The organism is Pseudomonas sp. TWR3-1-1, from assembly GCF_049896545.1.
Taxonomy (GTDB): Bacteria; Pseudomonadota; Gammaproteobacteria; order Pseudomonadales; family Pseudomonadaceae; genus Aquipseudomonas; species Aquipseudomonas weihenstephanensis.
The window spans coordinates 172,098-229,768 of the sequence record NZ_JAFCUO010000007.1; the positions used below are offsets into that span (position 1 = coordinate 172,098).

The 57,671-nt window shown below is 59.4% G+C and carries 46 protein-coding genes, 2 pseudogenes and 1 riboswitch (2 of these 49 cut by a window edge); of the genes and pseudogenes, 17 read left to right on the plus strand and 31 right to left on the minus strand.

All coding sequences use genetic code 11. The features are described from left to right. The 4 genes from ACP7A4_RS16450 to ACP7A4_RS16465 all read left to right on the plus strand — a co-directional run. Positions 1-1,413, plus strand: partial view of a secretin and TonB N-terminal domain-containing protein gene (locus tag ACP7A4_RS16450; RefSeq protein WP_426247795.1) — the 3' portion only. The gene continues 1,329 nt to the left of window position 1, outside the view; 1,413 of the gene's 2,742 nt are visible here — the last part of the coding sequence; its start codon lies beyond the left edge, outside the window; the stop codon is at positions 1,411-1,413. Next, positions 1,410-2,519 (plus strand): cytochrome-c peroxidase, encoded by a 1,110-nt coding sequence (locus ACP7A4_RS16455; RefSeq protein ID WP_256209920.1) that lies wholly within the window; start codon positions 1,410-1,412, stop codon positions 2,517-2,519. Before ACP7A4_RS16450 ends, ACP7A4_RS16455 begins: the two co-directional genes overlap by 4 nt. 121 nt (positions 2,520-2,640) lie before the next feature. After that, positions 2,641-3,666: an iron ABC transporter substrate-binding protein gene (locus tag ACP7A4_RS16460; RefSeq protein ID WP_203303045.1), complete on the plus strand. Its 1,026-nt coding sequence runs from the start codon at positions 2,641-2,643 to the stop codon at positions 3,664-3,666. Next, positions 3,666-5,219, plus strand: a complete 1,554-nt coding sequence (locus ACP7A4_RS16465; protein ID WP_048364437.1) for an ABC transporter permease — start codon at positions 3,666-3,668, stop codon at positions 5,217-5,219. The genes ACP7A4_RS16460 and ACP7A4_RS16465 overlap by 1 nt, the downstream gene beginning before the upstream one ends. 60 nt (positions 5,220-5,279) lie before the next feature. Here the strand turns inward: ACP7A4_RS16465 and ACP7A4_RS16470 are convergent. The 13 genes and pseudogenes from ACP7A4_RS16470 to ACP7A4_RS16530 all read right to left on the minus strand — a co-directional run. Beyond that, a pseudogene (locus ACP7A4_RS16470) lies at positions 5,280-5,774 on the minus strand (methyl-accepting chemotaxis protein); the annotation flags it as partial. Positions 5,775-6,185: 411 nt separating this feature from the next. Further along, positions 6,186-7,214, minus strand: a pseudogene (locus ACP7A4_RS16475) (methyl-accepting chemotaxis protein); the annotation flags it as partial. Between the two features lie 139 nt (positions 7,215-7,353). Further along, positions 7,354-8,643 (minus strand): adenylosuccinate synthase, encoded by a 1,290-nt coding sequence (locus ACP7A4_RS16480; protein ID WP_048364439.1) that lies wholly within the window; start codon positions 8,641-8,643, stop codon positions 7,354-7,356. Between the two features lie 54 nt (positions 8,644-8,697). Next, positions 8,698-9,885, minus strand: a complete 1,188-nt coding sequence (locus ACP7A4_RS16485) for an ATP phosphoribosyltransferase regulatory subunit (protein ID WP_059763494.1) — start codon at positions 9,883-9,885, stop codon at positions 8,698-8,700. A gap of 323 nt (positions 9,886-10,208) precedes the next feature. Beyond that, entirely contained in the window at positions 10,209-11,081 is an 873-nt protein-coding gene (gene hflC, locus ACP7A4_RS16490) for a protease modulator HflC (protein ID WP_048364441.1), read from the minus strand. Further along, positions 11,081-12,262, minus strand: a complete 1,182-nt coding sequence (gene hflK, locus ACP7A4_RS16495; RefSeq protein WP_059763500.1) for an FtsH protease activity modulator HflK — start codon at positions 12,260-12,262, stop codon at positions 11,081-11,083. Before hflK ends, hflC begins: the two co-directional genes overlap by 1 nt. A gap of 96 nt (positions 12,263-12,358) precedes the next feature. Next, positions 12,359-13,660: a ribosome rescue GTPase HflX gene (gene hflX / locus ACP7A4_RS16500; RefSeq protein WP_048400500.1), complete on the minus strand. Its 1,302-nt coding sequence runs from the start codon at positions 13,658-13,660 to the stop codon at positions 12,359-12,361. Positions 13,661-13,672: 12 nt separating this feature from the next. Continuing rightward, on the minus strand, positions 13,673-13,933 hold the full coding sequence (gene hfq / locus ACP7A4_RS16505; RefSeq protein WP_047273123.1) for an RNA chaperone Hfq: 261 nt from the start codon (positions 13,931-13,933) through the stop codon (positions 13,673-13,675). A 90-nt stretch (positions 13,934-14,023) separates the two neighbouring features. Beyond that, positions 14,024-15,004, minus strand: a complete 981-nt coding sequence (gene miaA / locus ACP7A4_RS16510) for a tRNA (adenosine(37)-N6)-dimethylallyltransferase MiaA (protein WP_048364444.1) — start codon at positions 15,002-15,004, stop codon at positions 14,024-14,026. Continuing rightward, positions 15,004-16,917: a DNA mismatch repair endonuclease MutL gene (gene mutL, locus ACP7A4_RS16515; protein WP_426247796.1), complete on the minus strand. Its 1,914-nt coding sequence runs from the start codon at positions 16,915-16,917 to the stop codon at positions 15,004-15,006. The genes miaA and mutL overlap by 1 nt, the downstream gene beginning before the upstream one ends. Continuing rightward, complete coding sequence (locus ACP7A4_RS16520) at positions 16,914-18,338, minus strand: N-acetylmuramoyl-L-alanine amidase (RefSeq protein WP_426247829.1); 1,425 nt, start codon at positions 18,336-18,338, stop codon at positions 16,914-16,916. Before ACP7A4_RS16520 ends, mutL begins: the two co-directional genes overlap by 4 nt. A gap of 2 nt (positions 18,339-18,340) precedes the next feature. Next, positions 18,341-18,811, minus strand: a complete 471-nt coding sequence (gene tsaE / locus ACP7A4_RS16525) for a tRNA (adenosine(37)-N6)-threonylcarbamoyltransferase complex ATPase subunit type 1 TsaE (RefSeq protein WP_203303046.1) — start codon at positions 18,809-18,811, stop codon at positions 18,341-18,343. Further along, positions 18,799-19,659, minus strand: a complete 861-nt coding sequence (locus tag ACP7A4_RS16530; protein ID WP_203303047.1) for an NAD(P)H-hydrate dehydratase — start codon at positions 19,657-19,659, stop codon at positions 18,799-18,801. The genes tsaE and ACP7A4_RS16530 overlap by 13 nt, the downstream gene beginning before the upstream one ends. A gap of 62 nt (positions 19,660-19,721) precedes the next feature. On the opposite strand from ACP7A4_RS16530, the gene queG reads away from it, so the two are divergent. Beyond that, positions 19,722-20,789: a tRNA epoxyqueuosine(34) reductase QueG gene (gene queG / locus ACP7A4_RS16535; RefSeq protein ID WP_059763510.1), complete on the plus strand. Its 1,068-nt coding sequence runs from the start codon at positions 19,722-19,724 to the stop codon at positions 20,787-20,789. 36 nt (positions 20,790-20,825) lie between these two features. Here the strand turns inward: queG and ACP7A4_RS16540 are convergent, their stop codons facing one another. Both ACP7A4_RS16540 and orn read right to left on the minus strand, forming a co-directional pair. Continuing rightward, positions 20,826-21,437: a trimeric intracellular cation channel family protein gene (locus tag ACP7A4_RS16540; RefSeq protein WP_059763512.1), complete on the minus strand. Its 612-nt coding sequence runs from the start codon at positions 21,435-21,437 to the stop codon at positions 20,826-20,828. A 236-nt stretch (positions 21,438-21,673) separates the two neighbouring features. After that, positions 21,674-22,216: an oligoribonuclease gene (gene orn / locus ACP7A4_RS16545; RefSeq protein ID WP_048400508.1), complete on the minus strand. Its 543-nt coding sequence runs from the start codon at positions 22,214-22,216 to the stop codon at positions 21,674-21,676. A gap of 106 nt (positions 22,217-22,322) precedes the next feature. Between orn and rsgA the strand changes: the two genes are divergently transcribed. Continuing rightward, positions 22,323-23,354: a small ribosomal subunit biogenesis GTPase RsgA gene (rsgA, locus tag ACP7A4_RS16550; RefSeq protein WP_048400510.1), complete on the plus strand. Its 1,032-nt coding sequence runs from the start codon at positions 22,323-22,325 to the stop codon at positions 23,352-23,354. 57 nt (positions 23,355-23,411) lie between these two features. Here rsgA and motB read toward each other — a convergent pair whose 3' ends face one another. Beyond that, positions 23,412-24,404, minus strand: coding sequence for a flagellar motor protein MotB (gene motB / locus ACP7A4_RS16555; protein ID WP_059763514.1), 993 nt, complete (start codon positions 24,402-24,404; stop codon positions 23,412-23,414). A gap of 3 nt (positions 24,405-24,407) precedes the next feature. Continuing rightward, entirely contained in the window at positions 24,408-25,259 is an 852-nt protein-coding gene (gene motA / locus ACP7A4_RS16560) for a flagellar motor stator protein MotA (protein WP_048364453.1), read from the minus strand. 165 nt (positions 25,260-25,424) lie between these two features. On the opposite strand from motA, the gene ACP7A4_RS16565 reads away from it, so the two are divergent. Genes ACP7A4_RS16565 through asd form a run of 3 tightly spaced genes read left to right on the plus strand, consistent with a single transcriptional unit; the run spans position 25,425 to position 28,695 of the window. After that, complete coding sequence (locus ACP7A4_RS16565) at positions 25,425-26,963, plus strand: HDOD domain-containing protein (protein ID WP_203303048.1); 1,539 nt, start codon at positions 25,425-25,427, stop codon at positions 26,961-26,963. A gap of 43 nt (positions 26,964-27,006) precedes the next feature. Continuing rightward, positions 27,007-27,834: a rhodanese-like domain-containing protein gene (locus ACP7A4_RS16570; protein ID WP_426247797.1), complete on the plus strand. Its 828-nt coding sequence runs from the start codon at positions 27,007-27,009 to the stop codon at positions 27,832-27,834. A 9-nt stretch (positions 27,835-27,843) separates the two neighbouring features. Further along, positions 27,844-28,695: an archaetidylserine decarboxylase gene (gene asd / locus ACP7A4_RS16575; RefSeq protein ID WP_203303050.1), complete on the plus strand. Its 852-nt coding sequence runs from the start codon at positions 27,844-27,846 to the stop codon at positions 28,693-28,695. Positions 28,696-28,796: 101 nt separating this feature from the next. Here asd and serB read toward each other — a convergent pair whose 3' ends face one another. Further along, on the minus strand, positions 28,797-30,011 hold the full coding sequence (gene serB, locus ACP7A4_RS16580) for a phosphoserine phosphatase SerB (protein ID WP_048364456.1): 1,215 nt from the start codon (positions 30,009-30,011) through the stop codon (positions 28,797-28,799). A 132-nt stretch (positions 30,012-30,143) separates the two neighbouring features. On the opposite strand from serB, the gene ACP7A4_RS16585 reads away from it, so the two are divergent. Next, complete coding sequence (locus tag ACP7A4_RS16585) at positions 30,144-31,676, plus strand: AhpA/YtjB family protein (RefSeq protein ID WP_059763524.1); 1,533 nt, start codon at positions 30,144-30,146, stop codon at positions 31,674-31,676. Positions 31,677-31,769: 93 nt separating this feature from the next. Here ACP7A4_RS16585 and ACP7A4_RS16590 read toward each other — a convergent pair whose 3' ends face one another. The 9 genes from ACP7A4_RS16590 to ACP7A4_RS16630 form a co-directional block, all read right to left on the minus strand. Next, entirely contained in the window at positions 31,770-32,477 is a 708-nt protein-coding gene (locus ACP7A4_RS16590; RefSeq protein WP_426247798.1) for a PqiC family protein, read from the minus strand. Between the two features lie 176 nt (positions 32,478-32,653). Then, positions 32,654-34,918: a DNA topoisomerase IV subunit A gene (gene parC, locus ACP7A4_RS16595; protein ID WP_426247799.1), complete on the minus strand. Its 2,265-nt coding sequence runs from the start codon at positions 34,916-34,918 to the stop codon at positions 32,654-32,656. Between the two features lie 11 nt (positions 34,919-34,929). Continuing rightward, positions 34,930-35,451: a retropepsin-like aspartic protease family protein gene (locus tag ACP7A4_RS16600; protein ID WP_426247800.1), complete on the minus strand. Its 522-nt coding sequence runs from the start codon at positions 35,449-35,451 to the stop codon at positions 34,930-34,932. Then, the gene (locus ACP7A4_RS16605; RefSeq protein ID WP_426247801.1) at positions 35,448-36,428 is read right to left on the minus strand and encodes an esterase-like activity of phytase family protein; all 981 of its coding nucleotides are present in this window, start codon (positions 36,426-36,428) and stop codon (positions 35,448-35,450) included. The genes ACP7A4_RS16600 and ACP7A4_RS16605 overlap by 4 nt, the downstream gene beginning before the upstream one ends. Further along, positions 36,428-38,332, minus strand: coding sequence for a DNA topoisomerase IV subunit B (gene parE / locus ACP7A4_RS16610; protein ID WP_426247802.1), 1,905 nt, complete (start codon positions 38,330-38,332; stop codon positions 36,428-36,430). Before parE ends, ACP7A4_RS16605 begins: the two co-directional genes overlap by 1 nt. A gap of 52 nt (positions 38,333-38,384) precedes the next feature. Next, on the minus strand, positions 38,385-38,993 hold the full coding sequence (locus ACP7A4_RS16615; RefSeq protein ID WP_059763532.1) for a YqiA/YcfP family alpha/beta fold hydrolase: 609 nt from the start codon (positions 38,991-38,993) through the stop codon (positions 38,385-38,387). Positions 38,994-39,104: 111 nt separating this feature from the next. Continuing rightward, positions 39,105-39,920: a 3',5'-cyclic-AMP phosphodiesterase gene (cpdA, locus tag ACP7A4_RS16620; protein WP_426247803.1), complete on the minus strand. Its 816-nt coding sequence runs from the start codon at positions 39,918-39,920 to the stop codon at positions 39,105-39,107. A gap of 118 nt (positions 39,921-40,038) precedes the next feature. Further along, entirely contained in the window at positions 40,039-40,491 is a 453-nt protein-coding gene (locus tag ACP7A4_RS16625; RefSeq protein ID WP_048364465.1) for a DUF1249 domain-containing protein, read from the minus strand. Next, on the minus strand, positions 40,482-41,105 hold the full coding sequence (locus ACP7A4_RS16630; protein WP_426247804.1) for an NUDIX domain-containing protein: 624 nt from the start codon (positions 41,103-41,105) through the stop codon (positions 40,482-40,484). Before ACP7A4_RS16630 ends, ACP7A4_RS16625 begins: the two co-directional genes overlap by 10 nt. Positions 41,106-41,327: 222 nt before the next feature. Here ACP7A4_RS16630 and ACP7A4_RS16635 point away from each other — a divergent pair, with 222 nt between their 5' ends. Next, positions 41,328-42,077 (plus strand): RsiV family protein, encoded by a 750-nt coding sequence (locus ACP7A4_RS16635; RefSeq protein WP_426247805.1) that lies wholly within the window; start codon positions 41,328-41,330, stop codon positions 42,075-42,077. 48 nt (positions 42,078-42,125) lie between these two features. Here ACP7A4_RS16635 and cytX read toward each other — a convergent pair whose 3' ends face one another. Together cytX and thiC are read right to left on the minus strand one after the other, a co-directional pair. Next, positions 42,126-43,388 (minus strand): putative hydroxymethylpyrimidine transporter CytX, encoded by a 1,263-nt coding sequence (gene cytX, locus ACP7A4_RS16640; RefSeq protein WP_426247806.1) that lies wholly within the window; start codon positions 43,386-43,388, stop codon positions 42,126-42,128. A gap of 104 nt (positions 43,389-43,492) precedes the next feature. Continuing rightward, a complete protein-coding gene (gene thiC, locus ACP7A4_RS16645) occupies positions 43,493-45,382 on the minus strand; it encodes a phosphomethylpyrimidine synthase ThiC (protein WP_426247807.1) in 1,890 nt (629 codons plus the stop codon). A 154-nt stretch (positions 45,383-45,536) separates the two neighbouring features. Further along, a riboswitch (TPP riboswitch) is annotated at positions 45,537-45,642 on the minus strand. Positions 45,643-45,815: 173 nt separating this feature from the next. Here thiC and ACP7A4_RS16650 point away from each other — a divergent pair. Both ACP7A4_RS16650 and ACP7A4_RS16655 read left to right on the plus strand, forming a co-directional pair. After that, on the plus strand, positions 45,816-47,252 hold the full coding sequence (locus ACP7A4_RS16650; protein WP_059763545.1) for a TolC family outer membrane protein: 1,437 nt from the start codon (positions 45,816-45,818) through the stop codon (positions 47,250-47,252). 167 nt (positions 47,253-47,419) lie between these two features. Further along, positions 47,420-52,111: a dermonecrotic toxin domain-containing protein gene (locus ACP7A4_RS16655; RefSeq protein WP_426247808.1), complete on the plus strand. Its 4,692-nt coding sequence runs from the start codon at positions 47,420-47,422 to the stop codon at positions 52,109-52,111. Positions 52,112-52,187: 76 nt separating this feature from the next. On the opposite strand, the gene waaA is transcribed toward ACP7A4_RS16655, so the two are convergent. Beyond that, the gene (gene waaA / locus ACP7A4_RS16660; RefSeq protein WP_426247809.1) at positions 52,188-53,462 is read right to left on the minus strand and encodes a lipid IV(A) 3-deoxy-D-manno-octulosonic acid transferase; all 1,275 of its coding nucleotides are present in this window, start codon (positions 53,460-53,462) and stop codon (positions 52,188-52,190) included. Between the two features lie 147 nt (positions 53,463-53,609). Here waaA and ACP7A4_RS16665 point away from each other — a divergent pair, with 147 nt between their 5' ends. The 4 genes from ACP7A4_RS16665 to ACP7A4_RS16680 all read left to right on the plus strand — a co-directional run bounded on the left by ACP7A4_RS16665 (position 53,610) and on the right by ACP7A4_RS16680 (position 57,069). Then, positions 53,610-53,942: a DMT family transporter gene (locus ACP7A4_RS16665; protein WP_048364471.1), complete on the plus strand. Its 333-nt coding sequence runs from the start codon at positions 53,610-53,612 to the stop codon at positions 53,940-53,942. 135 nt (positions 53,943-54,077) lie between these two features. Next, positions 54,078-55,256: an NAD(P)/FAD-dependent oxidoreductase gene (locus tag ACP7A4_RS16670; RefSeq protein WP_203303060.1), complete on the plus strand. Its 1,179-nt coding sequence runs from the start codon at positions 54,078-54,080 to the stop codon at positions 55,254-55,256. Further along, complete coding sequence (locus ACP7A4_RS16675; protein WP_048364473.1) at positions 55,253-56,065, plus strand: aldo/keto reductase; 813 nt, start codon at positions 55,253-55,255, stop codon at positions 56,063-56,065. The genes ACP7A4_RS16670 and ACP7A4_RS16675 overlap by 4 nt, the downstream gene beginning before the upstream one ends. A gap of 41 nt (positions 56,066-56,106) precedes the next feature. Then, the gene (locus ACP7A4_RS16680; RefSeq protein ID WP_059763556.1) at positions 56,107-57,069 is read left to right on the plus strand and encodes a hypothetical protein; all 963 of its coding nucleotides are present in this window, start codon (positions 56,107-56,109) and stop codon (positions 57,067-57,069) included. Positions 57,070-57,105: 36 nt separating this feature from the next. Here ACP7A4_RS16680 and hldE read toward each other — a convergent pair whose 3' ends face one another. After that, positions 57,106-57,671, minus strand: partial view of a bifunctional D-glycero-beta-D-manno-heptose-7-phosphate kinase/D-glycero-beta-D-manno-heptose 1-phosphate adenylyltransferase HldE gene (gene hldE, locus ACP7A4_RS16685; RefSeq protein WP_059763558.1) — the final stretch only. The gene runs 856 nt beyond the window's last position; 566 of the gene's 1,422 nt are visible here — the last part of the coding sequence; its start codon lies beyond the right edge, outside the window — the gene reads right to left on this strand; it ends in the stop codon at positions 57,106-57,108.

The window sequence follows — 57,671 nt, forward strand, 5'->3', positions numbered from 1 at the left end:
TCCAAGAACTGGAGCAATCTGGCGATGGCCACCGAAGGCGGTTTCGGCGATATCGAAGAGGCGCAGAAAACCCTGGCCTACAAACTGAAAGCCGACTGGAACACCGTCAACTGGCTGGGCGTCGATCACGCCGTGCAAACCGGACTTGAGCTGGCGCAGAACGCCGTGATGTACGAACGCGACTCGCCCTACACCAGCTATTCAGTGGCCAAGGCCACCGCCTGCCCACCCAACGACTCTCTGTGTTCGATGGGCCAGACCACCAATGGCTGGGGCGGACAATACGCCAACAAAAAAACCGTGACTCAGGGTAAAACGTCCTTCGATACACGCTCTTGGGCGCTCTACCTTCAAGACGAAATGCGCTACAAGCGCCTGACCGTACGTCCCGGCCTGCGTCTGGACGGCGATGACTACATGAACCAAGTCACCCTCGCGCCGCGATTCGCCATCGAGCTGGATGTATTCGGTAATGGCCAGACCCGCCTCACCGGTGGCGCCAACCGTTATTACGGACGCAACCTGTACGCCTACAAATTGCGCGACGGCGTGGCCGCCATGAACACCGAATACACCCGCCCCAACCCGTCCGCCGAGTGGGAAATGAGCAAACGCGTACCCAACGACAGCCAGTTCAATCAGTTGAAAGTACCCTATGACGACGAACTCACCTTGGGCTTGAGCCATGTGCAATGGGACACCGAGTTTGCCGTCAAGTACGTCAACCGCAAGGGCCGCGAACAGGTGAGCCGTGCCTGGGGTTCACAAATTGGCGCACCCACGGACGACCCCACCACCCTGGCCGCCAATTACTACACCTATTACAACGGCGGCAAAAGTGAAGCCGATATTTACACCCTGACCATCACCCCGCTGCACCCCTTTGTACTGGGCAGCACCCGCACCAGCGGGCAGTTCGCCATGGACTGGAGCAAGGTGCAAAACACAGGGCTGTCCAACTACAGCGCCAACATTGGCGCCACGTATGTCGACGACCCGACGATTCAATACGACGGCAAGTTCATGAAGTATTCCGACATGCCCGCGAGTAATTACAACCGCCCCTGGACGGCACGCCTGACCACCGTCACCGAAGTCGAACCCCTGCACCTGACCTGGAGCAACTTCCTGCGTTACCGCGACGGCTACCGGCGCATCGCAGCCACCGGCAAAACCACTGAATTCCAGGGCGCTGCCGTGCGCGTGTGGGAAGAAACGCCGTTTTCCGGCGCCCTGACCTGGGACACCCGCCTCGCCTGGGCGATGCCCACAGCCAAGGATCAGACGGTGTTCGTCAACCTCGATGTCACCAACCTGCTGGACAAGCAAATCGTCAGCACCACCGACACCACGGGCCTGACCACCTTTGAAGTGGGTCGCCAGTTCATGGTCGAAGTGGGGTACACATTTTGAAGCGCATTATCCTGCTCAGCGTGTTCGGCCTCGGATTGGTCGCGCCAGCCTGCAACGTGAACGCCGCCCCCTGCGACACAACGTCTGCCGACTACACACACTGCATCGCCAACCTGTATCGCCAGCCGGTTGCCCAGTGGCCCGCACCTACCGTGGACGCCGATGTGAAATGGCAAGAGATGGCCGCCCTCCCCGCCCATGCGCCTGCACCGCCCGACAACCCGTTCACTGACGCCAAGGCCGAACTCGGCAAAAAACTGTTCAACGACCCCAAACTCTCGCGTTCCGGCCAGATTGCCTGCGCCTCCTGCCATGAAGCCGACATGGCGTTTGCAGATGGGCGACGCGTTTCATTTGGCCACGACCGCCAAAGCGGTCGACGCAACGCCCCAAGCCTGGTGATGAGCGGCTACAGTCAGACCCTGTTCTGGGACGGACGGGGCGCCGGCCTGGAACAACAGGCCATGCACCCCATCATCGACCCAGTAGAAATGGCCTTCGATATCCCGCAATTGCTGCAACGGCTCAATTCAGACGCAGCCTACAGCGCGCAGTTTGCCCAAGTGTTTGGCCCCGGCCCGATTACTCAGCAAAACACCGCAAAAGCCTTGGCCACCTTTCAGCGCACGCTGGTGACCGCCACGCGCAACACCGGGTTCGAGCAACTGCTGCGCGGGCGCCCGCAGCGTATGAACGACGAGCAGTTGTACGGCCTGCACCTGTTTCGCACCAAGGCCCGCTGCATGAACTGCCACTTCGGGCCGGCGTTGAGCGACGAGCAATTTCACAACGTTGGCCTGAGTTATTACGGACGCAAATACGAGGACCTCGGGCGTTACGAAGTGACCGGTAAGCCCGCAGACGTCGGGGCTTTTCGCACGCCGTCGTTGCGTCTGGTCAGCAAAACCGCGCCGTGGATGCACAACGGCCTGTTTGTGAACATGCAAGGCACGCTGGCGTTCTACAACATGGGCATGCCGCGCCCGCGCCCCACCGCACAACAGGTAAACGATCCGCTGTTCCCGAGCACCAGTGAACGCCTGAAAGCACTGAACATGGACAAGGATGAACTGCGGGCCTTGCGCAGTTTTCTGGACACACTTTGAAGGAGGCGGCATCACAGTTGGTCGCGTTTGCGCAATTGGACGCTGGGTCAAGCGCACTTGAGAAACGATATCGTTTATTATTGTTACAAGTTTTGTAGTACCCAAGCGAGGAACCCAGCGAATGATGCTCCGAAATACCCAGCTTGCGACATTCCTACTGCGCGGCCTGTCCATCGCCGCTCTTGGTCTGACACTGACCGCACCTACCGCCTACGCCGCAGATAAAGTTTCCCTGACGCTGTACAACGGCCAGCACAAGGAAGTCGGCGACAACCTCGCCGCAGCCTTCGAAGCCAAGACCGGCATTCACGTCAATGTGCGCAAAGGCAGCAGCAACCAATTGGCCAGCCAGATCATGGAAGAAGGTGATCGCTCGCCCGCCGACGTGTTCTACGCCGAAGAATCCCCGCCATTGAACAACCTGGGTGAACAGGGTTTTCTGGCCAAGGCCGATGACGCCACGCTACAAGCCCTGCCCAAAGAGTACGTAGCGACCAATGGCACGTGGATTGGCGTCACTGCGCGCACCCGCGTCGTGGCCTTCAACCCGAAAAAGATTGATGAAAAAGACCTGCCCAAATCGGTGATGGATTTCGCTGATCCTGAATGGCAAGGCAAAATCGGCTTCGTGCCCACCAGCGGCGCGTTCCAGGAACAAGCCGTGGCCATCATCAAACTGCACGGCCGTGAAGCCGCTGAAGAATGGCTGACTGGCCTGCGGGCATTCGGCAAAACCTACACCAACAACATGGTTGCGCTCAAAGCCGTGGAAAACGGCGAAGTAGCGGCGGTACTGGTCAACAACTACTACTGGTTCGCTTTGCAGCGCGAGAAAGGCCAACTGGATTCCAAGCTGCATTACTTCACCGATGGCGATGCGGGCGGCTTGATCACCGTGTCCAGCGCCGGCGTGCTCAAGGCCAGCAAACACCCTAAAGAAGCCCAGCAGCTGCTGGCGTACATGGCCAGCGAAGAAGGTCAGCGCGTGATCACCAACACCACGGCTGAATACCCGATGCGCAAAGGCATGGTCTCGGAGCGCGGCCTCAAGCCGTTCGAGGAGCTGCAACCACCGAAAGTGACACCGGCTGACTTGGGCAATGCCGAAGAAGCGCTGGACCTCGAACGCGACGTTGGCCTGCTCTGATGCTGTCGGTCGCCCAACCTGCCCGCTTCACCCTCAAACGCAAACGGCCTTCGATCTGGCTGCTGCTGCCCGTCCTGTTGCTGGTGGGTTTAAGCCTGTTGCCGTTGCTGTATGTCGGCACCAAAGCGTGGCAGGCCGGGTGGGCGCAAGCGGTGCACATGTTGTGGCGCCCTTATGTGTTCGACCTGATGCGCAACACCTTGCTACTGATGGTCGGTGTGACCGTGGTGTGCGCAGTGGTCGGCCTTTCGCTGGCCTGGTTGCTGGAACGCAGCAACCTGGCGGGACGACGCTTGTGGGGGGTGATTTTGTGCCTGCCTTTTGCAGTTCCGGCATTCGTCAGCAGCTTCACCTGGGTGTCGCTCAGTTCAAGTTTTGAAGGTCTGGGCGGCGCGATTCTGGTGATGAGCCTGTCCAAGTACCCGCTGATTTTCCTGCCGGTGGCGGCAACCTTGCGCAACCTCGACCCGGCGCTTGAAGAGTCGGCCCGCACCCTGGGCCAGAACCGCTGGGGGGTGTTTTTCAGAATCACCTTACCGCTGCTCTGGCCGTCGCTGCTGGCAGGTTCGCTGCTGATTGCCCTGCACATGCTGGTCGAGTTCGGCGCGCTGTCGATCATCGGCCTGCAAACCTTCACCACGGCTATTTATCAACAGTTTGAGCTGGAGTTCAGCAACGCCAATGCGGCCATGCTGTCCGCCGTTTTGCTGGTGATGTGTTTGACGCTGTTGTGGCTGGAACTCAAAGTGCGCGGCAAGGGCCGCCATGTGCGGATTGGCCAGGGTGCGGCGCGGCATGCCGGGCAGGTTAACCTGGGCACATTGGCACTGCTCGGCCAGTTGTATTGCCTGGCGCTGGCGATTGTGGGCAGCGGCATCCCGCTGGGGATGCTGGTGTACTGGCTGATCAAAGGCAGCTCTGCGGCGTTCCCCGTTGCACAAATCGGTGAAGCATTGCTCTCCTCGGTGTCGCTGGCGCTGGGGGGTGCTGCGTTGTGCCTGGTGCTGGCGGTGCCGGTCGGGTTGCTGGTGGTGCGTTACAAAGGCCAATTGGCGATCTGGGCCGAACGCTTGCCGTATCTGCTGCACGCTCTGCCGGGACTGGTGATTGCCCTTGCACTGGTGTATTTCGCGCTGCACTGGGTGCCTGCGCTGTATCAGACCTCGGCGCTGTTGCTGATCGCTTACGCCTTGCTATTTCTGCCGCTGGCGCAGGCACCGATCCGTACCGCACTGAACAAGGCCGCGCCACAGCTTGAAGAAGCTGCGCGTACGCTGGGCGCTTCTTCGTTCTCGGCGTTTTGCCGGGTGACGTTGCCCATCATCTTTCCGGCGTTGGGTGCGGCGTTTGCACTGGTGTTCCTTGATGCGATGAAGGAGCTGACCGCGACCCTGCTGCTCAGCCCGACCGGGCTTAATACGCTGGCGACACAAGTGTGGTCGCACACCTCGAACATCGAGTTTGCAGCGGCGGCGCCGTATGCGGCGCTGTTGATTCTAGTGTCGGGGTTGCCGGTGTATTTGCTGACTACGCGGATGTATTTGAGTCGATAAAACGCCCTTCACCCCGCCCCTCTCCCGCGCAGGAAAGGGGTGGAGTGAAGGCTTTTGGTTTCAGGCCCTGAATTGCCCCAGGCTCGCTTTAAGTTGCGCAGCCAATCCGTCCAGCACTTTGCCACTGGCCGTGGTTTCATTCACCGCCTGCGCAGCACGCTCAGCCTGTGCATGAATTATTTCTACACGCCCGCGCACCGCCTGCGCACCTTGCGCTTGATGCGCTGCGGCACGGGTCGCATCACCAATGGCCGCGTGTACTTTTTCCACGGACGACTGCACGCTTTTCTGCAGCTTCACGCTGCCACGCAACACGTCCAGCCCCTCCGTAGCTTGACGCCCCGCCAGGCCGATAGCCGTCACGGCCTCTTTCGCACCTTGCTGCAACGCCACAATGTGCGCCTGAATATCTCCAGTTGAGCTTTGGGTCTTACTCGCCAACGCCCGCACTTCATCAGCGACCACCGCAAAACCACGCCCGGTTTCCCCCGCTCGCGCCGCTTCAATCGCCGCGTTCAGCGCCAGCAGGTTGGTTTGCTCGGCAATGCCGTGAATCACGGTCAACACCACCTCGATCTGCTCACTTTGCTGGGCCAGGCGCTCAATCACTTTGGCGCCCGCCCCCACCTGCCCCGCCAGCGCCTCAATCAGCCCGCCCACTTGCGCGGAGGTGCGTGTGTTTTCATCCGTGGCCTGACGAATATCCAACACTTGTTTAAGCGCTGCCTGCATCGCCTGACTCTCAGACTGCGCCGCATCAGCCATCGTTGATAACGCCTCAAGGCTTTGCGCCACTTCATCACGCTGCAATTGTGCAGCGGCATCGGCCCCGGCATTGCGCAGGGTCATGGCACCAATCTCGACGCCGGTACGCTGCGCCACATCGCCCGCCTCACGCACGATGGGCTGCAACTTGTCGACGAAACGATTGACCGCTGCCGCCATGTCGCCAATCTCATCCTTGCTGTTGAGGCCCACACGCTTGGTCAAATCGCCCTCACCGGCCGCCAGATCGTTCAGCGCCGCGATCAACAGCAGCAATTTGTTGACCACACGCCGCCCCAGCACGACGGCCACCAACAGCAACACACCCAACCCCACAATCGCCAACCCCAGCCCCATACGCCAGCGCAACGTGTCCGCGGCGTCGCGCACGGTGGCAGCGGTATTGGCCTGCATCTGCGCTGCCGCGGTTTGCGCCGAGGCCAAGCGGGTACGTAACGCGCCCGCGCTGTCACTGGCCGCGCCTTGCAGGCTTTCATCGACCAATTGCTCACTGCTGACAATCAGCTGCGAAAAACGATGATCAAGCGCTACCAGGTCTTGCTCAATCGAGGCAGTGGAGACGCCCATCAGCACCTTGCCAATCTCCACGCCATTGGGGCTGATAGGGGCTTCGAGGTAGTAGACGGCGGGGTCATGCCGCGCGGCATCCAGCACTTTGTCCAGCGCGCGGTCGCCTTTGCCTTTTTCCAGCAGTGCTTTGTTGATGGGATTTTCGCGGTTCAGGTAGCGCGTCAGATGCTGACCCGTGGCGTCGTCGTACACCACAAACAGCACATTGGGATTGCGCTGAGCACGACGTGCGAATTCGGACAGCGTCGGCACATCGCTGTCCCACATAGCCCGAGGCGCCACTGCCGCCAGCAGTTGCGCCATATCGTTGGCCGAGTCCATCAGGCTCTTTTCCAGCGTCGCCCGAACCTGCGCTTGCTCATCTTTCAAGCGCGGGGACAAACCCGCCGTCAACCGTTGTCGGGTACTGGCAGAAAGTCCCTCCAGACTGCCTTTCACCTCGCGTGCGGCCTGTTCAAGTTCGGCGGAGAGTTTCTGGCTGTCGGTGCCCAGGCGCGCGTCCAAATCTGCTTCTAACGCGGTGACTGTGCTCCGAGTCAGTGCAACAGCGACCAGTACCTGCACCAAAAGAGCGATACCGAGGGTAACGAACACGGGTCGCAACAGACGGCTTTGTAACAGTGAAAGAATGGCTGACATGAAGAACCCCTCTACGGCGGTGCCATTACATTGATGGCACCCTTGATGGGTTCTCTACAGCAAGGGTCGTGCCGCACACCGGGGCGGGGCAAAAACAACAAAGGGCCCCGAAGGGCCCTTTGTTTTACAGCACGACGACTTAAGCGAACGGGTGACGCAGAACGATGGTTTCGTTGCGGTCCGGACCTGTCGAAATGATGTCGATCGGCGCGCCGATCAGTGCTTCTACGCGCTTGATGTAAGCACGCGCGTTTTCTGGCAGCTCTTCCAGGGTTTTGGCGCCCACGGTCGATTCAGTCCAGCCCGGCACTTCTTCATACACAGGCTGTAGGCCCACGTAGCTGTCAGCGTCGGTCGGTGCGATCTCGTTACCTTCTGCATCTTTGTAGCCAACGCAGATGTTGATGGTGTCCAGACCGTCGAGTACGTCCAGCTTGGTCAGGCAGATGCCCGAGATGCTGTTCACATCGATAGCGCGACGCAGGATAACGGCATCGAACCAGCCGCAACGACGTGCGCGGCCAGTAGTGGCGCCGAACTCGTGGCCTTGCTTGGCCAGGTGAGCGCCGACGTCGTCGAACAGCTCAGTCGGGAACGGACCCGAACCTACACGCGTGGTGTAAGCCTTGGTGATGCCCAGGATGTAGTCCAGGAACATCGGGCCAACACCTGAACCGGTCGCAACGCCACCCGCGGTGGTGTTGGAGCTGGTCACGTACGGGTAGGTGCCGTGGTCGATGTCGAGCAACGAGCCTTGAGCGCCTTCGAACATGATGTCTTTGCCAGCGCGACGCAGGTCGTGCAGCTCAGCGGTCACGTCCAGCATCAGCGGCTTGAGCAGCTCGGCGTACTCTTTGCACTCGGCCAGGGTCTTGTCGAAGTCGATGGCAGGCTCTTTGTAGTAACCGACCAGCATGAAGTTGTGGTAGTCCACCAATTCACGCAGTTTGGCTTCAAAGCGCGGCATGTTCAGCAGGTCGCCAACACGCAGGCCACGACGTGCAACCTTGTCTTCGTAAGCCGGGCCGATGCCGCGACCGGTCGTACCGATCTTCAGCTCGCCACGGGCTTTTTCACGGGCCTGGTCCAGCGCCACGTGGAACGACAGAATCAGCGGGCAAGACGGGCTGATACGCAGGCGCTCACGCACCGGTACGCCTTTCTCTTCCAGCTTGATGATTTCACGCAGCAGGGCATCGGGTGCAACCACGACGCCGTTGCCGATCAGGCATTGCACGCCTTCGCGCAACACGCCCGACGGAATCAGGTGCAATACGGTTTTTTCGCCGTCGATCACCAATGTGTGGCCAGCATTGTGGCCACCTTGGTAACGCACTACAGCGGCAGCATGTTCGGTCAGCAGATCAACGATCTTGCCTTTGCCCTCATCACCCCATTGGGTGCCCAGGACTACGACATTCTTACCCATAACACTTGTCCTCATTCGCGCAAACTTGGTGCCGGCTGTCGCCGGCAGGAAAACTCAAGAAGCCAGCGGCACTACTTGCCACAAGCCGTTCTGCTGAATCAATTGGCGGTCGCAGTCTGCCTCATGGGCGCCAGCCTGCTGTTGCCCAGGCAACGCCTGAACCACACGCTGACCTTCACTGCGAAGCTGGCAAACCTGCTGCCAGAGTGCCGCATCCGTGCTGTCAGGCATCCAGATACCGCCAGACGGCAACTCGACCTGCGCCCGCCCCAGGGTCACCAGGGTTTTCAAATCGGTCGAAAAGCCGGTTGCCGGCCGGGCACGCCCGAACACAGCACCAATGTCGTCATAACGACCGCCCTGAGCGATGGAATCCCCAACGCCCGGTACAAAAACCGCAAACACCACACCTGTGTGGTAGTGATACCCACGCAACTCACCCAGGTCAAAGTACAGCGGCAACTGCGGGAAACGCACAGACAACCGCTCGGCAATTGCCAACAAGTCGTCCAGAGCGGCCAACACAGGGGCCGGAGCCTTGGCCAGACGCTCACGCGCAGCAACCAGAACGTCGTGGCCGCCACACAAATCAACCAGTGCCTGCAGCATGCCAGCCAAATCAGCCGGCAAGCCTTGGGTCAAGGCCGTTACTTCGTCGATCGCTTTGCGTTGCAGAGCGTCGAACAATTGTTGTTCTACTTCAACCGACAGGTTGGCCGCACGGGCCAACCCACGATAAATACCGACATGCCCCAGGTCCATGTGGACATCCGGGACGTCAGCCAGTTGCAGCATGGCCAGCATCAGGCTGATGACTTCAACATCGCTGCTCGGGCTCGCATCGCCATACAACTCGGCGCCCAACTGGATCGGGCTGCGCGAGGAAGACAAACCGCGAGGCTGTGCATGCAGCACGCTACCGGCATAGCACAAGCGGCTTGGGCCGGCGCGTCGCAAGGTATGCGCATCGATGCGCGCCACTTGCGGCGTGATGTCTGCACGAAAACCCATCTGGCGACCCGTTTGCGGGTCAATCACCTTGAAGGTCCGCAGATCGAGATCCTGGCCAGCCCCGGTCAACAGGGATTCCAGGTATTCGATATGCGGGGTGACGACGAACTCATAGCCCCAGCTCTGGAACAGATCCAACACCTGACGGCGCGCCACTTCGATGCGAGCGGCTTCAGGTGGAAGTACTTCTTCGATGCCATCTGGCAAGAGCCAGCGGTCTACCGTTGCCATTACGCCATTCCCCTATGATCCGGGCGGCCAGCCAGCAGGCGAGCCTTGAGTAAAGCAGAACGTGGCTGCGTCTTGAACGCGCACAGCAAAAAAGCCCTAAACGAAAGGCTCACACAGCACATTCCTCGAAAAATCTGCCGACGCTGTACCAGCCGATCGGGCAATCAAACATGCAGACGCAAAAAAGCCGGGAATTTCCCGGCTGCCGCATCATACACACGTTTTCTAAAAGGATCACCCCGCCAGGCCATTTGCCCGCCCGGCGGAGTGAATACATGCATTTGATACGCACTGTGGGAGCGAGCTAGCTCGCACCTACAGGGTTATTGCGGCTTGGACTTTTCCAGGTAACGGAAGAAGTCACTGCTTGGGTCCAGCACCAGTACATCGCTCTTGTTCGCAAAGCTTTCGCGGTAAGCACGCAGGCTGCGATAGAACTTGTAGAACTCCTGGTCCTGGCCATAAGCCTTGGAGTAAATCGCGGCAGCTTGAGCGTCACCATCACCGCGTGCTTCTTCAGACTGACGATACGCCTCAGCCAGCAGAACACGACGTTGACGGTCGGCGTCAGCACGAATGCCTTCTGCCAGCTCGTTACCTTTGGCCCGGTGCTCGCGTGCTTCACGCTCACGCTCGGTGCTCATGCGTTCGAAAACGCTGCGGTTTACTTCTTTTGGCAAGTCGATGGCCTTGACGCGAACGTCGACCACTTCGATGCCCAGCTCTTTTTCAGCCATTTTGTTCAGCGACGCGGTGATGTCAGCCATCAACGCATCACGCTCACCCGACACCACTTCGTGCAGGGTGCGCTTACCGAACTGGTCGCGCAGGCCGGATTCCAGACGACGCGACAAACGCTCGTCAGCAATCTGCTTCATACCCGAGGTGGCGGTGTAGAAGCGCTCGGCATCTTTCACGCGCCACTTGGCGAAGGCATCAACCATCACAGCTTTCTTTTCCAGCGTCAGAAAACGCTGCGTCGGCGCATCCAGCGTCATCAGGCGGGCGTCAAACTTGCGCACCTGGTTAACGTAAGGAATTTTCACGTGCAGGCCCGGCTGGACATCCGCCTGAACCACACGGCCGAAACGCAACATGACTGCGCGTTCGGTTTGCGAAACGATGTAGAAGCTGTTCCAGGCAACCACTGCCACGACAACGCCGACAATAAGGGCGATCAGCGATTTATTGCTCATCAGCGGCTCTCCCTGGTACGCGGCTGTTGCGCCTGATCGGTGCTGACATGCGAAGCAGCATCGTTGTTGGTGCTCGCTGCGGCGGCCGAACCCGTTGCCGGGGTGCTGCCATTACGGCCTTCAATCATTTTGTCCAACGGCAGATAAAGCAGGTTGCTCTGGCCGTTTTTGTTACCGGTCACGAGTACCTTGCTGGTATTGCTGAAGACATCTTGCATGGTGTCCAGGTACAGACGATCACGCGTAACTTCGGGTGCTTTGCGGTACTCGGCAACCAGTTTGGTAAAGCGGTCAGCCTCACCCTTGGCACGCGAAACCACTTCATCACGGTAGCCGTTGGCATCTTCGATGATGCGCTGAGCCTGACCGCGCGCTTCCGGCACCACGCCATTGGCGTAGCTTTCTGCCTGGTTGCGGGCACGTTGCTCGTCTTCACGGGCGCGAATCACGTCGTCAAAGGCTTCCTGCACTTCACGCGGTGCAGCTGCGTTCTGTACGTTGACCTGCGTTACGGTGATACCGGTCTTGTAGGTATCGAGGAAGCGTTGCAGACGCTCCTTGATTTCTACAGCCATCTGCTCACGGCCTTCGGTCAGCACTTTGTCCATCGAGGTCGAACCCACGACGTGACGCAAGGCGCTGTCTGTAGCCTGTTGCAGACTGATTTCCGGTTGATCAACGTTGAGCACGAAGTCGCGCAGGTTGCTGATCTTGTACTGCACGGTCAGCGGCACTTCGACGATGTTTTCGTCTTCAGTCAGCATCTGGCCCTGCTTGGTGTACGCACGCTCACGCGTCACGTTCTCCATGTACTTTTTGTCGAACGGCGGGAAATAAATGTTCAGGCCCGGCCCAACGGTGTCGTAGTACTTGCCCAGGCGCAGCACAACAGCTTGCTCCTGCTCGTCGACTACATAAACCGCGCTGTACAGCCAGACGGCTGCCATGACGACCAGTACGATGCCCAGCACGCCAAAGCCGGCGCTTTTGCCGCCGCTTGAGCCGCCATCGCTACCGCCTGTACGTTTTTTCCCACCACCGAACAACCCATTCAGGCTTTCCTGCAGCTTTCGGAAGGCCTCGTCGAGATCTGGTGGTCCCTTGCGGTCGCCATTTTTAGGGCGTTTGCCACCCCAAGGATCTTGATTATTCGAGTTGCCACCCGGCTCATTCCAAGCCATAGCGCTCTCCATCTGATAAAGCAAAGACGCGCCCACGGCGCGCCGACCAATGCTACAGAATGCCTATCACAGCGGCACGACCGCTTTGCGAGGCTTTTATTGCAAAGTGTGTTCTTCGATGAACGCTGCTGGCTCCAACCCTTCGCGGCTGACCAGGCGATTAAGCTCGGCTCGCGGCAGGCGAACGTCCAGCAGGCAGACCCCTTCATCGTCATGTGCTTCTTTTTGCACTGCACCCAATTCGAAGAATTGCGCACGCAGTCGAGCAAATCGCTGCGGCAAGCGCAAGGTGGCGACGAACAAATCGTTGCCCAACAACTCGGCGATGGCCTGTTCCAGCAGCTCCAGCCCTGCACCGTCACGGGCCGACAACCAGACCCGCTGCGGTTTGCCATCGGCATCACGCTGGATCTGCGGCTCAACCGCTTCAAGCAAATCGATTTTGTTGTAGACCTCAAGGATCGGCAAGTCCTGAGCGCCAATCTCGCCCAAAACCACCATCACCTGCTCGATCTGCGCCATGCGCTCCGGTTCGTGTGCATCAATAACATGCAGCAACAAGTCCGAATTGCTCGACTCTTCGAGCGTAGACCGGAAAGCCTCAACTAGCTTGTGCGGCAAGTGACGAATAAAGCCCACGGTGTCGGCCAGTACGATGGGCCCCAGGTCGGCCAGATCAAGACGGCGCAAGGTGGGGTCAAGCGTGGCGAACAATTGGTCAGCGGCGAACACTTCAGAGCCGGTGACCGCATTGAACAGCGTGGATTTCCCGGCGTTGGTATAGCCCACCAGCGACACCGTAGGAATGTCGGCGCGTTGGCGCCCTCTACGTGACTGCTCGCGTTGACTGCGGACTTTTTTCAGACGGGCCTTGATCTGGCTCATGCGCACACGCAGCAGGCGACGGTCGGTTTCGAGCTGGGTTTCACCCGGCCCACGGCTACCAATGCCACCGCCTTGACGCTCAAGGTGGGTCCAGCCGCGCACAAGACGCGTGCTCATGTGGTCAAGCTGGGCCAGTTCAACCTGGAGCTTGCCTTCATGGGTACGGGCGCGTTGAGCAAAGATGTCGAGAATCAGCCCGGTACGGTCAAGCACGCGACACTCGAAAACACGTTCGAGGTTTCGCTCCTGACTGGGCGTGAGGACGTGATTGAAAATCACGATGTCGACCTTCTCGGCCTTGACCAGGTCGCGTAACTCTTCGACCTTGCCAGTGCCAATCAAGTACTTGGCCGATGGCCGATGACGCGGCACGTTAAAAAACGCGACGGTCTCGGCGCCGGCCGATACAGCTAACTCCTGGAACTCCTGCGGATCTTCGCGCGCCTCAGGGTCCTGACCTTCCAAGTGAACGAGGATCGCTCGCTCACCACCACCGTGGCGCTCAAAGAACAAAGCAGACTCCTATCAAGCGTTACCTGGTTCAGCGTCTGCCTGTTCCGATTCTGCTGCGCTTGGCAGACGAATTGGACGTACAGGAACGACTGTCGAGATAGCGTGTTTGTAAACCATTTGGCTGACGGTGTTTTTCAGCAGAATCACGAACTGGTCGAAAGACTCGATAGTCCCCTGCAGCTTGATCCCGTTGACCAGGTAGATGGAAACGCCAACCTTCTCTTTACGCAAAGTATTCAAGTAAGGGTCTTGTAGCGAATGCCCTTTTGACATATGCCGCACTCCTGTAAGGATAAAAAATAGAAACAAAATGTAGAGGGTCGATGACGCCACACCCATAGGATAGACGGCATTTCTGGAGACTCAGCTCAATATGGAGACCGATCCCAGGTATTTCAAGGCTCGTGGCAGATTGTCGCAGGCCAGGCTGTCAAGCCAATGCAGGTCATCCCAACCGCGCAACCAGGTGAACTGTCGCTTGGCCAATTGGCGCGTGGCAATGATGCCGCGCTCCTTCATCTCGGCCTGTGACAGCTTGCCGTCAAGGTAGTCCCAGACTTGTCGATAGCCCACTGCACGTATAGACGGCAACCCCGCATGAAGGTCACTTCTAGTCCGCAGGGCTAGGACCTCATCAATGAACCCCTGTTCCAGCATTTGCCCGAATCTTTGTGCAATTCGCTCATGCAGTACCTGACGATTCGCCGGGGCGATGGCCAGATTCGCGACAGTATAGGGCAATTGACTGGAGCCTGAAGCCGCTGCTTTAGTAGATTGTTCAGATTGTTTCAAGCGATGGGCTGTCATGCTCAAACCGCTGACCCGATAAACCTCCAGCGCCCGCGTCAAACGCTGCGGATCGTTGGGGTGAATGCGCGCGGCCGACTCGGGATCAATCGCTGCCAACTGCTCGTGCAAGGCTTGCCAGCCCAGGCGCTGAGCCTCTTCTTCAAGCTGCGCCCGCACCTCTGGATCGGCGGCGGGCATGTCAGCCAGACCGTCAGTCAGGGCCTTGTAATACAACATGGTGCCGCCCACCAGCAGCGGAATATTGCCGCGCGCGGTGATCTCGGCCATCGCCTTGAGTGCATCGGTACGAAAGTCAGCCGCCGAATAGCTTTGAGCCGGGTCGAGGATGTCGATCAACTGGTGCGGATGTTTAGCCAAAATGTCGCGCGAGGGCTTGGCGGTGCCAATGTCCATGCCGCGATAGACCAGCGCCGAATCGACGCTGATCAGCTCACACGGCAATACCTTGCTCAGCTCGATGGCCAAGTCGGTTTTGCCGGCAGCCGTGGGGCCCATCAAGAAAATGGCGGGGGGTAAAGCGTTGGAACCTGTCATCAGCGACCGCGCAAAAAGAGTTTGTCCAAGTCGTCCAGGCCCATTTGGGTCCAGGTGGGACGACCATGATTGCACTGACCACTGCGCTCGGTGTTTTCCATGTCACGCAACAAGCCGTTCATTTCAGGGATCGCCAAGCGGCGGTTGGCCCGAATGGCACCGTGGCATGCCATGGTCCCAAGCAGCTCGTTGAGGTGGGCCTGAATCCGGTCACTGGTGCCGTATTCCATCAGATCAGCCAGCACGTCGTGTACCAGACGCTGCGCCTCGGCCTGCTTGAGCAACGCCGGGATTTGGCGGATGGCCAGGGTTTCGGGGCCAAGGCGTTGCAACTCGAAGCCCAGGCGCTGGAACCACTCGGCGTGTTCTTCGGCACAGTCGGCTTCACGCTGACTGACCGCAATCGACTCCGGCACCAGCAATGGCTGCCCGCTCAGCCCTTCACTGGCCATAGCGATTTTCAGCCGCTCGTACATGATGCGCTCGTGCGCGGCGTGCATATCGACCAGCACCAGCCCTTGGGCGTTTTCCGCAAGGATATAAATGCCCTTGAGCTGCGCCAACGCAAAGCCTAACGGCGGGATATCACCCTGCCCGTCCGGTAGCGGCGCGGCATTGGCTTCAGGCAACGGTGCAAAGAATTCGCGGTAGGCATTGCGGGCTTCTTCGGCGGGCACAGCAGGTGCTGAAGGCTGAGGGCGATATTGATACTGATAACCCGCCCCCGCACCTGAACCGGCAACGTGCGGCATCGGCGCGGCTTGCTGCTGTTCCAGCGCATGGGCGGCCAGGCGCATTTCGCCTTGCGGGCCAAACTCACCCGCATCCAGACCGCTCGCACGCTCGCCCCCCGGCACAGGCGCCGGGGCGGCCAACTGGTCTTCGGGGCGCACATCACCCAACGCACGGTGCAAGGTGCCGTACAAAAAGTCATGCACCATGCGTCCGTCACGAAAACGCACTTCGTGCTTGGTCGGGTGAACGTTGACGTCGACCACCGCAGGGTCGACTTCAAAAAACAGCACAAACGTCGGATGCCGACCGTTGAACAGCACGTCGCGGTACGCCTGACGCACCGCATGCGCCACCAGTTTGTCGCGCACGGCACGGCCGTTCACATAGAAGTACTGCAAGTCGGCCTGGCTGCGCGAGAACGTCGGCAAGCCGACCCAACCCCACAAATGCAGGCCGTTGCGTTCAACCTCAATCGGCAGCGCCTGCTCCAAAAAGGCCGAGCCGCACACCGCCGCCACACGCCGTGCGCGAGCGGTGTCGTCACGTGCTTCATGCAGGTTGAGGATGGTTTTGCCGTTGTGGCGCAGGTTGAACGCCACGTCGAAACGCGCCAACGCCAAACGCTTGATCACTTCTTGCAGGTGATCGAATTCGGTTTTTTCGGTTTTGAGAAACTTGCGCCGCGCCGGGGTGTTGAAAAACAGGTCGCGCACTTCCACCGAGGTCCCGACCGGGTGTGCGGCAGGCTGAACCCTGGGCGCCATGTCGCGCCCCTCAGTTTCGACCTGCCAGGCCTGATCGGCGCCACGGGTGCGCGAGGTCAAGGTCAGGCGTGCCACCGAACTGATGGAGGCCAGCGCTTCTCCGCGAAAACCGAGGCTCATCACCCGCTCGAGGTCTTCAAGATCACGGATCTTGCTGGTGGCGTGACGCGCCAGCGCCAGCGGCAAGTCGTCACTTGAGATACCGCTACCATCGTCGCGCACGCGCAACAATTTGATGCCCGCCTGCTCCACGTCCACATCAATACGCTTGGCGCCCGAGTCGAGGCTGTTTTCCAGCAACTCTTTTATCACCGAGGCCGGACGCTCAACCACTTCGCCTGCTGCAATCTGGTTAGCCAGGCGCGGGCTGAGCAGTTCAATGCGCGTATTGGCGTTCAACTCACCGTCACTCATTGCTTGGACACCAACTCACTGGCCGGAATGTTGAGGGTCTGGCCGATTTTCAACTCATCGCTTTTCAGGCTGTTGCTGGAGCGCAACGTCGCCACGCCCACTTGATAACGCACGGCAATCATGGCCAGCGTTTCACCGGGTAGCACGCGGTGTTCGCGCGCGCCCTGGGCAATTTTGCCGGTGTCGCGCAACCAGGCGATGTAAGTGCCCGGTGGCGGGTTCTGCTGGAAGAACTGCCGCACGCCGCTGCTGATCGAACGCGCCAGCGCCTGCTGGTGGTTGGAGGAAGCCAGTTTCGACGCTTCGTTGGCGTTAGAGATAAACCCGGTTTCGACCAGAATCGACGGGATGTCCGGCGATTTCAGCACCATAAACCCGGCTTGCTCTACGCGCTGCTTGTGCAGCGGCGTGACGCGGCCGATGTTGGTCAGCACTTTTTGGCCCACGTTCAGGCTTGAGGTCAGCGACGCGGTCATCGACAGGTCGAGCAGCACACCCGCCAGCATGCGGTCCTTGTCATCGAGGCTGACGTTGCCGGCACCGCCGATCAAGTCAGAACGGTTTTCACTGTCCGCCAGCCAACGCGCTGTTTCAGAGGTTGCGCCGCGTTCAGACAACGCAAACACCGAGGCACCAAAAGCGGCCTTGGACGGTGCCGCGTCAGCGTGGATCGACACAAACAGGTCGGCGCCCTTTTTACGGGCGATTTCGGTACGACCGCGCAACGGAATAAAGTAGTCGCCTGTACGGGTCAGCTCAGCTTTAAAGCCTTTCATGCCGTTGATTTGGCGTTGCAACTCTTTGGCAATCGCCAGCACCACGTCTTTTTCACGCTGGCCCGCAGAGCCGGATGCACCGGGGTCTTCACCACCGTGGCCAGCGTCAATTACCACGACCACGCTGCGCTTGCCACTCGGGATCGGCGGCAGTTTCACATCAGGCTGCGCCGGGGTGACCGGCACCACAGGGACTTTTGCCACGTTGGTCGCGGGCAGGCTTGGCGCCAGATCAACACCCTGGTCATACAGGTCGACCACAAGGCGATTGCCGTACTGCGCGTTCGGCGCCAGCACAAAGCTCTTCGGGGTCACCGGTTTTTTCAGGTCGATGACCACGCGCAAATCGGTGGGCGTGCGTTGCGCAGAACGCAAGCTGGTGATCGGCGTGTTGGCCATCGGCACGTTCAACGCGCCTGCCAGGGTTGCACCGTTGATATCAATCACCAGCCGATCTGGCGACGTCAGGGTGAATACGCTGTGCTGCACGGGACCTGCGAGGTCAAACACCAAACGGGTGTTGTCCGGAGCACGCCACAAACGCACACTTTTTACCTGGGTCGCGGCCACGGCATTGACGGCCATGACACTGAGCAACACACCCACCACACTGACTAACGCGCGAAAGCGCATACCAAACCCCATCATTATTTGTATTCCGGTGCCAAAGCGGCACACCAAGACTCGCCACGAGAACCTTGGGGCGTCAGCTTCAGCAAACGCCCGGTGTTATGCGGGGTAATGGTAATGGTCAGGTCGGGCTTTGGCAAAAAGCCTGCACCCTTTTCGGGCCACTCGATCAGACACAGGGCGTCTTCATCGAAGTAGTCACGAATACCCATGTACTCCAGCTCTTCGGGATCGACCAAGCGGTACAGGTCGAAATGGAACGCGCGTATATCGCCAATCTCGTACGGCTCGACCAACGTGAAGGTCGGACTTTTTACCGCCCCGGTGTGCCCAAGCCCGCGAATCAAGCCGCGCGACAAGGTGGTTTTGCCCATCCCGAGGTTGCCATCCAGAAAAATCAGGCCGTGGCCTTGGGTGACAGTGGCCAAACGTGCGCCAAAGGCGGTCATTGCCTCTTCATCGGCCAGTTGCAGTGTTATTTCGTGCACGGTGCGTGTTCCTCCAACAACTGACGAATGGCTGGTATCAAATCACTGGCCGCCAGCCCACGGCCCAGAATGCCTTGTTGCTCACCGGCGCGGGCATGTAGCCACACCGCCAGGCATGCCGCATCAAACGCGCTCATGCCTTGTGCCAGCAGCGCGCCAAGCACGCCCGCCAACACATCACCTAACCCGGCGGTGGCCATCGCCGGATGCCCGTGGTTGCAGATGGCCAACTCGCCATCGACCCCGGCAATCAAACTGCCCGCCCCTTTAAGGACGCAAACAACTGAGTATTTTTTAACCAGAGCCCGCGCCGCAGCAGGGCGATCGGCCTGCACCTGCTCGGTGCTGATGCCCAGCAACCGTGCGGCTTCGCCGGGGTGCGGGGTGATTACCGAGCCGCGAGCCAACTCAAGGCCAGCGTTGGACAACAGATTCAGCGCATCAGCATCCCAAACCTGTAGGATTTTTGCCTGCGCCGCCGCAGACAACAAACTGCGGCCCCACGGAGCCTGCCCCAAACCGGGACCGACCACCAACACCGACGCGTGGGCCAACACGCCCATCAGTTGATTGGCAGACGACACACCCAACGTCATCACTTCAGGCAAGCGGGTCAAGGCGCCAGGCACGTGTTCTGGGCGCGTGGCCAGTGACACCAGCCCGGCGCCACAGCGTAATGCGGCTTGAGCGCTCAACATGATCGAGCCGCCAAACCCCCGGTCGCCGCCAATCAGCAGCACATGCCCAAACTGGCCTTTGTGAGCGTCTGGCGCACGCGCAGGCAGGCGCGCCAGTGTCTCTGCGCGCAGGACATGAGGTTCAGGTAACAGGTGTTTGGTCTGCGGCATACGTGTCGGGCTCCGATGTCTGGCAGAATTATACGCATCTCAGCTCCGGTTTCCCTTGCCTCATGCCTGCTAATACTGTCGACCTTCCCGTTCTCGCTCAATCCATCAAGGAATGGGGCCGCGAGCTGGGCTTTCAACAAGTCGCCATTGCTGGCCTCGACCTGGGAGAACACGAGCAACATCTCGAACGCTGGCTCGCGGCGGGCTACCACGGCGAAATGGAATACATGGGCGCCCATGGCAGCAAACGCTCGCATCCTGAAGAGCTGGTACCCGGCACGTTACGCGTGGTCTCCCTGCGCATGGACTACCTGCCCGGCGACACGCACATGGCGCAGCTCCTGGCACAACCCGAAAAAGCCTACGTGTCGCGTTATGCACTGGGTCGCGATTATCACAAGCTGATCCGCAAACGCGTGCAGCAACTGGCAGACCGTATTCAGGCCGAGATTGGCCCGTTTGGCTTCCGGGCGTTTGTCGACAGCGCTCCGGTGCTGGAAAAGGCCATCGCACAAAAGGCCGGTTTAGGCTGGATCGGCAAGAACACCTTAGTCCTCAATCGCAAAGCGGGCAGTTACTTCTTTTTGAGCGAACTGTTTGTCGACTTGCCGCTGCCCGAAGACCCGCCCCACGACACCGAGCACTGCGGGCGTTGTACCGCGTGCCTGGATATTTGCCCGACCAATGCCTTCGTGGGGCCGTATGTGCTGGATGCGCGACGCTGTATTTCGTACCTGACCATCGAACTTAAAAGTGCGATCCCGGTGGAACTGCGCTCAATGATCGGCAATCGGGTGTTTGGCTGCGATGACTGCCAGATCGTATGCCCGTGGAACCGTTTTGCCCGCACCACGGGCGAAGGCGACTTCAAACCACGGCACAATCTGGACAACGCCGAGCTGGCTGAACTGTTTATGTGGGACGAAGACACGTTCCTGAGCAGTACCGAAGGGTCGCCATTGCGTCGAGCGGGCTATGAGCGCTGGTTACGTAACCTGGCCGTGGGCCTGGGCAATGCACCGTCGAGCATTCCGGTGCTGGAAGCGCTAAAAGCACGACGTGAGTACCCCTCAGAGCTGGTGCAGGAACATGTGGAATGGGCGCTGCAACAACACGCAGATCGGGCCTGACCACCTCGTTTCACCCCGGCGCCTGCGCAACCGTGCTTAATGCTCGTCGTTGTAGACAAACTTGGGCATTTCCCAATTGAAGCGAATGGCCAGCAAGCGCAGCAGCAGGCCACCGAACAACGTCACGAAAATCGCCTGATCGTTGGGCATGTCCAGGTAGGTACACAGCAAAAAACACCACGCGGCCGCAAACGAGACGCTGGCGTACAGCTCACGACGAAAGATCAACGGGATGTCGTTACAGAAGATATCGCGCAGGATGCCGCCGAACACGCCGGTGATCACGCCACTGACCGAGGCCACGAGCATGCCCTGGCCCATTTCCAGCGCGGTCATGCAGCCAATCAGGGTGAACGCCACCAACCCCAGCGCATCGAGCACCAAAAACAGCGAGCGCAAATGGCGCATCAAGGGGGCGATAAAGATCGTCACCAATGCTGCAAATGTCGTGAGCACCAGGTATTCCGGGTGTTTGACCCACGTCAGCGGGTAATGCCCCAGCAGCATGTCGCGCACCGAACCGCCGCCCAGCGCCGTGACGCACGCAATCAGCACCACACCAAACCAGTCCATGCCCCGACGCCCGGCAGACAGCGCCCCGGTCATGGCTTCCGCAGTAATGGCAACTAAATAGAGCATCAGCAACATGGCGGCGATCCTTGCAATAAGGCGCGCAGTCTACTCAGTTGGCGCGAGCACCAAAAGGGGGCGGCGAATAAGGTTTGCACCGACCCCGTAGCAGTAGACGAAGGCTACGTCCGATTGCGAAGCCATCGTAAACCCTGAGTCCAGGGTGCGCCTGATACACCCCGATGCCTGACTTCACGACGACTGTGTCGCCGAACGCAGCCTTCGCCAGCGGCTAAGACAGTGCGCTGACATCATCAAAACTTGATGAAATGCTTGCGGTAGTGCTGCAACTCGGCAATTGACTCACGGATGTCGTCCAGTGCCAGGTGCGTGCCTTTTTTCACCAGGCTGTCGCGCACTTCAGGTGCCCAGCGGGCGACCAGTTCTTTAAGCGTCGAAACGTCAAGGTTGCGGTAGTGGAAGTAGCTTTCGAGGGCTTTCATGTGGGTGTACAGGAAGCGACGATCCTGGCAGATGCTGTTGCCGCAGATGGGGGATTTGCCTTTTGGCACCCATTGTTCCAGAAAGGCGAGGGTCTGCGCCTCGGCCTCGGCCATGCTGGTGGTGCTGTCTTTGACGCGCTGGGTCAGGCCGCTGCCGCCGTGGGTGCGGGTGTTCCACTCGTCCATGCGCGCCAGTACGGCGTCGCTGTGGTGGATGGCAATGACCGGACCTTCAGCCAGGGTGTTGAGGTTGCTGTCGGTGACGATGGTGGCCATTTCGATAATGACGTCGTTATCTGGGTCCAGACCGGTCATTTCCAGGTCGATCCAAATCAAATTCTGTGGGTTTTGCATAGAAGGCTCCTGGGCTTAGTCGCGCAGTTTAGCTTAGGCGTGCAGCCCTCGTGCTAAACTCGCCAGCGTTTTACCTTCCTTATCGTTTTATCAACACGGAACACCCATGGCCAAACGCCAGCTCAACCGTCGCCAAAACTGGCGCATCGAAAAGATCCAGGGCGAGCGCGCTGCCCGCGCCGCCAAACGCGAATCCAGTGCCGTCGAAGCGCTCGAAGGGGGCGATCTGGGCCCTGAGCAACTCGGGCTGGTGATCGCGCACTTCGGTGTGCAGGTCGAAGTCGAAGCCCAAGAAGGTGAGCTCAAAGGTCAGATGTTCCGGTGCCATTTGCGCGCCAACCTGCCAGCGCTGGTCACGGGTGACACTGTTGTTTGGCGCGCGGGCAATCAGGGTATCGGCGTTATCGTCGCCCAACTGCCACGCAAAACCGAACTGTGTCGCCCAGACAGCCGCGGCCAGCTCAAGCCGGTGGCCGCTAACGTCGACATGATCGTGATTGTGTTCGCGCCCATGCCCGAGCCGCATGCCAACCTGATCGACCGCTACCTGGTCGCCGCCGAGCACGCGGGTATCCGCCCGTTGCTGTTGCTCAACAAGGCCGACCTGATCGACGACCAAAACGCTCCCGCGCTGAACGCGCTGTTGGGGGTTTATCGTCAACTGGGCTATCCCGTGCTGGAAGTGTCAGCCCATCACGGCGACGGCATGCAACAGTTGCAAGCCCAGCTGGACGGTCATATCAGCGTGTTTGTGGGTCAGTCGGGCGTCGGTAAATCGTCGCTGGTCAACAGCTTGCTGCCAGAGGTCAACCTGCGCGTCGGGCCGCTGTCCGAAGTCTCCGGTCAGGGCACGCACACCACGACCACGGCGCGACTGTTCCACTTCCCGGGTGGCGGCGATTTGATCGACTCCCCCGGTATTCGCGAGTTTGGCCTGGGCCACGTGAGCCGGGCCGATGTTGAGGCGGGCTTTATCGAGTTCAACGACTTGATCGGCCGCTGCCGCTTCCGCGACTGCAAGCATGACCGCGAGCCGGGCTGTGCCTTGTTGATGGCACTCGAAGATGGCCGCGTACAGCAACAGCGCATGAACAGCTACCGCTCGATCATCGCCAGCTTGCCTGAGTCCAGTTACTGAAAGCCCCCTCAGCCACTCCTCGCCCAAAGGCAGAGGAGTGGCTGAGGGCAAGCAGCGTTAAGGCTTCGGCGCCTCTGGCGCTTTGTCGTCGAACAGGTTCAGCTTTTCCCGTTCTTCGTGCATCGCCGGGGGGATTTGGTCCGCAGGCAGTGTGATCGGGTCAATCGGGGTGGTCGGCGTTTCGGGCTTGGCCAGTTCAGAGCCTTGTTCACCTTCGATGGCGCGCTGCGCCTTTTTCGTCAGCACCACGATGTCGATGCGGCGGTTGACCGGGTTCAGCGGGTTGACCTTGTCAAACAGCACCGAAGACGCATAGCCCACAATCCGCGCCACCTGATCTTGCGGATAACTGCCCGCCACCAGTGCACGACGCGCCGCGTTGGCGCGGTTGGCTGACAACTCCCAGTTACCAAACTCCGCATCGCTGGTGTACGGCGTGGCATCGGTGTGGCCGCTGATGCTGACTTTGTTCGGCACCGCTTTGATGGTGTCGGCCATGGCCAGCAAAATATCTTCGAAGTAAGGCTTGAGGCGCGCACTGCCGACGTCAAACATCGGGCGATTTTCAGCGTCCATGATCTGGATACGCAGGCCGTCCGGGGTGATTTCGAACAACAATTGATCTTTGAATTTGCGCAGCTGCGGGTTTTCTTCGACCTTGTTCTGCAACTCCTGAAGCAGCAGTTCGAGGCGTTCTTTCTCGACCTGCTCAGCCATGCCTTCCACCTGGTCGGTGTCGACCGTGATCTTGTCCGGCTGGGGCTGCATTTTTTGTTCAGGGTTGAGGGTGTTGTCCGGCGCCATCGTCGGCGTGCCGCCCAAGTCGATGATGTACGGCGTGCCACTTTCCGAAAACCCGATCGGGTCTTTGAAGTAGCCGGCAATGGCGATTTTCTGTTCCGGGGTCGCGGTGGACATCAGCCACAACACCAGAAAGAACGCCATCATCGCCGTCGCAAAGTCAGCGAAGGCGATTTTCCAGGCGCCACCGTGGTGGCCCGCTGCGAAGCGCTTGACGCGCTTGATGATGATTGGCTGATTGTTTTCCATGGATCAGCGACCGCGAACCACTTGTTCCAGCTCGGCAAAGCTTGGACGGTGCTTGGGGTAGAGCACTTTACGGCCAAACTCGACGGCCAGCGAAGGCGGCATGCCGGAGGCCGACGCCACCAACGAAGCTTTAATCGACTCGTACACGTTGAGTTCTTCTTTGGCATCGTGGGCCAACGAGGTGGCCAGCGGACCGAAGAAGCCGTACGCGGCCAAAATACCGAAGAATGTACCCACCAGAGCGGCACCTACGTGGACACCGATCATGGCCTGGTCACCGTCGCCCAGCGACGCCATCGTCACCACGATCCCCAATACCGCCGCCACAATACCGAAACCCGGCATGCCGTCAGCGATACCGGTCACGGCGTGCGAGGGATGCTCCAGCTCTTCTTTGAGGCTGAACAGCTCCATATCGAACAAGCCTTCCAGCTCGTGGGGTGCCATGTTGCCCGACGACATGATGCGCAAGTAGTCGCAGACGAAGGCCGTCATCCGGTCATCTTTGAGCACAGCAGGGTATTTGGCGAAGATGGGGCTGGCGGCCGCGTCTTCAATGTCGCCTTCGATGGCCATCATGCCTTCGCGACGACTCTTGTTAAGAATCTCGTAAACCAGGCCCAACACTTCCAGGTAGAAGGTGTGGGTGAACCGCGAGCCGAACATGCCCAGTGATTTTTTGATCACGTGCATGGTCATGTAGCCGGGGTTGGCTTGCAGGAAGGCACCAAACGCCGCCCCGCCGATAATCAAGACCTCGAACGGCTGAATCAGCGCCCCGATCTTGCCGTGGGAAAGCACGTATCCGCCGAGCACGCTCGCGAACACGACAATGATGCCGATAATTTTAGCCATAGGAATTCAGGTACTTCTGCGTCGGGTTCAAGGTCATATTCGAGAGTTAAAAAACTCTTCTTCTCCTTATCGGCAAAACTGCGCCAGACTATAGGCCATAAAGGCGAAAAGCCAGTTGGGCCCACTCCGGGCGTGTAAACAATGGATGATGACCACTCTCCCATCATGGCTAATGAAACCAGCAGCTCGACCCCAATCCCCTCTACCCTCGATGCGTGGGTTAAGCAGCTCGACGCCGTTCGCCTGCCCATCCCGCTCGACAGTCATGAGCGCGTTTGCAAGGCGATCAACGACAATCGCCGCTCGTTGCGCGACATTGCCGAGCTTATGCAAGACAGCCCGGCGCTCGCGCTGAGCCTGATCCGTGACGCCAATCACCACACTCACGGCAGTTTGAGCGAGCCGGCCGAAAGCCTCGAAGTGGCGATTAATCGTTTGGGACTGGCGCGCACTCAAGAAATGCTTGAGCGCTTGCCCGCCTTGCCGTGGGAAGAAATCCCACAATCATTCCGCCAAATTCAAATGATCAGCCAGCACGCCGCGCAACAAGCCAGCGGCTTGTTTGGTAATCGGCTGGCGCGCCTGTGGCAAGAAATCTACTGGGGCAGCCTGCTGTTTCTCTCACCGTTATGGGCGATGGCGCTGACGCATCCCGAGCAACTTGAAGAATGGGAGCTGCGGGTCATTCACAAAGGCGAATGCGCAAGCAAGGTCGAACTGAAACTGTTCGGCGTGCGCCTGTTTGAAATCTGCCGCGCGCTGGCCCAGCTGTGGCGGCTGCCCGAATGGGTGTTGCAGGGCTATGCGGTGATTACTGATGAACAGCGCACGCTGGTCAAAGTGCTGCACATCGCCCGCGACAACCATCATCGCCTGCGCCAGCAACAACGACTGGACGCCGACCCGGCACTGCGCCGCTGGCTGAATCAACCGTCGAATACCGTGCTGCTGGCCAATGGCCTGGCACTGTCGGCGCAACAAGCCTGGGACACGCCGCACAATTTGCGCTGGCAGTACCTGACCAGCCTGTATCTGCAAATACCCATTGAAGAACTGCAACAGCAGGTTCACCAAAACGCAGCCAGCAGTGCGCGCTATCACTCGATGCCAGACCTGTGGCACCCGGCCGAATCGCTGTTGTGGCCGTGGGAAATGCGCCGCGTACACCGCGGCTTGTTACCGGCTCCGCCGCCCTCCGCCGAGTCACTGCTGGTGTGGCGTAAACAGTGCGGGCAATTGCTCGCCGAGCCGAGCACCTTCACCAACTCAATGCACCTGACCACCTGCGCCCGCGATGCGCTGACGGCCTGCGGCATGCGTCGGGTGCTGCTGTTGATGGCCGATAAAACCTCGACCACCCTGTCTGTGCACCAGATTGCCGGCCTGCCCAAAGCGGCCTTCGATTTAAGCCTGCCGATCAAAAACAGTGCGGTGCTGCAACGCCTGATGACGCAACCGGCACAATTTCGTCTGACACCTGAGAACAATGCACAGATTTCGGCGGTCTTACCCAACAGCCTGCGCAGCCTGTTCCCCGGCGAGCACTTGTTGTTGCGCTCGATCAGTAACAATGGCCGCGTGGTGATGCTGATACTGGCCGACCAAGGCGGCGGGCCGTTTTCAGAAACCAGCGTGCAGGCGTTTGGCAAAACCGCGCAGTGCATCGAAAAAGCCTTAAACAGCTTTACCACCCGCGGGCGTTAACGCTTGCGCTACAATTCGCCCCTTTTCGCTCTGGAGACCTCACATGCCTGACTTCTCTGGCTTGCCGCTGGTGATTGAGCCATGCGATCTGCACGCACGGCTCAACGCGCCCAACGTGATCATTGTCGACCTGACCAGCGAGGCGCGTTACGCGGCCGGGCACATCCCGGGCGCTCGCTTCGTCGACCCCAAGCGCACCCAGCTCGGCCAACCGCCAGCGCCCGGCTTATTGCCATCGCGCACTGCACTTGAAGCGCTGTTCGGTGAGTTGGGGCACACCCCGAACGCGGTCTACGTGGTGTACGACGATGAAGGCGGCGGTTGGGCCGGTCGGTTCATCTGGCTGCTGGATGTGATCGGGCACAAGGCTTACCACTATGTAGACGGTGGCATTCATGCATGGGTTGCTGAGGGCTACGGCACCTCTACCGACGTACCCCCCATCGCGCACCACCCGGTGACCCTGACGCTGCACGAGGAGCCAACCGCCACGCGCGAATACGTGCAAAGCCGTTTGGGCGCCGCAGACCTGGCAATTTGGGACGCGCGCAGCCCGGCCGAGTACAACGGCGAAAAGGTGCTGGCGGTCAAAGGTGGACACATTCCCGGCGCGATCAATTTTGAATGGACCGCCGGCATGGATACACACCGCAGCCTGCGAATTCGCACGGACATGGCGCAGATCCTCGAAGATCTGGGCATCAGCAAAGACAAAGAAGTGATTACCCACTGCCAGACTCACCACCGTTCTGGCTTTACGTATCTGGTGGCCAAGGCGCTCGGTTACCCGCGCGTCAAAGGCTATGCCGGCTCCTGGGGCGAATGGGGCAACCACCCCGACACCCCCGTCGAGCTGCCCGTCAATCATTAAGGACCTGTAATGAAAAAGCGTTTGTTTCTCTTGAGTCAGTACCTGTTGCCGCATCACTTGCTCTCACGCCTGGCAGGCTGCGTAGCGGAGTGCCGTGTGCGCTGGTTCAAAAATGCCTTCACCACCTGGTTCGCCAAGCGCTATCAAGTGGACATGTCCCAGGCGCTGGTTGAAGACGTTACCGCGTATGAGCACTTCAATGCCTTCTTCACCCGCGCATTGAAAGACGGCGCCCGCCCGCTGGATCAAACCCCCGGCGCCGTTTTAAGCCCCGCCGATGGCGCCGTCAGCCAGTTGGGCCCGATTGAACACGGACGCGTGTTTCAGGCCAAAGGCCATAGCTACAGCGTGCTGGAACTGGTGGGCGGCGACCCGGCTGTTGCGGCGCAATTCATGGGCGGCGAATTTGCCACCATTTACCTGTCGCCCAAGGATTACCACCGCGTGCACATGCCGCTGGCCGGTACGTTGCGCGAAATGATCTACGTGCCGGGCCGTCTGTTTTCGGTCAACCAGACCACCGCCGAAAACGTGCCGGAACTGTTTGCCCGTAACGAACGTGCCGTGTGTATTTTTGATACCGAGCGCGGCCCGATGGCCGTGGTATTGGTGGGCGCCATGATCGTGGCATCGATTGAAACCGTATTCGCCGGTCTGGTGACGCCGCCTAAGCGCGAGCTGAAAACCTTGCGTTATGACGAAGCGGCACGCGCACCCATCCACTTGGAAAAAGGGGCCGAACTGGGTCGCTTCAAACTGGGTTCGACGGCCATCGTATTGTTTGGCCCAGAACAAGTGAAATGGGCCGAAGGCCTGACGGCGGGTACGCCGGTGATGATGGGTCAGAAGCTGGGCGAATAACCGGTCGTCGCTGCCGCAGGCTGCGAGGGGTCGCAAAGCGGCCCCGCTAAAAGCGAAGGGCCTTGGGCCCTTATCGCCGCCTGCGCAACGACACGTTCTGTTTAGCCCTGGCTGTTACGGTCGCGCTGACCCAACAGATACAACACCCCGTCCAGCCCCAAGGTTGAAATCGCGTGCTTGGCCGACTTCTTGACCAGCGGCTTGGCGCGGAACGCCACACCCAACCCTGCAATGGCCAGCATGGCCAAGTCATTGGCGCCATCGCCCACCGCAATGGTCTGCTCCAGGCTCAAGCCTTCCTTTTGTGCCAGCTCACGCAGCAAGTCTGCTTTGCGCTGCGCGTCAACAATCGGCTCAACCGCCACACCAGTCACCTTGCCGTCGACCACTTGCAGCTCGTTGGCAAATACGTAGTCGATGCCCAACTTGGCCTGCAATTGTTTGGCGAAGTAGGTGAAGCCGCCTGACAAAATGGCCGTTTTATAGCCCAGACGCTTGAGTTCGGCGAACAGCACCTCTGCGCCTTCGGTCAAACGCAGCGACGCACCGATGGCATCCAGCACACCCACGTCCAACCCTTGAAGCAACGCCAGGCGCTCCTTGAAGCTGGCTTTGAAATCCAGCTCGCCAGCCATCGCCCGCTCGGTGATAGCGGCCACTTTGTCGCCGACGCCCGCCGCTTTTGCCAGCTCATCAATGACCTCGGCTTCGATCAGGGTCGAGTCCATATCAAAGACCGCAAGGCGGCGATTACGCCGAAACAGGGTGTCTTCTTGCAGCGCGATGTCGATATTAAGCGCTTGCGACAAGTCGAAGAACTCGGCCCGTAGAGCCTCAAGGTCCGCCACTTCGCCGGTCACGCGCAGCTCGATGCAGCTTTTGCTCAGATGGGTGGGTGCATCCAGCGGCACGCGGCCCGACAGGCGATCGGTCTGCTCAATGTTCAACCCGTGCTGGCTGATAACCGAGGTCACGCGCAACAGCTGTTGGGCTGTGACCTGGCGACTCATCAGCGTCACCACGTGACGCTTCTGGCTTTGCTCGTTCACCCAGCGCTGGTAATGCGCTTCGGTGATGGGGTCGAAACGCAGTTGCAGCCCTTCATTGGCGATCAAGGGTTGCAGGTCCTTCAGCACCGCCGACACCTGATCGGCTTGCTCGATCTCAACCAGATAACCCAACGACAAAACGCCATGAATGACGGCCTGGCCGATGTCGAGCATGTTCACACCATTGTTGGCCAATACACCGGTAATGGCCGCTGTGAGACCCGCACGGTCCTCACCCGTGATGTTTATCAAGACGATTTCGCGCAAGGCACACCCCCATTCGCTAAAAAAAACGCATTCTACCCACTTTCAGTGACCATCGGGCATCGCCAAGGCTTTGCCGCCTCAGGGCTGCTCGCTATACTGCGCACCAACTTAACGGACTAAGAGCCGCGCTCAGTGAACCGGCCATTGCCTGTAAAAACCGATAACTTCTTCCTGCTGATCTTCCGGGCCTTGCGCGATCGTCGCGTTCCGCTTGCGCTGCGTATTGCCAGCCATAACGTGATTCTGGTCGCGTTGGCCCTGGTGATTTACGCCGTGGTCATGGGCCTGCAATTCAAGCAAGCCATGCACGAACAAGCCGATGCGCTGGGTCAGAGCCTGACCACGCAAACCGCCACCTCGGCGACTGAGCTGCTGGTGTCCAACGACATCCTCAGCCTCAACGTGCTGCTCAACAACCTGACCAAAAACCCCTTGGTGGCGCACGCTGCTATTTATAGCGTCGACAACCGCATCCTCGCGGAAGCCGGGGAACGTCCCAAAAACGGACTGTTGGGTGAAGCCGAGGGCATGTATCAGACCAAGATCACGTTCCAGGACGTGACCGCCGGGCATCTGCGCATCAGCCTCGACATGAACCAGTTCCAGCAGCCGATGACCATCAGCCTGCAAAGCATGGGCATCCTCAGCGCTATCTTGCTGGCGTTGGCCCTGGCCTTGAGCTTGCGTCTGGGCCGTCATATTTCGACCCCGCTGCTGCAACTGCGTGTCTGGCTGCGCGAACCCGACCCGTACACCCCGGCCATCAACCGTCAGGATGAAATCGGCGATCTGGCGCGTCAGCTTCACACGCGTCTGGCACCACCGGCCCCGGAACCCGAGCCAGAACCTGAGCCGGAGTACGACGACAGCGACTACGAGGACGCCGACGATCACGAGCCTCATTTTGAGGTGCGCAGCCTGCGCGACCCAAGCTTTGACGAAACGCCGGCTGTGCCTGCGCCAAAAGCCGTTGCGCGTCATGTGATCCACGCCGAAGAAGACGACACCGAAGAAGACCCGTTTGCCGATGTGCGTGACAACAGTGCTGCCCCTGTTGCGCAGGCTAAGCCAAAACCGCTCGTACCTGCCGCGCCGCAACCCAGCGCAGTACTGGCCGTGCAACTGGGCGCGCAAGACCAACTGCGCCGCCTGCCCCGCGCGCGTTTGACCGAGCTGCTTGAGCGCTATCGCGATTGCCTTGAACAGGCGGCATCGTTGTACGAAAGCGAACTGCATACATTGAACGATGGCAGTACGCTGATGCTGTTCCACAGCGAAGAGAGCGGCGACGACTACCTGACCAACGCCATATGCTGCGGCGAGTTGCTGCGCGCCTTGGGCCATGCCTTGCAAATTGAAGTGGCTGACAGCGGCATCACCCTGCAATTGCAATTGGGCCTGGTGCTGGGCGAAGGGCTGACGGGCATGAGCCAGATCGACCTGTTGCTGACTGAAACGGCGCAGGATGCTTTGGCACTGTCGCAACACAGCCGCAACCTGCTGCTGGTGGAACGCAAGATCAGTGACGATGCCCTTATTCGCCAACGTGCGCGTATCCGCCCGATTGCCAGCCCTGAAGGTGCCTGTTGCGTAGAACGCTTGATGGAACCTTACCCCTCGATGCTCGAACGCCAACTGGCGCGCATGCATGAGAAACGCGGGTAACCGTTGCAGCCCCTCACCCTGCGGGTGAACGGCTTTTGAGGCGCCAAAAAAAATCCCGCACATGTGCGGGATTTTTTGGTTTCAGCCACCGGCTCAGAAGCGAAACACTTCCATGTCGGTACGAATCGGTGAAGCCATCGGAATGCGAGGCTTTTCAGATTCTTGCTTTGCAGCAGGCTTGGGTTCCGGCTTGCGCGCATCCACCACAGGCGGTTGATTGGCCAACGGCTTAAGCGCCACTGCCAATTGCTGACTCATCTGTTGCAACAACTCGCCTTGCGCCTTGACCTGCGAGGCCGTAGAGCCATCGTGCGACTTCTCCAGATGCACCATGCGGTTGTCACGTACCTGGCCGCGACGATCAATCAAGCGCCACTGGGCATCCAGGATCGCAGGCTGATTTTTGCCGGAATCCAACCGCGTGATCGACAGCAAGACTTGCACGTCAGGACTGAAGCTCGCCGGGGCTGGCGACAACACAACGCGCTGACTGTCCAGGCGCCAGGCCAGTTGACGAAGCAGCAGTTGGTCGATGTCAGCCGACAAGCTACCCGCCCACCGACCGTCAGTGGCCGCACTCAGGCTGCCGTCGCTTTGACGTTGTAACAAGGTTTCACGTTGCAGGTAGTCAGCCACGGTCACCGGGCCAAGTACCACCGCCATGCCAGCGCTTTGCGCAGGCTGGCCGGGTGTGCCGCTGTCCAGTTGGTACAAGGCCGCAGGCTGGTGCGTGGCGCACCCCGCCAAGCCGAGCACGCCCGTCAGCAACGCAATTAAAGGAAGGCGCAGAACGTTCATCATTCCATCCAGGTGGCAACCATCAGGCACGCCACAGTGTGATTCTCGAAAAATTCGTTGGGCTCGTCGCCATGAGCGATGCCAGAAGTGCGCCATATCATCCGCGAATATCCGGTTCGACTCCAGCCTCGTAGCGCCGATCTACGCGAAAAAACGCAGATCGGACGCTCTAAATCGGCTTAATTTGGCGTTTCTACCAACATCGCGTCCACGCGCTGGAAGCCACGTGGCAATTTATTGCCACGCCGCCCGCGCTCACCACGGTAATGTTCCAGGTCATCCGGCTTGAGCGACAGGTTGCGCTTGCCCGCCTGTAACACCAGCGTGGCGTTATCTGGCAGCACGGCAATATCAGTCACGTACTCTTCGCGACTGGCTACCCGATCTCCGGGAATGCCAATGATCTTGTTGCCCTTGCCCTTGCCCAACTGCGGCAAATCGCTGACTTTGAAAATCAGCAAACGCCCTTCGGTGGTCACGGCGGCCAGCCAGTTGTGCTCGCGATCCGTGACGGGACGCGGCTGCATCACCTTGGCGCCTTTAGGCAAGCTCAACAACGCTTTGCCCGCTTTGTTTTTGGCTTGCAGGTCTTCACCTTTGACCACAAAGCCATAACCGGCGTCGGAGGCGATCACGAACAGCGAATCGTCTTCAGGCAGCAACACGCATTCAAAATTGGCACCCGGTGGCGGTGTCAGGCGGCCGGTCAACGGCTCACCCTGACCACGGGCCGACGGCAAGGTGTGGGCCGCCACCGAATAGCTGCGCCCGGTGGAGTCGATGAACACGGCAAATTGGTTAGAGCGCCCCGCCGCCGCTGTTTTGTAGCCATCGCCTGCTTTATAGGACAAGCCCGTCGCGTCGAGGTCATGACCTTTACCGCAACGTACCCAGCCTTTTTCAGACAACACAACCGTGACCGGCTCAGTCGGCACCAGCTCGTTTTCCGACAGCGCTTTGGCTTCTGCACGGGCCACGATAGGCGAACGACGGTCATCACCATAGGTTTTGGCGTCTTCGATCAACTCAGTGCGCACCAGCTTTTTCAGCTTGGCTTCGCTGCCGAGCAAGGCTTGCAGCCTGGCTTGTTCTTTACGCAGCGCGTCCTGCTCGTCGCGCAGTTTCATCTCTTCAAGGCGGGCCAGTTGGCGCAAGCGTGTGTCGAGAATGTAGTCGGCCTGGGTTTCGGTCAGGCCAAAACGGGCAATCAGCTCGGCCTTGGGGTGCTCCTCGGTGCGAATGATGTGAATCACTTCGTCGAGGTTCAGGTACGCGGTGAGCAAGCCGTCCAACAGGTGCAGGCGGCGCTCGACTTTGTCCAGGCGGAACTGCAAGCGGCGGCGCACGGTGTTGATGCGAAACTCCAGCCATTCCACCAGCAAGGCACGCAGGTTTTTCAGCTGCGGCTTACCGTCCAGGCCGATGATATTGATGTTGACCCGGAACGTGGACTCCAGCTCGGTCACGGCGAACAAGTGCTGCATCAGTTCGTCGAGATCGACTTTGTTGTTGCGCGGGATGATCACGATACGGCACGGGTTTTCGTGGTCTGACTCGTCACGCAGGTCGGTGACCATGGCCAGCTTGGTCGGCTTGGCCTGCATCAGTGCCGCGATTTGCTCCAGCACCTTGGCGCCCGACACTTGGTGCGGCAACGCGGTGACAACGATATCGCCGTCTTCAACGTGATACACCGCCCGCATGCGCACCGAGCCACGGCCGGTCTGGTAGATCTTCAACAGATCGGCGCGCGGGGTGATGATTTCAGCTTCGGTCGGGTAATCCGGGCCTTGAATGTGTTCGCACAGCTGCTCAACCGTGGCCTTGGGTTCGTCGAGCAAACGCACGCAGGCAGTGGCCACTTCGCGCAGGTTATGCGGCGGCACGTCGGTGGCCATGCCCACGGCAATGCCGGTGGTGCCATTGAGCAAAATGTTCGGCAAACGCGCAGGCAACACCGCAGGCTCGTCCATTGTGCCGTCGAAGTTCGGCACCCAGTCCGCCGTGCCCTGGCCCAGCTCGCTGAGCAGCACTTCGGAGTAGCGCGACAAACGTGCTTCGGTGTAACGCATGGCCGCGAAAGACTTGGGATCGTCCGGTGCACCCCAGTTACCCTGGCCGTCGACCAGCGTGTAGCGGTAGCTGAACGGCTGAGCCATCAGCACCATCGCTTCGTAACAGGCCGAGTCACCGTGCGGGTGAAACTTGCCGAGCACGTCGCCGACGGTACGCGCCGATTTCTTGTGCTTGGAATCGGCGTCCAGCCCCAACTCGCTCATGGCGTACACGATACGCCGCTGTACGGGCTTGAGGCCGTCACCGATGTGCGGCAAGGCCCGGTCCATGATCACGTACATGGAGTAGTTGAGGTAGGCCTGTTCTGTGAAGTCGGCCAGTGACCGGCGTTCTACGCCGTCCAGGCTGAGATCAAGGGAGTCGCTCATGCGGACCTCATTCAGTTCGTTGTCTGGCGCAGCAGCATGGTGCCGCCGCGCTGGGTAAATTCAAGTTTGTTTAACGCGCTCATGCCCAGCAGCACTTGTTCGCCTTCCAGCCCCGGAGCCGCCACTGCGCGTACGTCGCGCAACACGATGGCGCCCAGTTGCAGACGCTCGATTTGCGTGCGATAGCCCTGCGCCCGCCCATTGGCGGTGTTGAGGGTCACGGCCACGCCTTTGGGCAAGGCCAATTGCCGGGCTAAATCCAGCGGAACCGCCACATCGGTGGCCCCGGTATCCAGTAAAAATTCCACCGGCACATTGTTCAGGCGGCCGTTGGCGACGAAGTGACCCTGCACGTTGGCCTGCAACTTGACCTCGATGTAGCCCTCGCCCTGCTGCGAGGTCACTTCAGTGTTGGGGTTTTGCTGACGTTGTTCCCAACGCCCAAAAAACTGCGTGGCCAAGTACAAACCGGCGCACCAGGCCACGATCATAAACACACGACCGGCACCCTTGCCCGGTGGTTGCTGGCTCATGGTTTTGCACTCCAGCCACCTTGCGGGGCAGCGAAACGCCACACGACCGGGCGTTTTTCACCATCGGCGCGTACATGGTTGCCGTTGTCGACACCCACCCATGCGCCTTTGTCGTCAATGCTCAGCGCTTCGGCATTGCCGTAGGCCGAGGTGTAACGCCGGGCATCGGTCAATGCGTCCTGGGCGAACGACCAGCAGCGCTCAACCTCGCCGGTACTCGGCGTACGACGGCAAATGCGATAAGCCATGCGCTCAAGGGTAAACAGCTTGGCGTCGAACAAGGCCAGGTCGGAGAAGTCTTTGGACTGCGGTTTGGCCTTGAGTTGAACGGGCGGTTGTTCAGGCCCGGCTTCGCTCATGATCACGCAGCCGTCTTCACAATCCCACACGCTCTGTTTTTTACGCACCGTCAGCAAACCGCGGCGTTCGCGCTCTGCCGCGAGCCAGATCTGATTGCCCTGCGGGTTCACCGCAATGCCTTCAAACAAGGCGTTGAAATGCAGCAACATGCCGCTGGCGCGCGCCTGTCGAACCAGGCCCGAATCGATTTTCAGCCACGAGGCATTGCCCTGTGGCGTAACCATCAACACTGCGGCATACGACTCGCTGACCACGTAGCGGTTGCCCGCTGCGTCGCAGGTGATGCCTTCGAAATCCAGATCGCCACCGCGCAGCGGGGCGATGGCTTTACCCATCATGCGCACGCCCCACGGCAGACCGCTTTCAGGCGGCGCGGGCACGTTGATGCTGACCTCATTGGCCAGCCACTCGGGATAACGGGTATCCAAACGGTAAATCTGATCGTCATCGCGGTCAGACACCGCCCACATTTCGCCCTGACACATCGCCAAACCCGACAGGTTAGCGCCGCGCATGCCTTCAACCGGATGCTCGGACTGCAACACCAGTTCTGGCCATGTCTGGGCCAGCACCGGTGTTGCTCCCAGCAAAAGCAGCGCCAGCAAGGCTCTGCGCATCAGGTCAGCACCTGCGCCAGGTTGCCTTTGGATTCGAGCCAGGACTTGCGGTCACCGGCGCGTTTTTTCGCCAGCAGCATGTCCATCATTTCTGACGTAGCGGCGAAATCTTCCAGCGTGAGCTGCACCAGGCGACGCGTATTGGGGTCCATCGTGGTTTCGCGCAATTGCGGCGGGTTCATTTCACCCAGACCCTTGAATCGTGTGACCTGCGGTTTGCCACGCTTCTTCTCGGCCACCAGACGATCAAGAATGCCATCGCGTTCAGCTTCGTCCAGCGCGTAGAAAATCTCTTTGCCCAAGTCGATGCGGTACAGCGGCGGCATGGCCACATACACGTGACCGGCGTCGACCAAGGGCCGGAAGTGCTGCACGAACAACGCGCAGAGCAAGGTTGCGATGTGCAAACCGTCAGAGTCGGCGTCGGCAAGGATGCAGATTTTGCCGTAGCGCAGCTGGCTGATATCGGCCGCGCCCGGATCGACACCAATCGCGACCGCGATGTTGTGCACTTCCTGACTGGCCAGCACTTCGCTGCCGTCGACTTCCCACGTGTTAAGGATTTTGCCGCGCAGTGGCAGGATCGCTTGGAACTCTTTGTCCCGCGCTTGCTTGGCCGAGCCGCCAGCGGAATCACCTTCGACCAAAAACAGCTCGGAACGCATCGGGTCTTGCCCGGCGCAGTCTGCCAGCTTGCCCGGCAACGCCGGCCCTTGGGTGATGCGCTTGCGCTCGACCTTTTTGCTGGCCTTGAGGCGGCGGCCCGCGTTGTTGATTGCCAGTTCGGCCAACTGCATGCCCAGCTCAGGGTGCGCGTTGAGCCACAGGCTGAAGGCATCCTTGACCACGCCGGAGACAAACGCCGCGGCTTCACGCGATGACAGACGCTCTTTGGTCTGGCCGGAGAACTGCGGTTCCTGCATTTTCATCGACAGCACGAACGCAATGCGCTCCCACACGTCTTCGGGCGCCAGCTTCACGCCACGCGGCAGCAAGCTGCGGAACTCGCAGAACTCGCGCATTGCGTCGAGCAAACCTTGGCGCAGGCCGTTGACGTGGGTGCCGCCCTGAGCCGTCGGGATCAGGTTGACGTAGCTTTCCTGAACGCTGTCGCCACCTTCCGGCAACCACAGCAATGCCCAGTCGACGGCTTCTTTATTACCCGCCAGGCTGCCGCAAAACGGCTCGTCCGGCAGGCGCTCGAATTCGCTGACCGCATCGACCAGATAAGAACGCAGGCCGTCTTCGTAATGCCATTCGGCCTTTTCACCGCTGCTTTTGTCTTCAAAGGTGACCAGCAACCCCGGACACAATACGGCCTTGGCTTTGAGTACGTGCTTAAGGCGGCTGACCGAAAACTTGGGTGAGTCGAAGTATTTGGGGTCCGGCGCAAAGTACACGCTGGTGCCGGTATTGCGCTTGCCCACGGTGCCGACAATTTCCAGGTCGGTGGCTTTGTAGCCATCGGCGAAGGTCATCTGGTACTCGTTACCGTCGCGCTTGACCTTGACCCGAACCTGGGTCGACAGGGCGTTTACCACTGAAATGCCAACCCCGTGCAGACCGCCCGAGAACTGGTAGTTCTTGTTCGAAAACTTGCCGCCCGCGTGCAGTTTGGTGAGGATCAGCTCGACACCAGACACACCCTCTTCGGGGTGGATGTCGACCGGCATGCCGCGCCCGTCGTCGCTGACTTCCAGCGAGTGATCGGCGTGCAGGATGACGTTGACCGACTTGGCGTGCCCTGCCAGGGCTTCGTCGACACTGTTGTCGATGACTTCTTGCGCCAAGTGGTTCGGACGACTGGTGTCGGTGTACATGCCGGGGCGTTTGCGCACCGGGTCGAGGCCCGAGAGGACTTCGATGGCGTCGGCGTTATAAGAGCTAGCGCTGGGAGTGGCCATAGGGTCTCGTCGTTAGTCGTAAATGAAAAATAAGGGTCATTCGACGGGCGCCTTAAAGGGCCGCAAAGTCGATGGTTTGAAACTGTTGCGCAGCAATCCCGGCAAAACTCAGCAGCGCTGGCAATTGCAAGGCAAACCCCTGATAACTGTGATCGCCACCGGCCTGAATACGCAAGGCACATGCTGCGTAGTACTTTTCGGCGTGGCGGTAGTCCAGGGTTTCATCGGCGGTCTGCAACCACACTTGAATGCGCTGCGGGTCTTGCGGAGCCGACACTTCCAGTTCAGCCAGGGCTGCAACGTGGTCATGGGTCAGCTCCCAGGTCTGGCCGCTGTACAGGTTGGTTTGCGTCCCCAGATAACCGTCAAACATCCGGTGCGGACTGACGGCAGGGTTGACCAGCAAGGCCTTGAGGCCATGCCGTTCGGCCAGATACGTCGCATAGTAGCCGCCGAGTGAACTGCCAACCAGCAGCGGGCTACCCAGCTCGCTGATTGCCGCATCGAGCTGCATCAGGGCCTGACGCGGGTGATGGTGCAAGGCCGGCACCTGCAACCGGTCATCAAGCCCCATTTGCTGCATCACTGACCTCAACTGCGTCGCTTTTTTCGACTCGGGCGCACTGTTGAAACCGTGGATATACAAGATGGAACCCGACATGCCGTTACTCCCGAGAACAAATTCAGCCAGACGCAGCCTTGAGAAAGACGCGCAGTTTAGCCTGACTCGGGGTGAATGACTCGACCCATCATCTGTAAGTTTGTCCAGTACTCAATATTTACCCGCGCCATAGTCGGGTTCGAAGTCAAAGTGCGCCACCCGCGACACGCCTGTCTGCAAAGTGCCATCAGGTTGCAGGCGCAGCCAACGATAGCCGGGCGCCTCGGTGCTGACGTTGAAATCGGCGCTGTGAGGCGCGAACTGGAAGCAGGTCGAAGGCGTGGCCAGCAGCCTTAGCCCGTTGCGCTGCTGGTCGAAGGGCTGATGAACATGCCCCCACAGCACTGCTTTAACCTGCGGAAAACGGTCAATGACAGCCCAAAATGCCTCGGCGTTGAGCAGCCCGATCGGCTCGATCCATTCGCACCCCACCGCGACCGGGTGATGGTGCAGGCACACCACATGGTGGCGATCCGGGGCTTCGCTCAACGATTGCGCCAATAATTGAAGCTGGTTGTCTTCCAGATAGCCGTGGCTCTTGTTGGCGACATTGGAGTGCAACAACGTGATACGCCAATTGCCGATATCGACACGCGGCTCCATCAAACGGCTTTGCACTGCGGCCGCCGCCATATGCTGGACATTGTCATGATTGCCAGGCAGCCAGCGTGCCACCGCCGCGAGCGGGTGGGTGGCCTGCCGAAACTGCTGATACGCCGCAACGCTGCCATCCTGAGCCAGATCGCCGGTCGCCAGCAGTACATCGATAGACGGCTGCTCGGCGCGTACCAACGCAATCACCTGTTGCAGGCTTTGGGCGGTTTTGAGCCCTAACAGCGAGCCATCTGCGTCAGCAAACAAATGGCTGTCGGACAGCTGCACCAGCAGCACCGGGGCGTCGGTGGTCAGCGTGGATACACTCGGCAAGGCAGCTCTCCCGGGAGGCGTCGATGAATGGCGCGATTATGCCACTGCGTCTTGCAGACTGAACACCAACTCGCACCGCGAACCCATGAATCAAAAGATCGCAGCCAGCGCCTACTGCCTAGCGCACTTGTGCGTATTCGTGACCGCACGCCAGGCAATGGCTCAACCACTCACCCAAAAACACATTGAGCTGGGCTTTTTCATCCGGCTGGTGCATGGCGTCGTTGGGGTAAGGATAGATGCTGCGAAAGCGGCGCGCGTGTTCGGCACCAATCACTTCGGCCATGCGAGCGTCGTGGTACACCTGCACCTGCAACTCAGGCACCGGCAGCCACGGCAAGCTATGTTCCTGGCGCACGCGCAACGTGCTGGTATACGGGCATTCGAGCATCACTTCGAGGGTCAGCACCCCGAGCATTTGATCTCCCTGGGTCACGGCGATCCGCCGCGCGTCCGGCTGCTCGCGCATGTCGGGTAGCAAACGCATCAGGCGCGCATAGTTGGCTTCGCAGGCAGCCTGCAAGCCAATCAAGTCGACCCGATAACGGTCACGCCCCCCATTTACGACCATAGCTCCCTCACCTCCGCGCGATTAAGCGCCAGCCATTGCAAGGCAATAATGCTCGCCGCATTGGAAATTCGTCCATCTCGTACAGCTTGTAGCGCATCTTCGTACGCCCAAACTGTTACGCGGATATCTTCTGCCTCTTCTTCAAGCCCATGCAAGCCACCCACGCCCTCAGTGCTGCAACGCCCCAAAAACAGATGCACAAACTCAGTACTGCCGCCCGGTGACGGGAAGTAGCGGGTAATGGGCCATAACGAGGAGAAGGTCACCCCGGCTTCTTCTTCGCCTTCGCGGTGGGCCACCTCTTGCGGGTCAACCTCACCTTCCTTGTCGATCAGCCCGGCCACCAGTTCGATCAGCCACGGGGTATCGGTCTTGCCCATCGCGCCGACGCGGAACTGCTCGATCAGCACCACTTCATCACGTTGCGGGTCGTAGGGCAGTACACACACGGCATCATGGCGCACAAACACTTCGCGACTGATCTCACGGCTCATGCCACCGGCAAACAGTTCGTGGCGCAGGTGCACGCGATCCAGTTGATAAAAATCTTTAAAACACTGTTCGCGCTTTACGATCTCGACTGTGCTGGGCGTGGCCCGGGTGATATCCGTCATGTAAAACCTCTTGCTGGCAAATACTCGCCGGGGTGGCCCACGGCATCGCGCATCCTAACGCGCCGGCGCGCTGCGATGCAGCCTCTTTTATGACACGGGGATAGACGGATCACCTGCAAACCAACTCTAATTGACACTATTGAGCTTAGTGGCGAACTGATGCCTTTGTGGGCAGTCAAACCACCATAATTTTTGCTTTTGTTTTGTTGATGAAGGACGACCATGTCGCTTTTAAAGATTGCCTCCATGACCTGCATCGCCCTGACCCTGGGCGCCTGCCAAAGCGTGTTTCAAGCGTCTGCGCCAAAGCCGCTGGCCATTACGCCCGATGCATCGGAGCAGCTCAAGGCCGGTTGCAAAGGCCAGGACTGCCCGCTGGTCAACATTGACACTGTGCACTTTGCAGACGAACCAAAGCTGGACACGCTGATTGAAGCTCGCCTGCTGAAAATGACCGTCAACTCGCCGCAAGATAAAGTGGCACCGTCGCTCAATGCTTACCGCGAACAGTTTTTACGCACGGCGCAAAGCCGCTACAGCAGCTACTTGCAGGCCAAGGTACGTGAGCAACATGACGGCCTGGTGATTGTCGAACTGTCGAGCTACCTGGACACCGGCGGCGCGCATGGCATGCCGGGGCGCGGGTTTATCAACTATTCGCGCAAAGACCAAAAAGAAGTGACCTTGCAGGACATGTTGGTGCCGGGCCAGGAAAAGGCGTTTTGGGCCGCAGGTAAAGTGGCGCACAACAACTGGTTAATCAGCACCCGCTTTGGCAATGACCCGGAATTCGTGAAGACCTGGCCGTTCCAGCAAACCCCGCACGTAGCCCTGCTCAAAGACAACGTGGTGTTGAAATACGACGTGTACAGCATTGCGCCGTACTCCGAAGGCCATGTTGAACTGAAGATCCCTTATTCGCGTTTGAACGGGATTCTTAAGCCAGAGTGGTTCCCTGCTCAGGGTCAATAAACACCGCCCCAAGCCTCTCCCGCCGGGCGAGGCTTGGGGTGAGGGCCTTTAGCGGTGACGGCCCATTACCCACTGCAATGCACCCGCCACAACCAATGCGGGCAAGGTCGCGCCCACGTCCGGGCACACAGTGGCCAGCAGGTGATACAGGCTCACACCCCCCAACCACGCCAATAACGCCGCCCGGCGAAACAAGGCCGGGGGCACCAGCGCACTGCGCTTGCGCAAAATGAAGTGATCCACCAACACCACGCCAAACAACGGTGCAAACACCGAGCCGATCAGCAACAAAAAGTTCTGGTACTGCGCCAGCGGCGCAAAGCAGGCGATCAAGGTGCAGATCACCCCGATGGTCAACGCTAAATGTTCGACCTTCAATTTGAGCAAAATCCCGCCCGAAACCGCTGCCGAGTGGATATCAGCGAACGCGTTTTCAGACTCATCAAGCAAAATCAGCAGCAACGGAATGCCCAGCCCTGCCCCGGCCAGCGCCAACAGGAGTGCATTGACTTCACCGCTCGGAGCAAACGCCAGGGTGTAGGCCACGCCCAGGCTCATTAACCAGACGTTGCCAATGAAGAACCCCAATGCAGTGCCAGCAAACACTTTTTTTGCGCGTGAACCAAAGCGCGAGTAATCGGCAATCAAAGGCAGCCAGGACAGCGGCATCGCAATGGCGATGTCAAAACCGACGGCAAAGGGCAGCGAACCATCGCCCTTCTGCGCCCATAACGCAGGCAGGTCGGCTTTGGCGAACAGGTTCCAGGTCAGCCACACACAGGCTGCCAACAGCAACCAAATCCCCCACTTGCGCAGCACTTTGCGCACAAACGTCAGCGGCCCGCTCACCGCCAGCAACGTCGCCAACGCACCGAACAACAGCGTCCACAACAGCGGGTTACTCAATAAGCTGCCTTCGCTGAACGCGCGGGCGCCGAGCAAACTGGCCGCGTCGCGCATTACGATGATTTCAAATGAGCCCCAGCCAATCAGTTGCAACACGTTGAGCAGAGCCGCAAGCATCGCACCACGGCTGCCGAGGCTGAGCTTGAGCGCCGCCATGGACGACAGGCCGGTGTCGCTGCCAATCACCCCGACCGATGCCAACAGCGCCACGCCCACCAGCGTGCCGAGCACAATCGCCAGCAACGCGCCTGACAAACCCAAGCCCGGTGCCAGCAGCGCACCGATCTGCAACACCATCAGGCCAATACCGAGCGAAAACCACAGTGAAAACAGGTCGCGGGTGCCGAAGACGCGCTTGTCCAAAGGCACCGCCACGTCAGGGGAATACAGGCCGGGTGTGTTCAAGGGATGAATCTCAAAAAGAAGGATAAAGCCCGGTGTAGCCGCTGGCGCAGGCTGCGTCCAGCGGCTACGGGAGAGGTGCGCCAGATGGGCTGGCGCGGTTTACATCAGACTTTTTTGTACAGTTGGCTGCCTTCCTGCTTGAAGCGCTCGGCCTGTTCGGCAAGGCCTTTGGCAACATCGACGTCAATGGCGTCGATACGTTGGTTGGCGGCGTAGATGCGCACTTCCTGGGTGATTTTCATCGAGCAGAATTTCGGCCCGCACATGGAGCAGAAATGCGCGACTTTGGCCGAGTCCTTAGGCAGGGTTTCGTCGTGGTAAGCGCGCGCAGTGTCCGGGTCCAGGCCAAGGTTGAACTGGTCTTCCCAACGGAACTCAAACCGCGCCTTGCTCAACGCGTTGTCGCGGATTTGCGCACCCGGATGGCCTTTGGCCAAGTCCGCAGCATGGGCCGCGATCTTATAGGTGATGATCCCGGTCTTCACGTCATCCTTATTCGGCAAGCCCAAGTGTTCTTTAGGCGTGACATAACAAAGCATGGCGCAACCAAACCAGCCGATCATCGCCGCACCAATGCCCGAGGTGATGTGGTCGTAACCCGGCGCAATGTCCGTGGTCAGCGGGCCAAGGGTGTAGAACGGCGCTTCGTCGCAGCACTCCAGCTGCTTGTCCATGTTCTCTTTGATCAACTGCATCGGCACATGGCCCGGGCCTTCGATCATGCACTGCACGTCGTGCTTCCAGGCGATCTTGGTCAACTCGCCCAGGGTTTCCAGCTCACCGAACTGCGCAGCATCGTTGGCGTCGGCAATCGAACCCGGACGCAAGCCGTCGCCCAGCGAGAAGCTGACGTCGTAGGCTTTCATGATTTCGCAGATGTCTTCGAAGTGGGTGTAGAGGAAGTTCTCTTTGTGGTGCGCCAGGCACCACTTGGCCATGATCGAGCCACCCCGGGACACGATGCCGGTCACCCGCTTGGCGGTCAGCGGCACGTAACGCAGCAACACACCGGCGTGGATGGTGAAGTAGTCGACGCCCTGCTCGGCCTGTTCGATCAAGGTGTCGCGAAACAGCTCCCAGGTCAGGTCTTCGGCCACACCGTTGACCTTCTCCAGCGCCTGATAAATCGGCACGGTGCCGATCGGCACGGGTGAGTTGCGGATGATCCACTCGCGGGTTTCGTGAATGTGCTTGCCGGTGGACAAGTCCATGACCGTGTCCGAGCCCCAGCGAATGCCCCACGTCAGCTTGGCCACTTCTTCTTCAATGGACGAACCCAGCGCGCTGTTGCCGATGTTGCCGTTGATCTTCACCAAAAAATTGCGACCGATGATCATCGGCTCCAGCTCAACGTGGTTGATGTTGGCGGGGATGATGGCGCGACCGCGGGCGATCTCATCGCGGACAAATTCGGGGGTAATTTCCTTGGGGATGTTGGCGCCGAAGCTGTGACCGGCGTGTTGCTGGTCGAGCAAGCCCGCCGCCCGCGCCTCTTGCAGCTTCATGTTTTCGCGGATGGCGACGTATTCCATCTCTGCGGTAATGATGCCCTGACGCGCATAGTGCATTTGGCTGACATTGACACCGGCCTTGGCCCGACGCGGATTTTTGACGTGGGCAAAACGCAGCTTGGTCAGTTCAACGTCGTCGAGGCGCATTTGCCCGAAGTTCGAGCTCAGGCCCGGCAGGCGTTCGGTGTCCGCCCGGTCATTGATCCATGCCGAACGCACGTCGCCCAACCCTTTGCGCACGTCAATCTGCACAGACGGGTCGGTATACGGGCCAGAGGTGTCGTAGATCAATACCGGGGCGTTGATTTCGCCGCCAAAATCAGTGGGTGTCACATCCAGGCTGACTTCACGCATCGGCACTAGAATGTCGGGGCGCGAGCCCTGTACGTAGACTTTTTGCGAGCGGGTAAACGGCTTGACCGACTGCTCATCGACTTTTGCCGAGTCACTGAGATTGATCGCGTTTTTTGGTTTTGTACTCATCACGGCTCTCCAGACTGCATCCAGGCGGATTGTCGGAGGGAGAACCTGAAAAATGTACGGGTGCACCCAAGGACTGGGTGCTGAGTGACGACCTCGAATGATTGCTCATTTTTTGAACAATCGATCCCGGACGGCACTCAAGAGGACTCGCCGGGTGACGAGAAATCTTGTTCCCTACGCAGGCGTTAACCTGATCAGGTTCAACGGGATCCGAAATTATTCGATCTCAGCCTCATAGCAAGGCACCCCGACAAGAACCCGGCCAGTCTAGACAAGAGTGACCCTGAACGCCAACCCCTGATTTTTTAACGTTACGTAAAGACGTACTAAGAGCATTGTTGCAAGGTGTCACGGCTACTACACTCGCTACGTCTTGAAACCACGAGTCGGACTCGGGGGTTCATTTTCCGCATTCTTGAACTAGGGATCGCTCATGCTGCGCAAACTCTCACTGGCTGTCGCCGTGTCTTGGGCAACCAGCGCAATGGCGCTGGAGACAACGGCCCCGTTGGCCAGCCAAAATGGCCTGGTCAGCGTGTATCACGAAGCCGTTGATAACAACGCCGACCTGGCGGCGGCACGCGCCAACTACGCAGCACAAAAAGAAGTCGTGCCGCAGGCCCGCGCCGGTTTGCTGCCTAATCTGTCGGGCGGTGCCGAGTCGAGCAGTGTGCGCACCTCCATCGACCAGCCTTCGCTGACCACCACCCGCAGTGCCGTGGTGTATCAGGCGACCCTGGCCCAACCGATCTTCCGCATTGACCGCTGGTTCCAGCTCAAAGCCGCCGAGTCGGTCAACGAACAGGCAGCGCTGCAACTGTCGGCCACCGAGCAAAACCTGATTTTGCAAACCGCCGAGTCCTACTTCTCGGTACTGCGCGCCCAAGACACGCTGGCCGCAACCAAGGCTGAAGAAGCCGCGTTCAAGCGCCAGCTCGACCAGTCCCGTGAGCGCTTTGACGTGGGTCTGTCAGACAAGACCGATGTGCTGCAATCCCAGGCCAGCTACGACACCTCGCGTGCCAACCGGATTGTGGCCCAACGCCAAGTCGATGACGCCTTTGAGGCGCTGATCACCCTGACCAACCGCCAGTACAACTCGATTGAAGGCATGCGCCACACGCTGCCGATCCTGCCGCCTTCACCCAACAACGCGAAAATCTGGGTTGAAACCGCAGCCCAGCAAAACTTGAATTTGCTGGCCAGCAATTTCGCCGTGGATGCCGCGCAAGAAACCCTCAAGCAACGCAAGGCCGGCCACGCGCCGACCCTCGATGCCGTGGCGCAGTACAAAACCGGCGACAACGACGGTTTTGGCCTGAGCAACCCCAATGCCTTGCAGCAGCGCTACAGCGGGGACGTCTCGCAACGCAGCATTGGCATTCAGTTGAACATTCCGATCTACAGCGGCGGGCTGACCAGCTCGCAGGTACGTGAGTCGTACTCGCGGCTCGATCAAACCGAGCAACAGCGCGAAGGCCTGCGCCGCCAGGTGGTCGAAAACACCCGCAATCTGCACCGCGCAGTGAACACCGACGTTGAGCAGGTACAAGCGCGCAAGCAGTCGATCATCTCCAACCAGAGCGCGCTGGAAGCCACAGAAATCGGCTATCAGGTGGGCACGCGCAACATCGTTGACGTGCTGGACGCCCAGCGCCAGCTGTACAACTCGGTGCGCGATTACAACAACACCCGCTACGACTACATCCTCGACAACCTGCGCCTCAAGCAAGTGGCTGGCACGCTGAACCCCGGCGATCTGGACGCGTTGTCGCGCTATTTGAAAGCTGACTACAACCCTGACAAAGACTTTCTGCCGCCTGACCTGGCACAGGCCGCAGAAGCCAACATGCGCTCCCCCGGTAATTGATGGTCGAGTATCACGGGCGCTAAACCTGTCGTCGTTGAGGCATCACACGAGGCTGAAATCCGCGACATCAGGGGGTGGTATATACCAATACCACCCGTCCTTGAGAGTTCCAGAGGTAAATACGACACCGGTCGTGTGACCTCCATGAATTCAATACAGGTACGCCCATGCCATCACCTTCTATTGCGATACCCGTCGCGCCCACCGCCACCGCAGTGAAGGCACAATTCGCTGCTGCCCCCTCGCTTGAATCGATTACCCGCCAGATGCTTGCGCAGGCCATTGCTCAAACCTGCCCGACACTGAAAATCGACCTCACCCGCACCCAACTGGCCGTGCCCATGCCAAACGGGGGCTGGGAGTTGCAACCGTTCATGCAACGGGTCATGGACTACCTGGGCAGTGGCACTGCGCTGGATTTGAGCCCTGTCAATGCGCAGCCCTATTACCTCAGCGATGACGCGCCGAACAGGCTCAAGCCCGATCAAGGCGAGCTGGACATGCAAGACATCGAAAAGGCCGTCAAGGAACTGACCTGGCGCCTGCCTATTGGTTTGCAAAACGCATTGAACGACTTCTGGGCGGCGCCCTCGCACGCAACAGGCATCAGCCGCTGGCAGTGGCTCAGTGACACCCTCAAGGACACACTGAGCATCAGCGTGCTGAAGCAAACAAACTTGTCCAACAACGCACGGGATGCCATCAACCAAGTGATCCTGTTCCCAGTCTCCGAAGACCGCACACGCCAATACGGGGAGCGGGCTACACGGGCCTACTGGCTGAAGACCAGCTTGATCAACAACAGCACCCGACGCTCAGCGCTAAGCCCCAGCGTTGTATTGGAGAGCGCCAATCAGGCGCTGATATTCAGAGTTGACGGCAACATCAGTGCTTACCCGTCGCTGGACGAGCTGGGCAAGGCATGGAGCCGCCGAATTAACCGGCTTTATACCGCCGATGAAATCCATATCACGCGGTTCGAACTGGATGGCAATGTATTCGACGTTCAGGCCGCTGCCATCCAGAACCGTCAATCAGAAAAACTGGGAGCACTCACACTGCCCACGACTGTGGGCTGGCAGGGGTTGCAAGCCGTTTTTGACGACATCACTGACACCTCGCTGTTCTTTGCCAATGCGCCAACTGCCGACCTCTACACCCTCAATACGCTAAAACAGCAGCTTCCCGACTGGCTGGTGCAAGCCAGCCCTGCGACTCAGGCCCTCTATCGTCAATACAGCGTGGCGTGGGCTCGCGCCAAAAAAAACAGCAGGGGGCAAACTTACCTCAACAACATTGCCGATATCCGTACCTATGCAGCGCAGGTGTTGCATCAACAAATGGTGCGTGACCAGATCACATTCGAGCCGAGCCCCTCTGCCCGCGCGCCCGAAAGCATGCTCGACCCCAACGACATTGAGTTGACGTTCCTCATTGCAACCGGCCTGCCAGATACCGTCGGCATCGTAGAACGCATCACCATGACCCTGACCGAGCTGTCACTGAAAAATCTGATTGGCCGTCCCAAGGGGGTCTTGACGCTGCGCCATCGCCTTGGGGTTTCGTTGCCCGAGTGGCTTACACCCGCTTACATCACACACCGCGAGGGCTTGATTGAGCAGGTCAACATCGGCCAGGCCTACCCCCAACAGCTGGAAAACCTGTTATTGAGCGACACCCCCGAGGCCAAGGTGCGTGAACAGCTTTTTGCCGAACAGTTACGCGTGCAATTACCGCTGCAAGCACTGGAACATAGCCTCAAAAAAGAACACGCCATTACACCGCTCGGTGCCCGTTATGTCGCGGCACTGATGGAACCCGGCACCACGGAACGTCAACTTGAAGGGCTGCCGATCGTCATTCGACGTCTGGCACTGGTACGCAAACCCGAGGCGCTGCCCGATATCGTCAACAACATGTACATCATTGAACCCAGTGACGTGGAGAAGGGACCGCACCTGTTGTATCGGCCGTTTTATACCCAGTCGCTGCTTGAGTTCCCCACACGTTCCGCCCTGCTGGACGCCATCGCCCAGCCTGGGGATCTGCAAGACAGCGTGCTGACTTGGCTAAACGACATTGCCCGGCCCATCTATGACAACGGCGGATTCACCCAACCGCACTACGTGCGATTTGGATTGGGCAGTGAATTTGATCCACTCGAAGTCCCTGCGCCAGCCCGTCTTGCAACCAACGGCATCAGTAACGAGCTGCTGCAATTTATGAATAATGACCAGTTGACGCTCTACCTGTATGGCTGCAACGCCAGGGCATTGGTCGATCAGGCGAGCGCCGAATCGGTGTCCAACCGTGAAAGCCGTTGGCAGGCGCTGTTTGAAGGTGGCAACCTGATTTTCAATAGCTTGCTGCTACTCCCCGGTTTGCCTCGCCCGCTCATGCTGGCAGGGTGGTTTCTGAGCGTAGCGAGTGCCGCCCGCCAGGACATACCGGCACTCGCCAGCGACGACGCCACCGAACGGGAACTGGCCGCGGCCGATGTGTTACTCAATGTGGGGATGCTGCTGTTTCACCTCAATCCGGTGGCCGCACCGCAACGCGCTCGGGGGATCGTTGCCCTCAGCAAAAAAACCCTGCGCCCGTTCGCGCCCTCACCCATCGCCGAACTGTGGCCTGAACCGCCCTTCCCAAAAGTACTGGAGGGCATTGTTGCCCTGCCGGGCGACTTCCCCAATACAGAAAGTACAGCCCTGGACTTCAGTTTTGCCAGCGCCCGCAATCGCCTCACGCCCAGCCAACGCGAGCGTTTGCAGCTGTACAGCGTCCCAGCACCCGATCCGCTGCCTGTACCGCAATCAAGCGGCCCACACAAAGGGCTCTATCTGTTTCAAAACAAATGGCATGTGTTGCTCGATCAGCAGCTGTACGCCATTGCGCTAAATACAGACGGGACGGCCACCATCTTGTCGCCGTCGGACTCGGCTCACCCTGGCCCTAACGTGAAGGTCAACGATGAAGGTCAGTGGTCGCTTGACCTGCGTTTGCGCTTGCAAGGCGGCATGGGACCCAAGCGAATTGCCGCTTTCCAACAGAAAAAAGCCGCCCGCATGGCGCAACTGGAGACCGAACTCCAAGCGACGTTCCAGCAAGAAGAACCTCTGCATCGAACGGTCGAAATCATTCAATCCGCCCTGCAAGCGGCCAGAGCGGATCAGCATTTTGCACTTGAAAAACTTGCGACCCTGAATGATCGGTTCAACGGCGCATTGAAAAACCAGTTCGACATTTATCAGCAACTGCTGGACAGCCAAAAAGAACGCACCGAGCTGGGCATCCCCCTGAGTGCAAGGATTGTGCTCTCTCTGCTAGAAAAGATTTTCGATAACAAAAATAAGGCCCTGGCCAATGGCCTTTATGAGCAACGCTTTTTAGTCAAAAAATGGCCGACATTCACCACACCCAGCCCCGAGTTAGAGCCGGCCAGTGAAGCGGACCCTGAAGGCTTTATGCAGTACATGAGGGAGCAGGTGGAGTTCAACACGCGCAGTATCCAGCACCTGGAGCGCAGGAACAGTGCACTGGAGCAACTGTCCACCCTCAGCGAAGCAGGTGCCGAAGTTGCTAACGGTTTGGCATCAGGACTTTCCCCGAATGAACACACACCCCTGACCCTCAGAAGCTTCCAAATGAGCTGCCTGAAACTGGCCAGCACAAAAGTGATGGCCACACGCCTGGTCGAGAGAGGTCTGGATGAGGCGATCGACCCGCTTCAGGTGCATTTACGCACCCACGGCGAGCTGAACAGCTTTGAGTTCCCTCCCAGTAAACGCCTTGAGGTGCTGGACAGTCTGGTCAGCCAGTACGGCCAGGCACTGGACGCGTTGCAGGGCATCAGCCTGGTACACGCCGAGGAACTTGAGCCGGCGTACTTCGAACAATTGCGACAGTTACTGAACGAGCTGTATCAGGATGTCGTTGCGCAGTTGGCGGGCGAGATCAAACCCACGTCCGCACCGCGCAAAAGCTCACGCAAACGCACCCCTTCGGCATCCGGAAAGCCGCAGAAAAAAGTGATCAATACCCGCGAAAAGGGCCCGTTGATTGGTGACCTCAAGCCTGCCGGAGCCGAATGGCCGATAGAGGTCATAGAAATTCGCTCTGCCTACGACAACCAGTTGCTGTCCACGTATTCACAACAGGGCGAAGAATGGGTCGAGATCGAAACCGTACGCGCCAAACCGACTGCGGCGACACGCGCTCTGAACGTCATCAAAGGCGACGCGCGCAAGCTCTACGCCATGTTCGAAATGCAGCTATACAAGGCCAGGCAATACAAGGCCCAGTGCAAACACCCCGTAGAGATCGAAGAGCTGTTCAACCTTGAAGCCTCCAGACTCGACACCTTGGCCACCGAGCTGCACCACGCCTACCAGGCCCAGCCCCATTCGGCACAACTGCCAGGCGATCAGACCCTCATCGACGATATGCGACTGGCCGCTAAAACCTTCACCCATGAAGGCAAGACGCTGCGTATCGAATTAAGCCTGCAATTAGCGCCCACCCACGGCAACCTGCAATACCTGCTGGATCAAGGCCATGTACAGATCGCCAGGCTGGGCGAGCGCCTGGCGTTACAGGGCGAGCGCCGTGACTTCATTCAGGAATACACGGTCAACGACAAGAAAGGCTTTGCGCTGTGGTATGCGCACTTTCATTACGCCGAGACCACAGACCCCAAGCAGAGCTACACCGTGGCCCACTTGAAAACCAAAGCACAACGCAAGCAGAGCTACTACTCACAACTGGCTAACGCACAAAGCGGGCATGCCATTGTTAACGTGCATCGAGGCCAGATCGGCAAGCTGCTGGCAGAGCGCTGGTTTCTGCCTTTGGCGCCCTGAACAGGTCAAGTCTTCAACGGCCCCAAAAGGCCAGGCGAGCCATGAATCATCGAGGCAGCCTGGCCTTTGGAACAGATCAATGAAGCAGTCGGGCCAATCCGTCCAGTAAACGCTGCAAGGCTCCCTGATTGGCCTGCATCACCTTCAAGCCAGCCTCAGCCATGCGTTGCGCGTCTTGTGGCAACTCAAACAAACGCTGCACTGCCACGGCTAAACCGGGCGCATCGTCGACTTCTTCCAAGGCGCCAGCCTCACGCAACAGGGCGGCGATTTCCAGGAAGTTGAACAAGTGAGGCCCGCTCAATACCGGCTTGCCCAACGCCGCAGGCTCCAACACATTGTGCCCGCCGTTGGGCACCAGGCTGCCGCCCACGAAGGCGCTGTCTGCCAACGCATACAAAAACAGCAGCTCGCCCATGGTGTCACCCAGCAGTACCTGAGTTTGAGCGCTGACGGGCGTGTGTTGCGAACGACGCACCGTCACAAAGCCTTCACGCTGGCACAACTCAAATACGCTGTTGAAGCGCTCAGGGTGACGCGGCACCAGCATCAGCAAGGCATTCGGATAATGGGCGAGCAATTGCCGATGCGCCGCCAGAACGATTTCGTCTTCCCCTTCATGGGTGCTGGCCGCGATCCATACCGGGCGCTCTTGCGCCTGCCATTGCTCGCGCAGCTCGCGGGCCTTGACCCACAGTTGAGGATCAATGCTCAGGTCGAACTTGATCGAACCCGTGACCTCTACGCACTCAGGTCGTGCGCCTAACTGGCGAAAACGCTCGGCTTCGGTTTGAGTCTGCACGGCGATCAGGCTCATCGCTTCCAGCATCGGCCGTGTCAGGCGGGCAAAACGCGCATAACCTTTGGCCGAACGGGCCGACAGGCGCGCATTGGCCAGCGCCACCGGGATCCCGCGCTTGGCACATTGATGGATGAGGTTGGGCCACAGCTCGGTTTCCATGATGACGCCGAGCTTGGGCTTGATCCGGTCCAGAAAACGCGCGGCCGCCCACGGTAAATCGTAAGGCAGGTAGCAATGTTGAATGCGCGGTTCATCGGCAAACAGGGCTTGAATACGCTCTGAACCTGTCGGCGTCATGCACGTCACCGTAATGGGCAACTGTGGATAACGCGTGAGCAGCGCCCGAATCATCGGCGCAGCGGCAATGCTTTCACCCACGGACACCGCGTGTACCCAAATCCCGCCCGGCTGCATCGGGGGCAGGTTCAAGGCAAAGCGTTCGCCTATTCGCCTGGCGTACGCAGGCGCCTTGCGCGCTCGCAGCCACAACCGAATCGCCACCAGTGGTAGCCCCAGATGAAACAACAAGGTGTACAGAGTTCTATTCATGGGCGCGGAGTTTACTTGAAAACGACACGCACAATGATGGCACCGAACACGACCATCGCCCGGCGAAATAAAAAACGGCTACACACTTTTACAACCTCTAGAATGCCTTGCTGTTAAATTGCCTCGCCTCATATTCAGGACCTCATCATGAACGCTTACTACTACTTGGCTATCGCCATTTGTGCCGAAGTGATTGCCACCGTATCGATGAAAGCGATCAAGGGTTTGAGCACCCCCCTGCCACTTGTCCTCGTGATTGCCGGTTACGCCACCGCCTTCTGGATGCTGACGCTGGTGGTGCGCACCATTCCCGTAGGCGTTGCCTACGCAGTGTGGGCCGGTATGGGGATTGTGATGGTGAGCATCGCCGCCTTATTCATCTACGGCCAGAAACTCGATGTACCCGCCATCTTGGGCATGGGTTTGATCGTGCTGGGCGTGGTGGTCATTCAGTTGTTCTCCAAAACCGCTGGCCACTGAAACACGCCACCTCCTGTAGCAACCGCCTGAGGAGCGCAGCCTCGCGCAGCACAGATCAAGCGGCGACAGGGAAAAGGCCAGGTTGAGGATCAGGCTGTATACTCCCGGCCTTGTCTTTGAACGCTGAGGTCGCCCATGCCATCTGTTATTTCCACCGACGTGCTGATTGTCGGCGCGGGTATTGCCGGCCTCTGGCTCAATGCACGCCTGCGTGCCCAAGGGTTTTCGACCGTGGTGGTCGAGCGCGAAAGCCTGGGCGGCGGCCAAAGTGTGAAATCTCAAGGGATCATTCACGGCGGCGCCAAATATGCGTTGCACGGCGCGCTGACCGGCGCATCCGAAGCCATTGCCGACATGCCGCGTCGCTGGCGCGAAGCCCTGGCCGGTGACGGCGAGCTGGACTTGAGCGGCGTACGCATTCTTTCCCAAGCCCACTATCTGTGGTCACCGGGCACGTTGGCTGGCAACCTCACCAGTTTTTTTGCCAGCAAAGCCGTGCGCGGCCGCGTGGATCAGGTCAAGGGCGATCAATTACCGCCTGCGCTGCAAGACCCGCGCTTCAAGGGCAAGGTGTATCGACTGGCCGAACTGGTGGTCGACGTGCCGAGCCTGATCGAACGCCTGGCAACGTTGGCGGGCGATGGCCTGTTAGCCGGGCACGTCATCGAACCGCTGTTTGAGCACAACGAACTGGTGGGCCTGCGGGTCGACGGCCGCGAGATTCATGCGCAGCGCATTGTGTTCAGCGCTGGCGCCGGGAATGCCGAGTTGCTGGCGAGCGCCGGTATCAGCGTGCCCGCTCAACAGTTGCGACCCCTGCACATGGTGCTGGTCAAAGGGCCGACCCTGAAACCCTTGTACGCCCACTGCCTGGGGGGCGGCCCCAAGCCGCGCATCACCGTGACCACGCACCCGGCAGCCAATGGCGAGTGGGTGTGGTACTTGGGCGGTGACATTGCCGAAGCCGATGGCGTGGCCCGTGAACCTGACGAGCAGATCGCCGTGGCGCAAAAAGAGTTGGGCCATTTGCTGCCGTGGGTCGACCTGAGCCAGGCGCAATGGGCGACGTTACGGGTCAATCGCGCTGAGCCAGCCCAGTCAGGGCTGGTGCGCCCGGACAATGCATTCCTCGCCGACCAGGGCCGCCTGCTGGTGGGTTGGCCCACCAAGCTGGCGCTGGCACCTGACTTTTCGGATCGCGTGCTGCAAGCACTGGAACATGACGGCATCAAACCGGGCCAGACCCCTGCCCTGCCTGCTGATTTGCCGCGCCCTGCACTGTGTAAAACCGCGTGGGAGCAATTGCTGCCATGAGCCAGGCGACTTTGCACGACCTGCATCGCCCACTGGGCAGCACCGGTCTGTTCGTCTCCCCACTGGGGTTGGGCACCGTCAAGCTGGGCCGTGATCAAGGGGTGAAGTACCCCAGCGGCTTTCAGATCCCGGATGACGACGACGCGCGCAGGCTGCTCAAGCTGGCGCGTGATATGGGCATCAACCTGATCGACACCGCGCCCGCCTACGGGCGCAGTGAAGAACGCCTTGGCCCGCTGCTGCGCGGCCAACGTCAGGACTGGGTGATCGTCAGCAAAGTTGGCGAAGAGTTCGTCAACGGTGAATCAAGCCACGACTTCAGCGCGCTCCACACACGGCGCTCGGTCGAACGTAGCCTGCAACGTTTGGAAACGGATTTCATTGATCTGGTACTGGTGCATTCCGACGGCAATGACCTGGCGATTCTCAATGAGTGTGAGGTTTACCAAACGTTGGCCGAGTTAAAGCGTGAAGGTAAGATTCGTGGTTTTGGCTTGTCGGGCAAAACCGTAGAAGGCGGCCTTAAAGCCCTGGAAACCGGCGACTGTGCGATGGTCACCTACAACCTCAACGAGCAGGCCGAAAAAACGGTGATCGACTACGCCGCCGCTCACGGCAAAGCGATTTTGGTCAAAAAAGCCTTGGCCAGTGGCCACGTCTGCTTAAGTCCGGGGGTGGACCCGGTGCGCGCCAGCTTCGAACTGGTGTTTGGCCATCACGGGGTTGCCAGTGCTATTGTCGGCACCATTAATCCTTTGCACTTGGCCCATAACGTGGCAACTGTTGCGCAGGTGCTGCGCAAATCCTGATGCCGCCGACGCGGCCGACCCCGACGCAAGAAGGAGCCGACATGCCGCGTTCACTCATCCGCAAGAACCCCAGCGACTTCAAAACCTTGCCGCTGTTCGTCGAAGCCACGCCTGAAGGCCTGAGCTATCAAAGCGTCGGCATGCCGCTCAACTTTGCCCAAACCCTGCAAAAGCGCCGACAGGTCAATGTGACCGACACCGAGCGTTTTGGCCTGGAGCTGGCGAACCTGGGCGTGTCCGTACGCCTGACGCTGCACTGGCAAGGCCGTGATTATTGGGTGCTGGTGCGCCAACGGCGTCAGGACCGTGGCGACGTCGTACTCAAACTGATCTCAGGCTACGTGCCGGCCCACGAGGTGAATCTGCCGTTGCATACGGCCATTCAGGAGGTGGCTGAAGAGTGCCTGCTCGAAACCCCGGAAGGCTGGCTGGGGGGTCGTTTTAATGAGACATGGCTTCCAGCGCCCTACATCAGCGCACTGCATTACCGCGAAGCGCTGCCTTTTCGCCTGACGCCCAACTCAGGCGCGGCGCGGCCCGTACGGTGTGGCAGCCAGCCTTTGCTCGAACGCCCCAGAGCGTATGTGCATTTACCCACTGCGTCCCTGCAACTGATCTATGACCTGCGCCTTGAAGTGCCCAAAGAAGCCAAATCGTTGAGTTTGTTTCATGTCGATGAGCGTTTGGAGGGTGATCAGTTGGTGGCCCGACTGGATCGAAAGCGGCCTGACTTGTACCTCATCCCCCTGACAGACGGCCAGCCGTGTGCCGAGTTGTACACCCTGAGCAAAGACCGTTTACAGGCTGCCAGTACACGCGGGCTGTATTTGGCGGAGAGCTTTGCGCCGCAGGACGGCTGGGTGGTGCGCGATGAGCGGATTCGCTGGAAGGACTGGCTCAAACAGCAGGGCTTGAGCGAAGCGGGTAAAGAGTCGCGGCTTAAGCGCTTGACGGGAAAGGCACGGCAGATATTCAAGAAGGTGGTGAAAACCAAAAGCCCCTAACCCTCTCCCGGAGGGAGGGTTAGGGCAAGGCGCTCATCACTGACCGCGAATCTTCTCGACGATGGCCGTGGTCGAGCTGTTCTCAACCAGACCCAGCACTTTCACTGTCCCACCATAAGACGCCACGATGTCAGCACCCACCACTTGGTCGATACCATAGTCACCGCCTTTGACCAGCACGTCGGGCCTGACCTGAGCCAGCAGGTTTTCCGGTGTGCCTTCGGGGAAGCTGATGACCCAGTCCACCGCGCCCAGTCCGGCCAATACCGCCATGCGCCGGTCGACACTGTTGATCGGGCGACCCGGGCCTTTCAAGCGACTCACAGAAGCGTCATCGTTAACCGCAACGATCAAGCGATCACCCTGGGCACGCGCCTGCTCCAGATAGGTCACATGCCCCGCGTGCAGAATGTCGAAACAGCCGTTGGTGAAGACGATTTTTTCGTTGTGAGCGCGTGCATCGTCGATGGCCAGCAGTAGCTGATCAAGGCTCAAGACACCGCGCTCCGAGCCTTCTTCGCGCTGTATGGCACGACGCAGTTCCGGGGCGCTGATGGCCGCCGTGCCCAGCTTGCCCACCACAATACCCGCAGCCAGATTGG

Excerpts from the sequence above, each read along its gene's own strand:
- ACP7A4_RS16530 (WP_203303047.1), bottom strand. The coding sequence starts at position 19,659 with ATGCCGCAGACCAAACACCTGTTACCTGAACCTCATGTCCTGCGCGCA.
- ACP7A4_RS16565 (WP_203303048.1), top strand. The coding sequence starts at position 25,425 with ATGGCTAATGAAACCAGCAGCTCGACCCCAATCCCCTCTACCCTCGAT.
- waaA (WP_426247809.1), bottom strand. The coding sequence starts at position 53,462 with ATGAATAGAACTCTGTACACCTTGTTGTTTCATCTGGGGCTACCACTG.
- ACP7A4_RS16615 (WP_059763532.1), bottom strand. The coding sequence starts at position 38,993 with ATGTCGGGTTCCATCTTGTATATCCACGGTTTCAACAGTGCGCCCGAG.
- ACP7A4_RS16590 (WP_426247798.1), bottom strand. The coding sequence starts at position 32,477 with ATGATGAACGTTCTGCGCCTTCCTTTAATTGCGTTGCTGACGGGCGTG.
- rsgA (WP_048400510.1), top strand. The coding sequence starts at position 22,323 with ATGGCCAAACGCCAGCTCAACCGTCGCCAAAACTGGCGCATCGAAAAG.
- ACP7A4_RS16625 (WP_048364465.1), bottom strand. The coding sequence starts at position 40,491 with ATGGTCGTAAATGGGGGGCGTGACCGTTATCGGGTCGACTTGATTGGC.
- motB (WP_059763514.1), bottom strand. The coding sequence starts at position 24,404 with ATGGAAAACAATCAGCCAATCATCATCAAGCGCGTCAAGCGCTTCGCA.
- parC (WP_426247799.1), bottom strand. The coding sequence starts at position 34,918 with ATGAGCGACTCCCTTGATCTCAGCCTGGACGGCGTAGAACGCCGGTCA.
- ACP7A4_RS16600 (WP_426247800.1), bottom strand. The coding sequence starts at position 35,451 with ATGAGCCAGCAACCACCGGGCAAGGGTGCCGGTCGTGTGTTTATGATC.
- hflC (WP_048364441.1), bottom strand. The coding sequence starts at position 11,081 with ATGAGCAATAAATCGCTGATCGCCCTTATTGTCGGCGTTGTCGTGGCA.
- ACP7A4_RS16635 (WP_426247805.1), top strand. The coding sequence starts at position 41,328 with ATGTCGCTTTTAAAGATTGCCTCCATGACCTGCATCGCCCTGACCCTG.
- hfq (WP_047273123.1), bottom strand. The coding sequence starts at position 13,933 with ATGTCAAAAGGGCATTCGCTACAAGACCCTTACTTGAATACTTTGCGT.
- ACP7A4_RS16675 (WP_048364473.1), top strand. The coding sequence starts at position 55,253 with ATGAGCCAGGCGACTTTGCACGACCTGCATCGCCCACTGGGCAGCACC.
- ACP7A4_RS16650 (WP_059763545.1), top strand. The coding sequence starts at position 45,816 with ATGCTGCGCAAACTCTCACTGGCTGTCGCCGTGTCTTGGGCAACCAGC.
- ACP7A4_RS16605 (WP_426247801.1), bottom strand. The coding sequence starts at position 36,428 with ATGCGCAGAGCCTTGCTGGCGCTGCTTTTGCTGGGAGCAACACCGGTG.
- ACP7A4_RS16520 (WP_426247829.1), bottom strand. The coding sequence starts at position 18,338 with ATGGGGTTTGGTATGCGCTTTCGCGCGTTAGTCAGTGTGGTGGGTGTG.
- ACP7A4_RS16480 (WP_048364439.1), bottom strand. The coding sequence starts at position 8,643 with ATGGGTAAGAATGTCGTAGTCCTGGGCACCCAATGGGGTGATGAGGGC.
- ACP7A4_RS16540 (WP_059763512.1), bottom strand. The coding sequence starts at position 21,437 with ATGTTGCTGATGCTCTATTTAGTTGCCATTACTGCGGAAGCCATGACC.
- motA (WP_048364453.1), bottom strand. The coding sequence starts at position 25,259 with ATGGCTAAAATTATCGGCATCATTGTCGTGTTCGCGAGCGTGCTCGGC.
- ACP7A4_RS16460 (WP_203303045.1), top strand. The coding sequence starts at position 2,641 with ATGATGCTCCGAAATACCCAGCTTGCGACATTCCTACTGCGCGGCCTG.
- orn (WP_048400508.1), bottom strand. The coding sequence starts at position 22,216 with ATGCAAAACCCACAGAATTTGATTTGGATCGACCTGGAAATGACCGGT.
- ACP7A4_RS16665 (WP_048364471.1), top strand. The coding sequence starts at position 53,610 with ATGAACGCTTACTACTACTTGGCTATCGCCATTTGTGCCGAAGTGATT.
- thiC (WP_426247807.1), bottom strand. The coding sequence starts at position 45,382 with ATGAGTACAAAACCAAAAAACGCGATCAATCTCAGTGACTCGGCAAAA.
- miaA (WP_048364444.1), bottom strand. The coding sequence starts at position 15,004 with ATGACAGGTTCCAACGCTTTACCCCCCGCCATTTTCTTGATGGGCCCC.
- ACP7A4_RS16670 (WP_203303060.1), top strand. The coding sequence starts at position 54,078 with ATGCCATCTGTTATTTCCACCGACGTGCTGATTGTCGGCGCGGGTATT.
- ACP7A4_RS16655 (WP_426247808.1), top strand. The coding sequence starts at position 47,420 with ATGCCATCACCTTCTATTGCGATACCCGTCGCGCCCACCGCCACCGCA.
- ACP7A4_RS16630 (WP_426247804.1), bottom strand. The coding sequence starts at position 41,105 with ATGACGGATATCACCCGGGCCACGCCCAGCACAGTCGAGATCGTAAAG.
- ACP7A4_RS16465 (WP_048364437.1), top strand. The coding sequence starts at position 3,666 with ATGCTGTCGGTCGCCCAACCTGCCCGCTTCACCCTCAAACGCAAACGG.
- queG (WP_059763510.1), top strand. The coding sequence starts at position 19,722 with ATGCCTGCTAATACTGTCGACCTTCCCGTTCTCGCTCAATCCATCAAG.
- ACP7A4_RS16485 (WP_059763494.1), bottom strand. The coding sequence starts at position 9,885 with ATGGCAACGGTAGACCGCTGGCTCTTGCCAGATGGCATCGAAGAAGTA.
- ACP7A4_RS16680 (WP_059763556.1), top strand. The coding sequence starts at position 56,107 with ATGCCGCGTTCACTCATCCGCAAGAACCCCAGCGACTTCAAAACCTTG.
- hflK (WP_059763500.1), bottom strand. The coding sequence starts at position 12,262 with ATGGCTTGGAATGAGCCGGGTGGCAACTCGAATAATCAAGATCCTTGG.
- parE (WP_426247802.1), bottom strand. The coding sequence starts at position 38,332 with ATGGCCACTCCCAGCGCTAGCTCTTATAACGCCGACGCCATCGAAGTC.
- ACP7A4_RS16570 (WP_426247797.1), top strand. The coding sequence starts at position 27,007 with ATGCCTGACTTCTCTGGCTTGCCGCTGGTGATTGAGCCATGCGATCTG.
- mutL (WP_426247796.1), bottom strand. The coding sequence starts at position 16,917 with ATGAGTGACGGTGAGTTGAACGCCAATACGCGCATTGAACTGCTCAGC.
- asd (WP_203303050.1), top strand. The coding sequence starts at position 27,844 with ATGAAAAAGCGTTTGTTTCTCTTGAGTCAGTACCTGTTGCCGCATCAC.